This is a genomic window from Brevibacillus sp. BC25, from assembly GCF_000282075.1.
Taxonomy (GTDB): domain Bacteria; phylum Bacillota; class Bacilli; order Brevibacillales; family Brevibacillaceae; genus Brevibacillus.
Map to the genome: position 1 here is coordinate 1 of NZ_AKIX01000030.1, position 57,671 is coordinate 57,671.

Here is a 57,671-nt window from a genome sequence, read left to right on the forward strand (position 1 = left end):
CCTCCCGCAGCCAATACATCATAGCGACTGTCACCAATCATCATGGCTTGCTCGGGACTTTTGCCTAGCGCTCCCAACGCTTTTTGTACAGGCTCAGCCGACGGCTTGCCTCGTGATACATCATCGACAGTGACGATTGCCTCAAACAGATGCTCAATCCCCGCCATCTCCAGACCTGCCAATGTAAACTCCCGTTGCTTGTTCGTGACGATCGCCATCGTAAAGCCCGCCGCCTTCAGCTTTTCCAACCCTTCGCGAACAAACGGAAACAGTTTGACGTGTTCTTCGTGATGCTCCCGTACATAAGCGAAGTATCTCTGCAGCACTTCCTTTTTGTCAGGGACACCTGCTGCTGTAGCAACTGCCGCCAAAAAATCATCAAATGATTCGCCAAAACGCGCGAGCAGCTCTTCCCTGCTAAAATGTCCCGGTGCGTACTGCTCAGCCGTAAAAGCAACGGCATCCACGACCGCATCCCGACTGTCCAGCAAGGTCCCGTCCAAATCAAATAACAACGCTTGAATCAAGGTTCTTACACTCCTTCCACAGCAGGGGACTTCCGACTGAAACAGCTGTCGCTCCATGCTTTAATACTTCCTCCATCTGTTCCCGCTTGCGAATCAGCCCGCCAGAAATGATCGGGGTATCGATAACACTTCTGAATTCTTCGATAAACTCCGGCAGCAAACCAGGCATCAGCTCAACAGCGTCAGGCTGTGTTTCCTGCAAGGAGGTTAGGCCTGATTTAATCGAGTCGCTATCGACCAAAAACAAACGCTGAATCGTCAGCAGGCCTTGCTTTTTCGCCAGCTTGACCAGTGTGTTGCGCGTAGTGACGATCCCGTCTGGCTTGACGTAATGCGCCAGAAATGCGATGCCTTCCCGGTCATGACTGATTCCGCCAATCCGCTCCAAATGAAGAAATACAGGGATATTTTTCGACTTGAAATAATCCACGTAGCCTTTGATCACACCAATGTTGCCAATCGAGAGTACCGCAGCACTCAAATTTGCCTCTGCCGCTTTTTCCAGGTGCTTCGCTTCTTTTACGGAAGCGATCAGCTTGTACTGTGCCAGTCTTGCATGAAATTGTTCCTGGTTCACTCGCTTTAAGCCTCCTTATGCCCAATACAAAAAACCCTGCGACATGACAATGCCAAAGAACTCTCGATGAAAGTGCTTGGAAAGGCTGTCGGGGGTTTCTCCATGGCTCCAACCGAAGGGATGTGTTCACTTGTTACTTTGAATAGTACTGTACGAGCGTTAAGGAATCTTGAAGCGAATGTTAATAAACGGAAAAGTTCATGTAAGGATGGAATTGACGGAACGGAAGAGCGGATGTATGATCCATCTATATTCAAATAATCAAATATTCGAAAATACGAAAAGAAGGGTTGCAATCATGAAGTGGGCACCAAGATTCGAAGGCTACGATCTCGTTTCCTTTCGAAAAGACTGTGTATCAGGGTTAATCGTCGGCATTATCGCGATACCATTGGGGATGGCATTTGCTATCGCCTCCGGAGTAAAGCCTGAATATGGGATTTACACGACCATTATCGCCGGCATATTGATTTCTCTCTTTGGCGGTTCCCGCTATCAAATCGGTGGACCTACTGGCGCTTTTATCCCGATATTATTTGCAATCGTCATGCAATACGGTTATGCAGACTTGCTCCTCGCTGGATTCATGGCTGGGATTCTCCTTGTTCTCATGGGGATTCTACGGCTGGGTGGGTTGATCAAATTCATTCCGCGCCCCGTCATCATTGGATTCACTTCGGGGATTGCCGTTATTATCTTTTCCGGTCAAATTGCCAACTTTCTCGGTCTGGAGCAGTTGCAAAGACATGAGGATTTTTTGTCCAACATGTGGGAAATCGTCCTTCATCTGAGCACGATTAATCTATACAGCGTAGCCATTGCGATTTTGAGTCTCGCCCTTATTTTGGTGACTCCCCGATTCTTCCGTAACATACCGGCCTCTCTCGTTGGACTCGTAGTCTCTAGTGTCGTTTCCGTCCTCTTTTTGGAAGGAAAGGTAGCGACGATTGGCTCTACCTTTGGAGAGATACCGAGTACATTACCCGGCTTTCATTTTCCTGAAATCACATGGGACCGTGTCCAAAAGTTACTGAGTCCAGCCCTGATCATTGCTATACTAGGAGCGATAGAGTCTTTATTGTCAGCTGTTGTCGCCGATGGAATGACACGCAGTCGCCACAACAGCAACCGGGAATTAATCGGCCAAGGAATCGCCAACATCGTGACTCCGTTATTTGGGGGAATTCCGGCTACTGGCGCGATTGCGAGAACAGCCACTAACATTCGAACCGGGGCAACCTCCCCCATGTCTGGCATCATTCATGGTCTGGTTGTTCTGCTCATCCTCGTGCTGTTCGCCCCTTACGCCTCGCATATTCCGTTGGCGAGTATGGCGCCGATCTTGATGCTGGTTGCCTGGAATATGAGTGAGCGCAAGGAATTTGCCCACATGCTAAAAGCGAAGACGAGCGATTCTCTTGTGCTGGTGCTCACCTTCCTTTTGACCGTTTTCACCAATTTAACCGTCGCCATTGAAGTGGGATTGGTGCTGTCTATTCTGTTATTTGTCAAACGAACGCGCGATAGCTTACGGGTAGCTCAGGTGCTGCCTGATCCCTCTTCCAAAAACGACAAGGTCATGCCGCATATGGTTACCGAGGGGCACGATTGCCCGCAAATCAGCATCTACACGATTGAGGGTCCATTGTTTTTCGGGGATGCCGACTTGTTTGAAAGCTCCCTCATGCAAACCCTTCAGCGACAACCAAAGGTATTGCTGCTTCGGATGGGAAAAGTCCCCCTGATGGACATGACCGGGGAAGCGAATTTGTCCCGGATTGTGAAACAATGTATGGACCAAGGGACAACGGTCCTTATTTCAGGAATCCAATCTGGCCCCAAGAAAATCTTGCAGCGTACGGGGCTATATGGCCTCGTAGGCGAATCTCACTTTTTTACTCATACTGGAGAGGCGATAGCGTATGCCCTCAGTCTACTGGATACCGGGAAGTGCCTGGGATGCAAGCATTTTGCCTTCCGCGAATGCGCGCGCCTGTCCGCTCCTACTGACACTTCCACATGATGTTACGATCGGAGGAACCTATCATTGAATTTGGAACTACAGCAATTTAAAGCGAATTTTTTCAAGGCGTTGGGACATCCCCTGCGTATTCGGATTCTGGAGCTGCTGGCGGAAGGGGATAAGAATGTAAACGAGCTTCAGACACTCATCGGGAGTGAAGGCTCCGCTGTTTCCCAACAGCTCGCCATTTTGCGAAACAACAATATCGTGTACGGAACGAAGGACGGAAACAAAGTCACGTACTCGCTGCGTGATCCGATGATTATTGAATTGTTGAGTGTGGCCAGACAAATTTTTAACAATCACTTGATTGATACGATTTCTATGCTGGATCGGTTTAACGAGGAATAATTGCTTGGGTCAACATTGTGGAGGAGAAGAAAAAGCACAGGTCTCTTCGACTCTGACACGACCGCAAGGGTGATTGACTGTTCGTCTCCATTTCAAAAAGGGGACCGTCGAGCCAAAGCCACCCTACGGGCGGAAGTTTCTCGAGGAAGAAGTGTTCGACAAGCGGGTCCCCTTTTTGAAGTTCCGACTGGGTAGGAGTTGTCAAGGTCTACGAGCTCTGTGCTTTTTCTTCTCACCAGCTTTATTGACTCAGCGATACCTTTTAAAACTACCAAAAAGCCCAGGACCTTTAAAAAGTCCTGGGCTTACCTATTGTTACTGGGAAACGGTAATGACTGCATCCAATGCGATCAACGCTTCCGCTTCAATGGCTTTTGCCATCACATCCGTGTGCGGGTTATACGATTCGAGCAAGTCTGCATCTGCATACCCGTCGATTGCCAAAATAGAGCCTGCCTTCATACCGCGAAGCGCCGCAATCACGAACAGGGCGGTGTTTTCCATCTCGACTGCCAAAACGCCTGCTTTTTGGTACAGCTTGTGCGGGAATTCCAACACTCCACTGTAAAAGACATCGAGTGTCAGCGTGATTCCTTCGAATACCTTCAAGTCTGATGCGTTTGCTCCAGCTGCTTGTACAAGCGCGTCCACGACATGGCGATTGGCAACAGCCGGGAATCCCGCCGGAACCAACTGACTGGTCAAGCCGTCTTGGCGAACCGCTGCGGAGCTGATGACGAGGCTGCCTGTCTCGATTTCCTTTTGGTATGACCCGGCAGTTCCTACACGAATGATGACCTGAACGCCGCCCTTCGCCAGCTCCTCGAAGCATACGGCTGCTCCCGGTGCGCCTACCCCATGGCTCACTACCGCTACCTCGACGCCTTTCCAAGTACCCGCATAGCTGTGATACTCGCGGTTTTCCCCGATTTGACGCTGATCGTCGAGTTTCGAAGCAATCAAGGCTGCACGTTTTGGATCACCGCACACGATGACGCGCTTTGGCAGTTGTTCTGGATCTACCTTTAGATTCGTCAACATCTCAATCGAACTCCTTTTTCTCCCACTCATCCTCTGGTATCGGCAACGCTTCACCGGAGAACCGCTCTTCACGAAACGGGTCTGCGATCAAGTGAAATCCATTTTGCTCCCAGAAGCCGGGCTTGTTTTCCGTCATAAATTCAATTCCTCTGATCCACTTCACGCTTTTCCAGAAATACAAATGAGGAACAACCAGGCGAAGCGGCCAGCCGTGCTTGTCCGTCAGTCGCTCTCCATCAAAGGAGTGAGCCAGCAGCACATCATCACGCTCCAGATCAGCGAGCGGCACATTGGCGGTATAGTCGTGATCACCGTGCAGCATGACGAAGTTCGCTCGCGGAGTCACACCAATTGCTTGCAAAAAATCACGAAAACGCACGCCTGTAAACGCATTGTCAAAACGGGACCAGCGCGTCACGCAGTGAATGTCGCTCGTCACTGTCACCTGTGGCATCGCCATGATCTCTTCGTAGGTGAGCGTCACTTCCCGGTCTACCTCACCGAAAACGCGCAGTGTCCATTCGTTCATGTCATACACCGGCACGTCTCCCTCATGCAAAATGGGAAAACGCTCTGTCAGGATTTGTCCTGGCGGAAGTCGTCTGGCGAGTCCCGGTCCCACTGGGGCGGGTACTTTCATTTTTTTGATCCGATCTGCCTTGTTCATATCGCATTTCCCCCTGTCTCCGCTGTCTATATGGCCTGTGTTTAACGGGTGCTCTGCTGATTGTCGCTGCCGATCTGACTCTTGTTCTTCAAGAAGAACATTGCCGCAATCGTCAGCACATATGGCAGCATGGCCGTGAATTGCGTCGGAAGTGAAAAGCCCTGCAAACGAATACTAAGGGCATCCATCAACCCGAACAAAAAGCTCGAAGCCAAAATACCGAGCGGATGCGACTGCCCCATCATCATCGCTACCAATGCGATAAAGCCCCGGCCAGCCGTCATACCTTCTGTAAACATCGTGACTTGCCCCAGTGAAAGCTGTGCCCCTGCAATCCCGCACAATGCGCCACTCATCACAATCGCCAGCACCTGAAGTCCCGTCACTTTCAGACCGAGACTGCGTGCCGCAACGGGATTCAGACCAACTGCGAGGACGCGGAAGCCCGTAACCGTCCGATAAAAGAACACATATAACAAAATCGCAGCCAAAAAGGCAAAATACACGAGCGGCGAATGACCTGAGACAATGCCTCCGATGACCGGAATATCGTGAATGAAAGGAATCTCGACAGTTGGCAAGCCAGCCATATCCTTATCGTAAAACGCTCCTTTGACACCGAAGATCGCCCGTAGTGCAAATGTGGTCAACCCGAGCGCGAGAAAGTTAATCGCCACACCGACGACGATTTCATTCGCCCGAAGCTTGATCGTCATGTACGCGAATAAGAGCGAAAAGACAACGCTGACCAGCGCTGCAATCAAAACGGCCAGAAAGAGATTCCCGGTAAAATGATTGCCGACAATCGCGGAAAAGGCACCGACCAGTACCAATCCCTCCAAGCCAACATTAAAAATTCCGACACGTGCGCAGAGCGCTCCACCCAAAGCTGCCAACAAGATCGGCATGACCATCCGAATGGTAGAACTGAGGAGGGACCAATCAAAGAGCTCCATGCGATTCCCCTCCTTTTGCCTTCCGCCTTTTCCACCAGTCGTAGCTGAACTTGGCGGAGATGAACAAAATCAATACGGCTTGTATAACACTTGCCAGCTCCAGCGGCACATCCGTATTGCGCTCTACTCCCATGGCTCCGGTCTGAAAAGCAGCAAGCAGGATCGAAGTCACAATGATGCCAAGCGGGTGTGAGTTCGCAAGAAGAGCTGCCATCAGGCCCGTCCAGGCGAACCCTGGTACAGTCAGGGCACCGTCAACAAAACGATAGTGCGCCCCCATTACCTCAACGGTTCCCGCCAAGCCAGCCAGTCCACCACTGGCAAATATCCCGGTCAGCATCACCCGAATGCGATTGATTCCTCCGTATTGAGCAAACAGCGAGTTTTGACCCAGCATCTTCACTTCATAGCCAAAAGGCGTAAACCGAAGTACCCAGAACAACAGCAGCGCTGCAACGATCGCAAACAAAAACCCTGCATGCACGCTCATCCCCGCAAACAGCTTCGGAAGCCAAGCGCTTTTCTCCAGCATGACGGTCTGTGCCAGTGCCGCAGAACCCGAGCGATCCCGGAATGGCTCTGTCACGAGATAGCTCGCAAACAATACCGCGATGTAGTTGAAGAGCAATGTAGAGATGAGCAACGGAATGCGAAAGCGGGCTTCCATAAAGCCTGGCAACAACGCCCAGAACCCACCAACTGCCATTCCTGCGAAAATACCCGCCACAATTTTGATCATTCCCGGTGCTGGCAAGTAGATCGCGACTAACGCAGCACTGACGGCACCCAGCACCATTTGCCCTTCCGCCCCCAGGTTGAATACCCCTGCCCGAAATGCGAGGGAAAGACCTAGGGCAATCAGCATGATAGGCGTGGCTCTCGCTAATGTAGACGTAAAGAAATAAAAACTGCCAAAGGCCCCTTTCCACATTTCCTGGTAGGTGCCCAAGATCGATTCGCCAACTGCAGCAATGACCAGCGCCCCGGTCAACAAACCGATGACGACAGCCAATAACGGCTGAACCAATGACTTAGATAGCTCTTTGATTGCTGCCATGAATGCTTCCTCCCGCCATGATCACGCTGATTTTTTCTTCGGTTGCCTCCAGGCGTGAAAGCTCTCCAGCGATTCGCCCTTTATACATGACCAAAATCCTGTCAGACAAGGCGAGAATTTCGGACAACTCGGAGGAGACGAGCAAGATCCCGTCTCCCTGATTGCGCTTTTCGATCAGCGCCTGATGGATGTACTCCATGGCACCAATATCCACCCCTCGCGTAGGCTCAGCCGCAATCAAAAACGGGGTTTCCTGTCCCAGCTCCCTTGCTACGATCAGCTTTTGCAAGTTTCCACCTGACAGATTCCCTGCCAGCTCCTGCAATTGTCGGGAGCCTGTCTTGATGGCAAACTGCCCAACCCAGCCTGTTACGACTTGGCGGAATTTCTCCCGCAGAACAACGCCGCGACGGTTGTAAGCAGGCTTTCGCTGATAGCCCATCAACGCATTTTCCTCGACGCTTGAGAGTTTGGCCGTTCCCCACAGGTAGCGATCCTCCGGAATATGCGCCAAGCCGGCATCCCGAATGGTAGCTACTGATTTGTTCGTCACGTCCTTGCCGCCTAACCGCACCGTGCCCTCCTGTGCCGCTCGCAAGCCACTGATCGCTTGCAGCAGCTCGGATTGACCATTCCCGGAAACACCTGCAATTCCTACGATTTCCCCGTGGTGCACGGTAAAGCTGACTTGATCGAGCAGTGTCTGCTTTTCTCGAACCGTGAGATTCTCCACCTGCAACAAAGGACCTTTATCCAGAGGAACTCGCTCAGCTAGCTCCTGCAATTCACGTCCGACCATCAGTCTGGCTAAATCGTCCGCGTTGGTTTCTGTACGGGATACCGTTCCCGTCACTCTTCCTCCGCGCAGTACCGTAATACGATCCGCTACCTCCATGACCTCCTGCAACTTATGTGTAATCAAAATGACGCTCTTGCCGCTCTCCGCCAGGTTTCGAATCGTTTGCAGCAGATCACGTACCTCCAGCGGGGTAAGTACAGCTGTCGGCTCGTCTAGCACGATAATATCCGCTCCCTGATACAGGACCTTCAGAATCTCGACCCTTTGCTGTTCCCCAATCGAGCAATTCGCTACCTTGGCCTGCGGATGAATCGGAATGCGATACTGCTCACTAAGCGCCCGCACCTTGTCCTCCGCGTCATTTCTTTTGAAAAAACCCGCTTGATTCGGCTCGTATCCGATCACGATATTTTCAGTCACACTGAATTCTCCGAAGAGCATAAAGTGCTGGTGAACCATCCCGATTCCATTTCGAATCGCGTCCTCTGGTCCGCGAAAAACAACTGGCTTGCCGTTTAACACGATCTCTCCCGACGTCGGTTGCTCCATCCCGTACAGCATCCGCATCAGTGTTGTTTTGCCCGCTCCATTTTCCCCGACAATCGCGTGGACTTCTCCTGCTGCCAGTGAGAACGACACCTTGTCGTTGGCGGTAAAATCTCCGTACTTCTTGGTCATGGCCCTCATTTCCAAGCGATCGGTCATTCCCACTCCCTCATTTCTGTACGTCCTTTTATGAAAATGGAAGACCGACTACACAGCCGTAGTCGGTCACATCCATCACTGTGCACAAGCTATAAATAACCGTTCAAAAAGTTGGCTTTTCAGCACCGAGCTACCTTTTTAGAACTGGTCTGGTACTTTGCGAGTGCCCGCTACAATCTCATCGTTGATCGCTTTCACTTTATCCACCACTTCTTGTCCAATAAAAGCGTTCAGAGGCGTTTTGCTTTCGTGCGTGACATAGGTTACGCCAACACCTTTTTCTTTCAAGCCGTACGCAACAACACCTGGTTTGAACGTTCCTTCTACAAAGTTCTTCACGGTTTCATAAGCTGCCGCGTCAGTCCCTTTCAATTGGGACAGAACAATATGCTCTGGATCAATCGTCGTACGGTCAACGTCCTGACCTGCTGTGAAGAAACCTTTTTCCTTCGCTGCTTCGAAAACGCCGAGGTCGCCTACTGCTGCTGCACCGTTAATGAAGTCAGCGCCTTTGGAAGCTTGGAGCAACGCCAATTCCTTCGCTTTTGCCGGGTCAGTGAAGCTACCTACATAGTTGACCATCAGCTCTGCTTTTGGATTCGTCGCTTTCAAGCCCTCTTCGAAGCCAACTGTCCATTTTTTCAACTGTGGAATATCAAGAGCGACAATCATACCCACTTTGTTCGTTTTCGTTGCCAGACCTGCTGCTGCTCCCACCAGGTAAGCCGCTTCCTGCTCGCGGAAGGTAACACTGCGAACATTTGGCAAATCCACTACAGTATCAATAATCGCAAAATTACGGTCAGGATTTTCGGTTGCTACTTTTTTCAATGCATCCTCTGATGTAAAGGAAGAAGTGATGATCAAATCATAATTTTCTGCAACAGCCACGCGCAGATTCTCTTCAATCGCTCCATGGTCTGTAGATTCAATCGTTTTCACTTCTGCGCCCAGCTCTTGTGCGGCTTTCTTTGCACCTTCATCCATTTGTTGGAAGAACGGATTCACACCGATTTTCTCGGGCAAAATCAAGGCAATTCGCTTTTTGGCCGCGCCCTCTTGTCCTGCTGCTTGTCCTCCTGGCTGATCTGCAGGTGCGCTTGTGCCAGTCGAGCACCCTGTTGCCAATACTGCGAATGTCGTTAATGCCAGCAATAACTTCTTCATGATGTATCTCTCCCTATCCGAACTTTACGTTTTTCTTTATCCTATTAGGTAATGTACGGCTTTTTACCCATTTTTTCAATACCATTTACGAATATTATCTTATAAAATAAATTTATCGTTCGTTTATTACCTCCTTCCTTTTATAAATACAACAAAAAAACTCTTCCCGGAGGAAGAGTTTGCGTACGTAGCCGTTCTCTTCCTCATCTGTCAAAACCATGGTACAGGTTTTGCAGGAATTGGCACCTTTCTGTTCATGCATAGACATGATCAGTGGTTGCCGGGCATCATCGGGCCAGTCCCTCCGCCGCTCTTGATAAGGTAGGTAAATATATTTAGTTACAATGGAATTCATTCTAGCAGAACGGTTCAAAAATGCAATTCTTTTTTCTTAATTCCAAACACTTCTAAAAGTGAATCGAAGTTTAAAAAGTCGTCTTTTACTTTTTAAACAACCTTTAATTTACGTGAAAGGTTTGCTGGAGACGATGAGACAATGTATTCAGCTCGCCCAGCTCTTCCGTAATCTCACGCACTTTTTGATGCTGGTTTTCTGCTGTCGCAAACAGCTCTTCTAAGTTGGCTACGGATTCCTCGGTTACGGCTGTAATGGTCGACATCTCGATGGCAACTTCGCCGGAACGTACTTTTACCCGGTCCATGCTGGAGCTTACTTGATCAGCTGCTTCCAAGAAGGCCATCATCCCGGCACGCACTGCTTCGATAGAGGCCACTGTTTTCACGGCCAGCTCTTGGCCTTTTGCAACAGACGTTTCCCCATTGCTCATATGCTGCACCGCATTCTCACTTTCCTGATGGAGAGATTTCAGAATGTCGGTAATTTCCTGCGTAGCTGTCGCGCTTTGTTCCGCCAGCTTGCGTACCTCATCCGCTACAACAGCAAATCCACGTCCATGCTCGCCTGCACGAGCCGATTCAATCGCCGCATTCAGCGCCAAAAGATTCGTTTGTGTCGCGATCTGATTAATAGCGCCGACAATTTCCTCTACGCGATTCGCCTGACGATTGAGCTGGTGAATCGTAGAGGCTGCTACATTAACTGCCTGCACAATTTGCTCCATCTGCGAGGACAGCTCGTTCATCATCTGAACGCTTTCTGTCAGACGACGGTTATTTTGTTGCGATTCCGTTTTCATTGAGTTGGTCTGTGTTGTGACTGCCTCGATTTCCTGGTCGATGGATTGAACCTCTTCTTCGATCTTCACCGTAGAATTCGCCTGCGATTCCATACCTGTGGCGACTTCCTTGAAGGCTACCATCATTTCATCTGTATTGCGCTTCGTACCTTCCGCATGTTCATGCACATGATCACTTGTACGATCCAGTTGCTCCGTCATTTGCTGGATGTTCAAAAGCATTTCTCCCAGACGGCGCTCCTTCTCTTCCGCTTCCTGCCTTGCGTCATCAGCTTTTCGCAAGGAGGCTTGTCCGGCGAGACACAGATACGTGACGGCTCCCATCATCATGAGAATCGTGACAATACGCATAAGCAAATTGAGCTCCGAAAAATCACCCTCGAAAATCTCGTAGGTTCCTGTGTAGAACCCGATAACCGTGACAATGATTTGGGTAATTCCCGCTGTTACGACTAGCTTCCAATCCAAGTAGGCTGCCAAAAAGCCCATGACGATAAAGGCGAGGAAGGTAACCTCCTGGTAATCAGTAAAGTGATCGAATGAAATCGCATAAAACATGAGTCCAATTGCTACCAGATAACGAATCACAAGACTGTCTTTGCGAATGAAATAATACGGCGAAACAATTAGAGTGACCAGCAATCCCAAGGACGTCACTTTCCAGAAGTTCACATCCACTTGGTAGGCAATGAGTCCCGCCATCCACAAATGATTCCATAGGATAAAAATCATAAAGCCTTCTTTTTCAGTCAAGGTATTGCGAATCAATTGAATCATAACCGCCCCCCGTTTCCTTTTTACTTATGTATCGGATTCTTTCCCCATTATATAGCCAAACCTTTGCCAAATTTGTGAAAAAAGTAAGAACAGCCAAAAACAATTTCGAATAGGCTATTACACAACTCTCACGTACAGGAGGCAAACGGAGAAAAGTGGAACTCAATCAATTGCCAGCTACTGTGCTGACACGGACGATTAGCCGTCCGAACACCACGATTTACTATCCCCAATTGGCAGGCCTAGCCAACCAACAAGCGGAAAAAGATATCAACCGGGCGATTTATCAAACGGTTCAAGGCTTAATTCACGAACAACAACGGGTCCAGGTACCGGGAAATACAGAAATGCAAGGAAGCTACGAAATCAAGACAAACGAACGCGGTATTTTCAGCGTCGTGTTGAGCAACTACGCCTACACACCGCAAATGGCTCACGGCATGACCTTCCTCGGGTCGATCACCGCAGATATCCAAACAGGCAAGCTGTATACGCTGCGTGAATTATTCAAGCCAGGAAGCGATTACGTCAAGGTGATTTCCGAAAACATCAAGCGTCAAATCAAAGAAAGAAGCATCCCCACACTCAATGGCTTTACTTCGATTAAGCCCGATCAGGATTATTACCTCGCCGACAAAGCACTGGTCATCTACTTCCAGTTGTATGAAATTACACCTTACTACGTCGGTTTCCCCATGTTCCCCATTTCGGTCTATGAACTGGAGCCGCTCATCAATGAAAAAGGACCATTGAATATCTTGTCCGCAGATTAATCCTCCACCGTATTTTTCACCCAGGTGAGTGTCTTCTTCCATGACACTCGCCTGGTTCTATTTGTGTCAGAAAATCCATTATTTCGCCATCGAATAAACGTTTACTTATATGTACGAAACTGCTAGTATGTTATTGTACATATTTACTTAAGCAATAAAGTGTACGATATATCGGACCAGCTTTCCTGGAGGTATATACTCATGCAATATTATGGTCATCGAATTAGCCAAACCGCAAGAATATTCAGTAAATCTTTAAATGGGACTATGTCTCCCATGGGATTATACAGTTCGCAATGGGGTATTATCCTTTGCTTGCATTATCGCGAATCGCTCACCCAGGTTCAATTGAGTAACTACCTGAATGTGGAAGCGCCGACGATTACCCGGACACTCACCCGATTGGAAGAGATGGGCTGGATTATTCGCTCAGAGGGCGATGACAAGCGTGAGCGCTATGTGTCCTTGTCCCCGCAAGCAGTCGAACGGTTCCCGGAATGGCTGGAGGCTGCCAAAGAGCAAGAAGAGCTGGCACTCCGCGGCCTTGACGAAGCAGAACTCGCTATCTTTAACCGCGTATTGAAGAAAATGAACGATAATTTGCAGCCATTGTAGCAAGTAAAAAATGACTTCGCCCAAAAGCAGTTTGGTGAAGTCATTTTTTGTTAGCCATTTTGCCTTGTGCTATGGATGATGGTGTTGAGCTCTTGTTCCAATTGAATCAGTTCAATCTGTATCTGTTGCTTTTGCAATTGTTTTTTCTGTTGCAGCACTTGTTTTTTCAAATCACTTGATTCTTTGTCATTTTTCTCGTTCGCTGTAGAAGTATCCTGGTCCGGTTCCACCTGTCCAGTCGAGCCTATCGCAGCCAGGAAGGCACCCAGAACTGCAATCCACCCGCCTACCGCTACCAGCTCATTCGCCAGATTTTTTTCGATCATCCTTCTTCCCCCCGTTCTTGGATGGATTCTCCTGTAAATTCTTCTTTATATCTTGAACACTGTCTCGTAATTGGGCAATTTGCTGTTCAATTCGTTTGAATTGCATATCTTCATCATTGTCATTGCCATTTTTGTTTTTCCCATTGATTTGCTTGTTTAATTGGATGAGGGGCTGTATCGACTTCTCATTGTTGCAGGCAGGCTTTTGACTTAATCTGGTTGTTTTATCAATGGCGAGTATGACAAAGCCAATCGAAATAATCCAAAGTGCTATTACAGCGGTATCATCATCATCACAAAAAAACATAGATACCTCCATGCCAACAAAAAGTCGTAGTTTAATTATTGGCCCTTCTATACAATACGCTTCTGCCTAATTCCTCGTGACATCGGGACCATCACTTTCCTGATATTGTTCTGTCATGAAAAAAGGCTCCCCACCAAGCACAAGCGTGCCCGGCAAGAAGCCTATTTGTTATGATCGTATTCGTTATTGCATACGCTTCGCGATATTGCGAGCCATCCAGACCCCAGCAGCTCCGGCCTGTGCCAGACCACGCGTAATTCCGGCACCGTCCCCGCCACAGAACAATCCCTTGATTTCTGTTTCGAATTCCTCAGTCAGTTTTGGACGTGCCGAGTAGAATTTCGCTTCCACTCCGTAGAACAATGTGTGCTCGGAAGCAATTCCCGGCGTTACCTTGTCCAGTGCTTCCACCATCTCGATTAGACTTTTCATCGTATTGTAAGGCAACACGAGTCCCAGGTCACCCGGTACCGCTTCCTTCAGAGTAGGCTCCAGGAAGCCTTCCTTAATGCGCGACTCTGTTGAACGGCGACCGCGCAAAATATCGCCGTACTTTTGCACGATGACCCCACCGTTGGACAGATCATTCGCTCGCTTGCAAATTTCTCTCGCGTACTCATTCGGCTTGTCAAACGGCTCTGTAAATGTATGAGATACCAAGAGCGCAAAGTTCGTATTCATCGAGCCCAGCGCTGGATCTTTGTAAGAGTGCCCGTTTGCCGCCATCACTCCACTGTGGTTTTCCACGACCACGTGACCCGATGGATTACTACAAAACGTCCGTACACGCGTTCCGACAGATGTATTGAAAATGAATTTTCCTTCGTACAAGTGCTCATTGATTTCGCGCATGACGACATCGGACGTCTCCACACGTACGCCTACGTCGACTTGATTGTTGTACATTTTCAGGCGGCGCTTTTTCAGGATATTGGTCAACCATGCGGAGCCATCGCGACCCGGTCCGATTACCACGTAATCAGCTTCATACTCTTGGCCGTTTTTCAAGACGACACCTTTTACTTGATGTCCGTCTGCTTCTTTCACCGTAATGATGTCCTCGACTTCTGTCTTGAACATCATGTCGATATGCTTCTTCAAATGCTCGAAGATCGACTGGAGAATCTCCAGGTTTTGCTCCGTTCCCAAGTGACGCACCTGCGCTCGCAACAGCTTGAGTCCTGCTGCATAGCCACGCTGCTCGATGCTCTTGATCGTCTCGGTGGTCGGGTCCGTAATCGATTGAGTAGCTCCATGCTCCAAATTGATTTCATCCACGTATTTGATCAGCCCAAGTACAGTGGAAGGGCTGAGATAGTCTGTCATCCAACCGCCAAATTCGGTGGTGATGTTAAATTTACCATCGCTATAGGCGCCTGCTCCACCAAAACCACTGGTAATCGAACAGGCCGGCAAACAGCCTGCGAAATCTTTTTTTCCTGCTGGCGGCGGGCAGAGCTTGATCTTTTCCTCCAAGATCGGACAGCGTCTGCTATAGATGTCATGCCCTTTATCAATCAACAGCACCTTGGCATTCGGTGCTTTTCGCATTACCTCGTAGCATGTAAAAATCCCTGCTGGTCCTGCTCCTACAACGATCACATCATACTTATTCATTTCGTTCCCTCCCCAAAAAAATGCAAAAAATTCCCGGCCGACGAATAGGGTATACCAAACCTGCCCTATTCGTAGCCGGGAATTTACGGTTCCCTGTAGAGACCCTCAAACCATATTTCTGAGGATATACGAATACAAATCACTATTTCATTCGTCAAACCTGCGTTGTTCTTCACAACAATATGTATCGTAGCTTATAAGGTGAATCAAGTCAACAAGAAACAACCTATTTATTCGTCTTTTAAAGTTGTTTTTATCGTAAACATGCCTTTACAATTCGTAAATACACCAGAATCCGAACATTAAAAACGAACATTCGTTATTTCTGTTCATTCCCCTCATTTGTCAGGAAGGAATCAAACACAAACGGATAGAATAGATAGAATTTTATGAAATATTTGCAGTTCTTTCTTTCATTCAAATCCGAATTCAAAAAAGGATGAGGCCTGTACATGCGGGATTATCGCTATTATCAGTCTGCCTTTGCCGGTGTTCCCAAGCCGTTCGCTTTCGTCGACCTAGATCTGCTGGAGGAAAATGCGGAGCAAATCTGTTTGCAAAGCAATGGAAAACCCGTTCGAATCGCGAGCAAGTCGATCCGAAGCGTTGCCATTCTCAAACATGTATTGCAGTTGGACGATTGCTTTCGTGGTCTCATGTGCTATTCCGCTCCTGAGGTGCTTCACCTGTGCGAAGCAGGCTTCGATGACCTGCTACTCGGCTATCCGCTCTGGGAAAAAAGCTGGCTTTTGTCAATCGCCTCTGAGATTAAGAATGGACGCTCCATTACTTTGATGATCGACTCTCTCCCTCATGTCGAACAACTCGAACAAATCGCCCGGGAAACGGGAACCAGCCTGCCGGTCTGTCTCGATATCGACATGTCGTCTGATGTGTTGGGGCTGCATTTCGGCGTCTGGCGCTCCCCTCTTCGCTCTCTCGAGGCGTCCCTCTCCCTTGCCAAGCGCGTTGCTTCCTCCGATCATCTCTACCTAGATGGTGTGATGGGGTACGAGGCTCAAATTGCTGGCGTAGGGGATCGATACCCTCGTCAATTCCTGAAAAACAGCATCATTCGTCTCCTCAAGCAATATTCCGTGAAAGAAGTGGCTGCTCGACGTGCCACACTGGTGCATGCCATTTGCGAGCTAGGCATTTCTCTCCGCTTTGTAAACGGTGGAGGAACGGGCAGCTTGCACTTGACCGGGAAAGAAGACGCCATTACAGAGGTTACAGCAGGCTCCGGATTTTTTTCGCCTGGACTCTTTGACTACTTTCAAGATTTTCGGTTTCATCCTGCTGCCGGATTTGCTCTGGAGATTATCCGCAAGCCCACAGAGCATATCTACACATGTGCCGGCGGAGGCTACATCGCCTCTGGTTCTGCTGGGCGTGACAGACTCCCCAAGCCTTACTTGCCAGCGGGAGCGAAGCTGTTCCCCAACGAAGGAGCAGGTGAAGTACAGACACCGATCCACTATCAAGGCATGGAAACGCTGGAGCTGGGAGACCCGATCTTTTTTCGCCATGCCAAAGCAGGAGAGCTCTGCGAACGTTTTACCCGGCTGTATTGCATCTCTGGCGGGAAAATCATCGAGGAAGTGACCACCTATCGGGGGGATGGATTATGCTCACTGTAAAGAAGCACGCGAATCACTGGACCAATTGGACAGGAAATGTACAAAGCCAGCCAAAGCAAGTCGCGATGCCAGGGTCCGTGGATGAGGTCGTGCAGCTTGTCCTTGCTTGCAAGAAGGCAGGTACACGGATTCGAGTCGTCGGCTCCGGTCATTCCTTCACTCGGCTCGTCCAGACAGAAGATTGCTTGCTATCCTTGGATCATCTCCAAGGAATCGTCAGTGTAGACCCTGCCTCTGATACCGTTGAAGTCTGGGCAGGCACCAAGCTCAAGACACTCGGACACCTCCTGCATCAAGCGGGCTACTCTCAAGAAAACCTCGGAGACATTAACGCCCAGTCCATTGCAGGGGCCGTCAGCACCGGAACACATGGCACAGGCATTCATTTTGGCAGCATCTCCACGCAAGTCGTCGGGCTGACAGTCGTGACCGCATCCGGGGAGGTTTTGGAAGTATCCGATCAGGCCCAGCCGGAGCTGTTCAAAGCCATGCAAGTCTCCCTCGGTCTCTTGGGCATCATCGTACGCGTCAAGCTTCGTGTCCTCCCAGCCTATCGCCTGCGCTACCAAAGCCGTCGCATGCAGTTAGAGGGGTGCCTGTCCTCTCTGGAGACGTTTAAAGCCGAGCATCGGCATTTTGAATTTTTTATCTTCCCGTATTCGGACACCGTTCAAGTGAAATTCATGAACGAGACCAATGATCCCCCTAGCGGCAATCAACGATGGAGCTATTTGAAAAAAATGGTCGTGGAAAATGGGCTGTTTTGGCTCTTGTCCGAGAGCTGCCGATTGCGCCCTTCTCTCACCAAAAGCGTCAGCAGGCTGTCCGCCCAAAGCGTTCCCTCTGTCCATGAGAGCGGCTACAGCCATCAACTTTTCGCCACCCCTCGCCTTGTGCGTTTTTACGAAATGGAATACTGCTTACCTGCTGAGCATATGGGCGATGCCATACGGGAGCTGTGTCAGGCGATTGAGCTAGAGCGCTTTGCCGTTCATTTTCCGCTGGAATGCCGGTACGTCAAAAAGGACGACATCTGGCTCAGTCCCGCTTACGAACGGGATAGCGCCTTCATTGCCGTCCACATGTACAAGGGCATGCCGTACGAAGCGTATTTTGCCCGGATGGAGGAAATTTTCGCCCGATACGGCGGACGTCCACACTGGGGGAAAATGCACAGCATGACCGCCGAGCAGCTTCATCAGGTCTATCCGCGCTTGCCCGACTTCCTCGCCATTCGCTCTGAGCTCGACCCTGACGGCTTGTTCGTGAACCCGTATTTAGCCGAGCTATTCGGCATTTCCTGAAGACCATCCTTACACTACAAAAATGCCCCGACCATATCATCATGGCAGGGGCATTTTCTATCGAGCAGGAAGGCTTAGCCTTGCGTTGGGAGATTCGGTTTATGCGCCTTTTTGCGTCCATAGCGCACATAATAGTAGGTATAGAACAGCACGAGTGCACCAATTCCGTAGAAGAGTCCAATTCGCTGTGTCGGGTCAAACGCCGGGAAGATAAGAATGAATGTGCAAAGCGCCAGACACAAGAGCGGCATCACCGGGTAAAACGGTGCTACGAACTGTAAATCTTCTATTTTTCCACCCTCACGCAAGTATTGACGGCGGAAATTGAATTGAGAGAGAGCAATCCCCATCCACGTGAAGGTAACCGCAATACCGGATACAGCCATGAGCAGCACGTATACCGTATCCGCTGCAACCACACTGGTTAACAGAGATAGAAGCGAGAACGCCAGCGTCGCCAAGAGCGCGTTCAAGGGCACTTTACGCTTGGTCAATTTTCCAAAAACAGGATGAGCCATATTGCTATGGGAAAGGGACCACAACAAGCGAGTGGCTGCGTACAAGCATGAGTTTCCGACAGACAACAGAGCCGTCAAGATGACGAAGTTCATGATATCCGCTGCAAATGGAATCCCCACTGCATCAAATACCGTCACAAACGGACTTTCCAAGAGTCCCAGCTCACTTGAGGGAAAGAGTGCGGACAAGATCGTGACCGACGCCACATAGAACACGAGAATACGAAACACAATGTTGCGAATCGCCCGCGGAATGGTCTTTTGCGGGTTTTCTGCTTCCCCGGCTGCAATTCCGATCAGTTCAGAGCCTTGATAAGAGAATACGACGTTCATCATCGTCACAAAGACAATCGCAATGCCAAACGGGAATAGTCCCCCATCTGCCGAGAAGTTGGAGAGAAACGGAGCGGGTCTTCCTTCCATACTGACAATACCGAATATAGCACCTAGTCCGACAATAATAAAAATAAGAACGGCTAATACTTTAATTCCGGCAAACCAGTACTCGGTTTCTGCAAAACCTTTTGTTGTCAGCGCATTGAAGGCAAAGAGCAAAACGATGAAGAGCGCGCACCAAATCCAGATCGGTGTATCCGGGAACCACCGTTGCATGACCATGCCCGCGGCAGTAAACTCTACCCCGGCCGTTGTAGCTGACCCTAGCCAATACATCCATCCCAGTGTAAACCCGCTCGCCGGACCAATATACTTGCTGGCGTAGGCTTGGAAAGAGCCTGTTACTGGCATCTTTACAGAAAGCTCGCCCAGGCACGTCATGACCAGATACAGCAAAATCCCGCCGATGATATAGGCGACAAGCGCTCCGCCTGGTCCAGCCTGATTGATCGTGAAGCCAGCGTTGAGGAAGAGCCCTGTCCCGATCACGCCACCTAACGACAGCATAAACAGGTGGCGACTTTTCATGGAACGTTCTAGCTGTGTATCTCTTTCATTCCCAGTGTTCATATGATTCCTCTCTTTCACCAGCTTTTTAAGAGGTCTATCAGAGGTCTATAAAAGAAGAGAGAACTGCCTGCACTAGAAACGCAGGGACAGGCAGCTCAATCCTCCATCTTGTTTGCGGAATTCAGACATATCCAGCTCAATCACATGGTAGCCAGCGTCAGTGATTTGCTTTTTCGTGCTATCAAAGCCCTTTGGAATAATGACGTAGTCGTTGATATGGATGCAGTTCGCAGAGTACTCGACTTCTTTTTCCACGATCAGATGCTTGTATTGGCTAAACACTTCAGAATCGATGAACTCCCCAGCCAGAACCAGCAAGTCATTGCCAAGGTAGGCGATTCCTGTTTTCAGGTGGAAAAACTCTTTCAACGGAACAATGATGACTTCATATCCGTATTTGGAGAGAATCTCGCGGAACTGGATGGCTCCTTCTTCATTGGTGCGTGTCGACAGACCGACATAGAAATGGTTGTCTACCTGCATCACGTCTCCACCATCGAGGAAGCCAGGGGCCTGAATATATTCAATCGTGTCATAAAAACGAGGAAGCACCAATTTCATATCCTCAATTTCACCATTGCGGCTTTCTGCACCGGGATTGGTGATGACGGCGCACTTTTCCGTGAGGACAGCTGTATCTTCTACAAACGTAGAATCCGGGAAACGCTCGTCCGCTTCCAGAACAGTTACATCCATACCTGTCTGTTTCAGCGCTTCTACATAAGCGGCATGCTGTTTGAGAGCAAGTTCAAAATCAGGTGAACCCAAATCAGAAGTCGTCAAACCATTTACATAACTCTTTCCCGGTTTTCTTACAATCGCACGTGAAAATTTCATGATGATAGATCTCCCTTCTGTTTTCGAATCTTGCTTTTGTCTATCAGTGGGCGACGGAGAAACGAGCATGTAAACGCTTCCTCATCTGCTGCTTTTGCTTGTTCATCGCCACCATGTTGCATTCATTTTCCTCTGAGCAACCACTCAGAAAAATTCCGCATTGTGGAATCACTTCTGCAATACAAAATTACACTCTTAATGTAAAATAGTTTCAAATTTTTTGTCAATGAATTTTTATCTAGTCTGAATTATATTGATTCGGCTGAAAAATTCTGATAGATTGAGGTCATATTAAGCTGGCGTGACATTCAACGAGCAGTCACTATGCAACAAAGCCAGGAGGTAACCCACGTTGGTACAATCGATTGACCGGGCAATGAGCATCATCTCCGTCCTGGTATCAGATCCAAACAAGCAGCAATGGTCCATCTCGGAAATTGCTGAACAAACGAACCTGCCACTGAGTACCGTACACCGTTTAATAAGCAGCCTCATCAAGCATGGACTCATCCTCCAGGTTCCTGAGAACAAGCAGTACAAGGTCGGCTATACGTGGATGGAAATCGGGCTGCGCATCCTGGACAAGATGGATATGCGCGCTGTCGCCCGAACTGTCATGGAGCGATTGGCAGCAGATGTACGAGAAACAGTCTATCTGAACATTCCACAGGGCTCTCATGCCATCGTACTCGAACGTGTGGAAGGTCCCATGTCTGTCAGAAGCATGGATAATCTGGGCGAGCGTATTCCGCTACATATCGGTGCGGCAAACAAAACGATTCTCGCCAGCATGAATCTGACCGAAGCAGAGCAAATCGTGACCGGTTTAATCCCGGATGCAGAAAAACGTCGCGAGCTGTTAGAACGACTGCCAGAAATCAGACAAAACGGCTATGCAGTCAGCTACGGTGAGAAAACCGAGGGCACCGCATCCATTGCCGCTCCTATCTTCGGTGTCAACCAAAAGGTCGTGGGCGCTTTGAGTATCGGCGTTCCGAGCTATCGGATCAACGAGCAACTCTTGTCCTCACTCATTGAACAAGCCCAACAAAGTGCCAAAGAAATTTCCCACAAGATCGGTGCCTTACCTTAATTTTTTTGCCCACTAACCGGAAATGGTTTTCACTATACGGAAAACGGAGGCGTTTTTTATGCAAAAATGGCAAACAAAAGAGCAGCTCGTTGATCTCTTGTGCAATTTGGTAAGCATCCCAAGCATTACAGGATCATCTGCCGAGAAGGACTTGCCTGGCTACGTCGTCGATCAGCTGCGTACCCTGCCTTATTATCAAGCCAATCCCGATCATGTGCGTGCGAATCCGACTGGAGACGGGCGCCATTTTGTCACTGCACTGGTCAAAAAAGAAGGGGTACGGGACACCGTCATTCTCGTCAGCCATTTTGATGTGGTCGATGTCGAGGATTACGGCGCCTGGATGAAGCATGCTTTTGATCCGAAGACCCTCACTCCTCTCTTCCAACAAAACCAAGCGGATATGCCAGCCGACGTTCAACAGGATATCCGCACCGGCAACTGGCTGTTTGGCCGTGGCACCATGGATATGAAATGCGGACTGACGCTGCACATGTCGATGATTGAGCAAGCCATTGCTGGAGAGTTCAACGGCAACATTTTGCTTCTGACAGTCCCTGACGAAGAGGTGAATTCTGTCGGGATGCGAGCAGCAGTCCCAGCGCTTTTGAAAATCGCCGAAGAGTTCGACCTGAGCTACACGACCGTGCTCAACTCCGAGCCGATGTTTACCCGCTATCCGGGGGATACGAATACGTACTTGTACACAGGCTCCATCGGAAAAGTACTGCCAGGCTTCCTCTGCTACGGCAAAGAAACACATGTGGGCGAGCCTTTTGCTGGGTTAAACGGCAATTACATGGCCTCTCAAATTACTTGTGAGCTCGAGCTGAACACATCTTTTTGCGAAGTTGTCGAGGGGGAAGCATCTCCTCCGCCGACGAACCTGATTCAAAAGGATCTGAAAAAAGAGTACTCTGTGCAAATTCCGCACCGTGCTGTGACGCTGTTCAACCTGTTCCTGCTGGAAAAGCAAATGGAGGATGTCGTAGAGCCGCTGCTAGAATCGGCAAGAAATGTCGCAGAGCGCATGAAGCAAAACTACCTCAAGCACGCGAGCCAGTTTGCCAACTTCGCGCCGTTTAGCCCACGTGATCTGTCCATTTCCGTCATGACTTACGAAGAACTGTACGCCTACGCGAAGAAAACGTACGGGGAAGAAAAGCTGCGTCAGCTGGAAGCAGATGTGATCGCCAACCGCGGCGACAAGGACGACCGCGATACCACGATCGAACTGGTGGATCAATTAGCGATTCTGTGTAAAGAACTATCGCCGATGATGATTTTGTTCTTCGCACCACCGTTTTACCCGGCAGTCAGCTCACGCAATCATCCTCTGATCCAGCAAACGATGGAAGAGATGAAAGCATACGCGAGAGATCAGCACCAGGTCAATTTGGTCAAGCAAAACTACTTTGGCGGAATCTCTGATTTAAGCTACGTCGGACTCCAATATCCGGCGGCATCCATGAAGCCATTGGTAGCGAACATGCCTTTGTGGGACAACGGCTACTCCATTCCGCTTCAGGAGCTCGAAGCTTTTGATGTACCTGTCATGAACCTCGGTCCAGTCGGACGTGACGCCCATCAGTGGACAGAACGTCTGGATGTCGACTATGCTTTCGATACGTTAAAAGACATGCTTCCTCGTTGCATCCAGTCTCTCTTGCAAAATGGGAAAGCATTGAAGGAATAAAAAAGGGGAAAAGGTTCCTGTACCGATAGTTTACTGTCGCGCGGGAGCCTTTTTCCTTATAATGAAGAAAAACCATTTCAAGGGAGGGTTACGCATGGAATTTCAAGCGAAGGAAAATGGCTTTGTCACTCAACTATCCTACGGTGAGCTGCACGTATCAGGTGATGAACAGTATGGCTTTCGCCCCTACCAGCTCTTGGTCTCTTCCATCGCTGTTTGCAGTGGCGGTGTTTTGCGAAAAGTATTGGACAAGATGAGAATGCCGTGCACGGATATGAAAGTAACAGCAGATGTTCAGCGAAATGAGGCAGAGGCAAATCGGGTTGAAAAAATTCACCTCCACTTCATCATTACGGGTGAAAATATGAAAGAAGAAAAAGTGCAAAAAGCCATTGAAGCCGCGAGCAAAAACTGCCCGATGGTCCAATCTGTCAAGGGAAGCATCGTCGTAACCGAGTCCTTCGAATTGGTATCATGATAGGAAATACAGTGCTGCCGCCCACTCCTTTGTTTCTACTTCAAGACATACAGCAGGTCACCTTGTCACCGACAGAAGCATGGACGTTTTCCGGCGGATCTACCCATGCCGTGCTCATCGTGACAAAAGGATCGGGCCGGATACTGAACGAGTCGGATCAAGCCACTCTACTAGATGGGAGTGTGCTCGTCCTTTCTCGAGAATCTGCGAGGCAAGTAAGCGCTGATTCTCGAGAGCCACTCCGTCTCCTCGTATTCTATTTTGACGCCCTGCAACAGCAAGATCAGGTCACCAACGCCTACAGCCCGAGTCTTTCCTGGCATCTTGGCCACAGCTCCTGTTTATTTCACCAGGTGGATCACGGTACGGAGCTTGCCCTCACACTGTATGTCCATCGACAAGCCAGTGATCCGTTGGAAGCTTTTCAAAATCAAATTCGCTTTCAGCAATTACTGCACCTGATTTGGAGCCATGCAGAACGGCAGGCTGCCGTAGAAACGTCAAGCGTTGTCGAACAGACGATTTCTTACATTCATACGAATTATGCGGAGCCAATCACCTTAGATGATTTGGCGAATCGAGCTGGCCTCACCCCTCGGTATTACACCGAAGTCTTCAAGAAAAGGGTCGGAAAAAGCCCGATCGAATATTTGACGAGCTGCCGGATGGCGCATGCCAAGACGTTTCTGCGAGAATCGAATAAACGATTGCGCGAGGTAGCACGCCTGGTCGGGTATGCCGATGAGTTTTACTTCAGCAGACGCTTTAAACAGCAGGTAGGCGTGTCGCCGACTGTCTTTGTCCGTATGAATCAGAAGCAAATGGCACCCGTCACCTTCCACTATGCCGAGTATTTATTGGCACTCGGAATCAGACCGATTGGCGCTCCCGAAGAGCAGGTCACTTATTTACGCGAGCAATTACGGATAAAAGAAGCAGATGAGATTGTCAGTCTGCCCGAGAACACACCAGACTTGATCAAACCATTGCAACCGACGTTTATTTTGACCGAATCGACAGGGGACAGCACTGCTTTCTCCAAGATTGCACCTACTCTGGCCCTTCCGTGGCTTGCGCATGATGTATTTGGTCATTTGAACATGCTAGCCGATGTGCTTGGCATGAAAGATCAGGCACACATGTGGCTCAAGCAGCATGAACAGAAGGTTTTGAAGGCGAAGCGATGCATCGACGCTCATATTCAGAAGGAAGAAACATTCTTGATCCTCAATGTACGTCCACGGAGCCTATTGGCATACGGTGCGAGAAATATCGGGCATGTGCTGTACAAATCCTTGAAGCTGACGCCACCCAAAAGGATTCAAGAAGAGTTAACACGCAACCCCAATTTCTGGGCGACCCCCATCAACGAGGATCAATTAAGCCAGTACGCAGCAGATTGGCTGTTCGTCCATATTTTTGATGATGATCTCTCACAAGCACACTTCCTAGAGTTGATGAAACAGGATGTATGGCAACGAATTCCTGCTGTCCAAAAAGGGCAAGTGGTCATTCTTAATCCGATTTGGTTCTCGTATGATCCCCTCTCCCTCGACATCCAGCTGGAAGAGGCCGTCCAAATTTTGACCTATTCAAACACCGCCACATTGTCCAAAGAAAACCGGAATATTCTCCATAGATGAAAAGAGTGCGTTCAGGGTAAGATGGACTCTATTAATGAGAATCATTTTCATTCATGGAGGATATACGATGAAACGATTACGCATACAAGCTTGGCTGCCCGGATTGATGATTCTTCCCTTGCTCTTACTCACGGCATGCGGCCAGACAGCCAGCCCCAATCCATCGGCACCTGCACAAGAGAGTAAGAGCAGCGAGACGCGTGTCCTGAAGCACGCAAAAGGCGAATCGACCATTCCTGTAAAACCTCAGCGCGTCGTAGCCCTACAATATTTGGGTCCCATGCTTGCCATTGGTGTGAAGCCAATCGGTGCGTTGAAGGGCCATATGGAAGGTCCGGACTTGGAGCCACTGGTCAGTGGAATCGAAGTCGTGGGAGATTATGATGCCTATAATCTGGAGAAAATCCTCGAGTTGCAGCCTGACTTGATCCTCACCGGTACCGAAGTCGAGCAACAAGTATATGAAAAGCTGACAAAGATTGCGCCTGTCGTGGCGATCGACTTCGATCAATATGATGTCTACGGGCATGTACAAAAGGTAGCGGAAGCGCTAGGTCGCGAGGAAGAAGGAAAGGCTTGGGAGCAGAAGTATAAAGCAAAGGTTGAAGAAGCACGTAAGCTGGTCCTCGCTAAGGTCGGGAAGGACGAGACTGTTGCAGCATTCAACGTCCGTGCGAAAACGATCAAAATGTACGGTGCTCGCAACATGGGCCATGTTTTGTACAACGATCTTCAGCTGACTCCACCGCCACTCATTAAGAGCGAGATCGATAAAGACCCGCTGTTCTGGTCAAAAGACGTGTCCATGGAGCTATTACCGGAGTATGCAGCCGACCATATTTTCCTGATGCTGTTCCCTGGGGAAGACGCCGCTCAGTATTTAAAAGAAATCGAGCAAAGCAGTCTGTGGAAGAACTTACCCGCTGTCAAAAACAATCATGTTTACGTAGTCGATGTGGATAGATGGCTTGGCTATGAACCGATTCTGATTGAAAAGCAGCTGGATGAAGCTGTGCAGAATTTGACTGGAACGAAGAAATAATAAGAAGATCTGTGAAGGGCATTCTGGTTTGGGTCAACATAGTGGTAGAGAAGAAAAAGCACAGTTCTCTTCGACTCTGACACGCCCGCAAGGGGGGATTGACTGTCCGTCTCCACTTCAAAAAGGGGACCGTCGAGCCAAAGCCACCTTACGGGCGGAAGTTTCTCAAGGAAGAAGTGTTCGACAAGCGGGTCCCCTTTTTGAAGTTCCGACTGGGTAGGCGTTGTCAAGGTCTACGAGCTCTGTGCTTTTTCTTCTCACCAGCCGCTTTATTGGTTCATCGTTTCATCCGACTATTATGAGAAAAAACAGCCCGGAAGCTTAGCTCACCGGGCTGTTTTTATTAGTTGCTAACAGGCTGTTGCTGTGGAACCTTCACTCGATTCTTTTTGCCTTCTGGAATGAGCAGATTCAAAAGAACCGTTGCCAAGGCCCCTACTGTAATGCCTGAAGATAGAATGTAGTTCACGAAATCAGGTACTCCTGCGAGCGCATCTTTTGGCAGGACCGTTACCGCCATTGTCAGCAGGATCGGCAAACCGATGACCATCATTGTCCGATCATCAATCGTAATGTTTTGAATGACTTTGATTCCGTTAGCCACAATCGCTACACACACGATCCCAAAAATTCCGTTGATGACTGGCTCCGGTATACAGGTAATCGCTGCCGACAGCTTCGGCACCAACCCAAGGGTAATCAAGATCAATCCTCCAGCCATAATCGCCATCCGGCTTCCTACTCCTGTCACCGCAATCAATCCAGCATTGGAGGAATAGCCAGTCGTAGGTGTACCTCCGAACAATGCCCCGACAAAGCACCCCAAGCCTTCACCGACAGCACCGCGATTCAGTCGCTCCTCCGTCAATTCACTGTTCGTTACTGTAGAGACGACGAACCAAGTCCCTGTTGTTTCAATCATGATAATCAAATAAACAAAAAGCATCGTCAAAACAGCACTGAGATCAAATACAGGAGCCCCATACGGAAACAGCTTCGGCATGGACAGCCACGGTGCTTGTCCAACCGGACTAAAATCTACCGTTCCAAAAAAAGCAGCAGTGACCGTTCCGACGAAAATCGCAATCAGAACAGATACAAGTCTAAAAAACGCACCCGCAACCTTTGCTCTTGTGCCAAGCAGCATACAGATGACAAGCACACCAGCAGAAACGGCGGCAATTAAAATATTGGTCCAAATATTTCCCGGGGAGTGATAAATGTTTCCCATCCCTGTTGGCATCAAGGCAATGCCTACGATGATGATCACCGTCCCGCCGACTAGCGGTGGAATGAATTTGCGAACCGCTTTGGCAAACCATTTCAATGGATAACCCATCAGGGCCACAAACAGCGCCCCAGGAATCATGCTGCCAATCATCGCACCCATCCCCAGCTTACTGCCGATCGCAGCCAACGCACCGATGGGTACATAGGAAGGGCCTTGCACGACAGGCAAACGCAATCCAAATCCAGTCTGGATCAACGTCCCGATACCCGTCGCGAGAAAACACATTTGAATAAAGAAAGAAGTGCTTGAAGCGTCCATGGTGAGCAGCCCTGCAATAATAATAGGAGCAATGTACAAGTCCATAGCCAACACATGCTGCAAACCAAGTAAAAACGCCTTGCCCACACTGATTTTGTCATCGACGCCCACAACAAGCTGATTGCTTTCGCGATGTTGTTCCACTTTCAAAAGGCCTCCCTAGTGGTATTTTAGCTAATTACGAACGATATAAATGGGATTATAACGGATAATTACGTTTTTAGGCAACTATTCACGTAATAAATAAGTGATACCACTTTGTAATGTTCGTGTTTTCTGTTGACTTCCCTTCTAGTCTCCCGCTACAATGGGTGAATAACCGAAGTATCGACAAAGGAGTGTCTCATCAATGATCGTGCAAGATACCGTGCTGCGTAATGAGTGGATCGTCGCCTATCGTTCGGTGGATGTGCAAGACCGCCCAATCCAGGTCACCATTATGGGCGAGCGGGTCGTCCTCTTCCGCAACGAAGAAGGAATCCATGCGTTTAAAGACCTCTGTATTCACAGAGGCGCTGCCCTGTCTCTGGGCTGTGTCCGAGAAGGAAAGCTGGTCTGTCCGTATCACGGATGGGAATATGAAGCATCCGGAGCCTGTGTAAAAATCCCTCAGCTGCCTGCCGATCAAGCCATTCCAGGCAAGGCGCGCGCTGTATTATACGGTTGTGCAGAGCGCTATGGATTCGTGTGGGTGAATCTCGGCAACCAATCTCCTGAGTTTTTTGACCTGCCGGAATTTGAGGATCATCATTTTCGAAATGTCATTTGGGGGCCACAGACAGTAACAGCCAAGCCTCCACGCATCGTAGAGAACTTTTTGGATGTAGGCCATCTGGCTGTCGTTCATGAGGGTTTTTTGGGTGTCGAAACACACATGGAAATCGGGGATTACCGCGTTCACCGCGACGAGAACGGTGTTATTCGCACGGATGAGATCAAGATTTTCCAGCCTGACCCGGACGGTACTGGTCAAGCGAAGCACGTCTATTACACATACGAAATCCTCCGTCCGCTCACGGTAAAATTCACGAAACGCGATGCGGAAAACGGCAATCTGATGTCCATTTTGCTTACTGTGATGCCGCAGGATGAAGCGCGAAGCGTAGCTTATGGCGTACTTTCTTTTAATTATGAGACGAACCTTTCCGATGAGGAAATCATTAGCTTCCAAAACCTCATCTTCGCTCAAGATAAACCGATCGTGGAAAATCAAAAGCCTGAGGACCTGCCACTCGATCTGCAAGTAGAGCTGTCCTTAAAATGCGACCGCGCGAGCATCGCTTACCGTCAATACTTGACGGAGATGGGTGTTACGTTCGGTACGGCATAAGCTTCTTAACGAAAATAAAAGGACCTGCCAACTCCGTGATTGCGCACGTAGGTTAACAGGTCCTCTTCTACTTTCCCGTACCGCTTTTATAAAAGTGGAGACAACAGCCGCGTCAACGATTCCAGCAAGCGCAAACGCAGTGGTCGGTTCACATACTCTCCCAGTGTCATCTCCCGGCAATCAGCCAGATCGGAGACAAACAGTTCCTCCAGCTCCTCTGCCATCTTCGAATCGTACATAAACGCATTCGTCTCGAAATTCAGCTTGAAGCTACGAATATCAACATTGGCCGTTCCCACAGACGACAACTGGGTATCCACCACGATTGTTTTGGCGTGCATGAAGCCTTTTTCGTAGAGGTAACAGCGCACACCGCTCTTTAACAAATCGCCGAGATAAGAGTGAGTCGCCCAGAATACCAATAGATGATCTGGCTTTCCCGGGACCATCACCCGTACATCTACCCCAGACATTGCCGCCATCTTCAGTGCGGTTAGCACCCCTTCATCGGGAACGAAATACGGCGTCTGCAAGTAAATCTTCTTCCGTGCCTTGTAAATCATCTTCAAAAAAGCATGCTTAATTTGCTCTTTTTCCGAGTTTGGCCCACTCGATACGATCTGAACCCCAATCGTGCCCTCGGACTCATGAATCTCCGGAAAATACACGAGTGACTCATGCATTCTTTTCGGAGCGGACAAATTCCAGTCCAAGAAAAAGCGTGCTTGCAGCATGTACACCGCTCTTCCTTCTATCAGCAAATGGGTGTCACGCCAATACCCCAGCTTCTTGTCCTTGCCCAAGTATTCATCCCCGATGTTGAAGCCTCCGATATAGCCAACCTTGCCATCAATAATCGTCAGCTTGCGATGATTCCTGAAGTTGACTCGAAAATTCAGGAACGGAATCTTCGCCGGGAAAAAGGAGGCGACTTCTCCCCCTGCTTCTACCAGTGGACGCAGAAACCGGGATGAGACACCAGAAGAACCTACTGCATCATAGAGCAATCGAACCTCGACGCCCTCCTTTGCCTTCTTCGTCAATAATTGAATGAGCTGTTTCCCTAAATCATCGTCATTCAAAATATAGTAGAGCAAATGTATATGCTCGCGTGCTTCCTCCATCTGTTTGAACATGAGGTTGAACAGACTATGGCCTTCCTTAAAAACCTGAATGGTATTATCCTGCGTATAGTACGCTCCATCACTTACCACGTTCATGAAAATCATGTCGCGGTGTCTCTCCATCTCAGGGTCGTTCACTTGTAGTTCACCATGGGCAAGCAACTGCTTTTGTCTATCGACCGCAGCTCGAAAATGAGAAAATTCTCCTTCCTTGAGCCGATACAGCTTTTTCTTGCTTAGCTTATGTCCAAAAATCAGGTAAACGATAAACCCGATGCCCGGTAAAAACAGCAAAACCATCAACCAGGCCCAGGTTGCCGCAATGTTTCGCCTCTCCATGAAAATAAGAACGGCAGCCAAAATCAGGTTACCTATTGTAATAATCGCAAATATTTTTTCAGACATTGCCATCACACCACATCCACCTCTAGGATTTCTCCCATATTACAACATTTACTATTGGGATTCATCCTTCCTATCCATCTAGTTTGTCCTATGTTGCCAATAGTTTTCCACTCTTCATGATACATTTGTCGTCCAAATACACATCCGGCTCTTTGACAACCAGATCAATATGTACCCCCGCGACAATCGTCCCGCCAAACGTATTGTTGCTACCAAAGGCTACGTGAATCGTTCCGTATACCTTCTCATCCTCTAACACAACTCCCGTGATACGCGCCTTATCATTCGTTCCGATTCCGAATTCACCCAGCATCCGCCCATCTTGGTCTCCAAGCATTTGCAGGAGGCGTTCACCCGCTGTTCCTTCTGCCTCTGTGATCCGACCATTTTGGACCGTCAGCAGCAGGGGCGAATCGATTTTTCCGATACCCGCGATGGAACCATCGACGAGGATTTGTCCCTCTGCTGTCCCTTCCAGTGGGGCAATATACGCTTCCCCGGAAGGCAAATTGCCCGATTCTCCCGGATTGACGTACATACCTGTACTCGGCACCCCATTGCGATCTGCGACGGAAAACGTCAGTGACTTGCCCGCTTTTTCGATTCGCACGGTACTTGCTCGGGTCAGCATCTCGGTCACGCGCTCGGTGAGTGCCTTTACTTGTGTATAGTCAGCGGAAATCGCTCCCGCAAGGAACATGTCTTCCGTAATAGCTGGCATGGTAGCCAGTCTCGTACCATTTGCTGCTGCTTCTTTGCGTGCTTTTGTATGCGTCAAAGAGTGTTGCGTCACACATACCACTACATCTGCGCTCTTCATCGCCGCTGCAACAGCCGCAGGAGGCTCTTGACCGGACTTTTCTCGCTCCTTCATAACCATCAGCATCGCTTCTGCCCCGAGCTGTTTACCCGCTTCCCAGAGCGCCTCACCGATATCCCGCTTCCGCTCGTCGGCCACCACCAAAAATGTCTCATTCGCTTTCAACGCCAAGCAATTCACCAAAATAGCTTTGCTGGATTCTATCAAGGTCACGCCGCATCATCCTTCTCATCTATCTTATGGTTAGATTATATCCACTTTTTTCTGGCAAACTCTTCTGTCTTCGCTAGATTGGATCGTTAGTCCTGCCCTTATTATGTTTATCGGAATCTTCTTGCTTTTGCTGTTAAATTTAGTATGATTAGAATACAAATGAAAACGCTTAAGACAATGAGGTCTTCTACCCGCGCTTTATTAATTGGCGCGGGGAAGGCCTTTTTCTTTTGAAAAAATGATAACGTTTTCATTTGGGGGATCGAGAAAAAGAAAAAGGGGATGACAACCATGTCACACAGAAAAGCACAACCCAAAACGTGGTGGCTGACACTGCTGATGATCGTCGCTCTACTCGCGATGCAGATGCCAGCATTGGCCAAAGACACCAGCGTGCAGATGCTCGACAAGGGGAAATGGGCACCTGCAACTTATCAAGCCGTCCATGAATTGATTGAGAAAAACGGCATCAAGAGTGCCTCCTACAATGCCAAAAAGAAGCCGTATGCCGTTTTTGACTGGGACAATACGAGCATCATGCATGACACAGAGGAAGCGCTGTTTGTTTACCAGATCAACCATTTGGCTTACAAGCTCACACCAGAAGAATTCGGGAAGGTCATCCGCACGAATGTACCAGAAGGACCATTTTCCGACTCGTATAAAAACGTCGACGGCAAGCCTGTCACACTCGATGCCATCGCGACTGATCTCGTAGCCGACTACACGTACTTATATCAAAATTATCAAGGTCTTAAAGGAACAAAGTCGCTGGAGGAAGTAACAGCAACAGAGCAATTCGCAGATTTCAAAGCCAAACTGTTTTTCTTGTATGAAGCGATCAACGATACCCACAGCAACACGATTGGCTATCCATGGATCCTCTACCTCTTCACGAACATGACAGTGGAAGAAGTGCAAAAATTGGCGGAAGCATCCAATGATCACAGCCTAGGCATGGCGATTGAAAAAGTAAGCTGGACGAGCCCGAAATCGTTGGCAGGCAAAGCAGGCGTAGTGAAAGCTTCTCATACAACGGGTCTGCGCCTCACTTCCGAAGTCGCAAACCTGATGAACACGCTGCGTGCTAATGGCATCGACGTGTATGTCGTGAGTGCCTCCTTGGAGGATGTCGTTCGTGTCTTTGCCACTCTCCCGAAATATGGCTACAATCTCCCAGCGGAGAACATCATCGGCATGCGTCTGAAAACAGAAAACGGACTGATCACGAATGTGTACCAGCCTGACTACCCGATCACGGTAGCCCACGGCAAGACGGAAGTGATCCAGGATGTATTGGTGAAAAAGTATGGTCATGGTCCGATTTTCATCGCGGGCGATAGCAACGGTGATTTCGAGATGATGACAGAGCTGGACAGCGTGCAGCTCGCTCTCGTCGTGAACCGCGTCAAGGGCGGCAAAATTGGGCAGCAAATTACCAAGGGTGCCGAACAGATGGGTAAGGCCAACCCAACGGTAGTCCTGCAAGGACGTGACGAGAACACAGGCATGTGGATTCCGAGCGAAGCGACGATCCGACTTGGGCAGAAAGAGCCGCAGTTGGTCGCGAAATAAACATGAAAAACCGCCCTTTGTACGGGGCGGTTTTCTTCTTTATTGATTGGTAACTGGAATTCTCCACTCTAGCGGATATTTTTTCTGAACAGCATCTAGTCGTAGTGTGAGCTTCTCCGGGAGCTTGGTTATTTCTCCTCCTTCCCAATGACTGCTGTCCTCCAGCCGAATTTTGTACGTTGCTCGCTCCCGTCCTGACTGGTCAACGGGTCCCTTGGATTGATGACCCATTTTAGCCCGGTAGGTTGTCCCCTGCCCATCTTGAAGTACCCACCAAGGCAAATAAATTCTCGTAATATCTTTGGAAAGTACATCAATCTCCATTTCCATTTGCTGTTTTTCCGAATCATCATCTTTTGCCAGCTTGATACTTTTCAACGTAAATATATCTTCTCCCACTTGTTTGATCACTGGCTTCTTGTTCAATTCATCCGGATGGAAGGTGATACTCATATCGTACGGGATTGCCTTATGGAGGCTATTTATGACGAGTGTCGCTGCTTTGCCTTTTTGCAAAGGATCGTCGTCATTGATCCAACGGAAATGCCCAAAGCGATCAATGGAATAAGAATTAGATATGATTCTTTCCTTCCCCTTGCTGCCATCTGCTCCCTCGTAGTAATATCCCAGCCTATATTGCTGATACGGAAGAAATGGAGCGTAATCCGGGTTCGTCGTCTTTCCAGTTAGCTTTTTTGCTTCTTGTTCCAGTTGTTTTTTGGCCGCCTCTGTCCATTGTGTTTCCAGCTCAATTCGAGTAGCCGTTGGCGTGTTGACGATCTGGTGCAAGGTCATCTTCAATCCATGCTTCGTCACTTGCGTTTGATTGACAGGCAACACAGTCGTTGCGGCCGTTGTTTTTGCCATCGTAACCGGAACTTGCAGCTTCCAGTTTCCTTTTATGTCGCCTATTTCATCAAAATGCATCGACAACGTTTTCGGAAGGGGCTCTTGTCCTTTTTGACCAAGGATAAACCGGATGAATCCGCCATTTTCTTCAAAGGTTATTCCCCAGTCGTCAGAGATGACCTCCCCTTTGGAATCCAGCAATTTAACAGCATTGGATTCAGTGTTTGTCGCTGTCGGATATGTAGGGAGCAACTGCTTGCCATCCGACTGTTTAATCATTAAAGCTACCACTACCTGCGCCGGATCAGCAATGATTTCCTTTACCTCCAAGGTGATCCCTTGATCGGTAACAGAAAGATTCGATGTTTCAGAGAAGCCTTGTCTCGCCGCCTGTTGCAGTCCTTCGTCGAACCCGTCTTGTGTAAAGATCGATTTGACATAGGCCGCAAATGTTGGGGACACTTGCATGGTTCCGAGCAGCCCGAGTACGACAGCGGAAGCGATGCCGATGGAAGCCCATCTCTTGCTACGGTAAAATGAACGCCTTCTCACCTGCAACGCGTCATTTTTGCTTGGCATTTGAAAACTCGGTATCTCGACAGCTCCCGCTACTTTCCTAAGCGTCTCTTGGATTTGCCGCTCCTCGTTAGTCATGAGTCATTGCCCCTTCCCGCAAAAAATCAGATGGAATGCATTCCTTGTCCAATTGCTGCGCAATCAGCTTCCTCGCCTTATGCATGCGCGATTTGACCGTCCCCTCAAAGGAGCCCGTAATTTTGGCGATCTCCGACACACTGAAGCCTTCGTAATAGTAAAGAATAATAACCGCGCGATGCTCCGCCTTCATGCTGCGAATCGCCTGCCATATTTGCCACTGCTCCTCTCGCTGGATCACGTTGTCCAGCGGCGTTAGCGCTTCTTCCGGGATCATCTCTTCATATTCCACCACAGGCTTCTGCTTGCGTACCAGATTCAGAGCCCGAAACGTAATGATCCGGTATAGCCAATTGCGAAAGGCCACTCCCCGTTTTTTATCGAGTCGGTCTATGTGCTGATACGCTTCGATGAGCCCTTCCTGAACGGCGTCCTGTGCCAGATGCTTGTCATGAATGATCAAGTACGCTGTACGGTATGCCATCGCCAGATAAGGCTTGACCAATTGTTCAAAGGCCTCAGGCTCGCCCTCTTGGCATTTGGCAATCAACTCCCACTCATCCACAGCGTTCCCTCCCCTCGTTTTTGCTCTACTGTATATTCACGAGAACGCGGAGTTTGGTTCACGTTACATAGGCGAAAAAATATGAAACATGGAAAAACCCGTCCCCTGAACAGAAACGGGTGAATACTATTACAAGCACTTTCCACCTAAAGGCTAAGTTTCATTTTTTCCTCGATGTTTATTACTTCCCACTTATAAAACGAAGATTTCTGTAAGGTGAAAAGGAGATTTCCTGCATACACTTTTCGAATTCTATTATTTTCATCGTAATCTATCATTAGAAACTCTGCGATTAGCTGTATTTGATCTCCGGTTCCTTCGACTTGTCTAACTGAAAATTCGGGTGATTTTAGATTATTCTTAGCGGCAAATTCAAAATAGGAGCGAATTAATTCAATTTGATCTTGTTCCATTTGCACGTGATTTTGTGCACCATTTGCTATATTGTCTATGACGGTCCTTACTGTATTTTCAGGAGAGTATAGTGTTTTTAGGATAAACCACCCTGCAATAGATATTATGAAAATCGCGATGACTATTCGTATCCTTTTCACTTCGATACCTCCTATATAACAGGTCGAGAGGGTAGGGCTAAGGAGCTAAAATAAGAAATACAAAATTAAAGTGACCACATACAATTGCCATACTTTTATTTTGAACTTGATACAAAACTTTTCCAATACGACAGATAACCATTCGCAACCTTTTAGTAATAGCAAAAAAACTCCCATACCGACAACTAAAGCGAAATCTAGTGGGCTAAGTATACTCTCGATAAAGTTATACACTTTAGTGATTAGCAGGAAAAGCACAAAGACAAGGAAAGAATAGTATGTCACTGAAAAAACCTCCACTATGTTATTACAACGAAAATAGGGAGCACCTAAGCTCCCAGTTTCCTTTGTAATTATCCATGATCTCCTTTGCTGTCTACTTCGTAATATTGAACATCAAGAGATTTTTTTCTCTTATATCAATCCGTCGTCTTCATACCGATTTTCTTCTGACGCGTAGAACAATACGAATTCAAGCGTAGCTCCGATCTCATGCAAAAGTGAGATGACGTTTTCTTTTGCAGTGATCGCAGGCTCTTGACGATTTCTGACATGAGCGTACACGACGATTTCATATGACAGGTTTTGTTCTTCCTTCTGACTGATAAGTGACTCTTTTTCCTCTTTCAACGTGTTTATCATTGCCAGCAGTAATTCCTCTGTATCATCTGTTTCTTCCTCTAACGTTTCGAGATACCATACTGCCTCATCCGACGTCTGTTCCCCTTGTATCCAAGATGCGTGTGAGGAAACTTGAAGAAGTTGTGGGTTCAAGTCCGGTTGCGTGTCAGCCCCTTTGACCAGGAAGGCTACCTTGATACTTGTACCTTGGGGGGCTTTGAGTTCCAAGTTTGGAGGCAGATCGTCAGGGTAGATGATGATGTTTATCATCGCCATGCCTCCGATCTCACTCATAAATTGGATCGTTTCTTGTGTCAGCTTCATTCGAGGGATTTGTCTCTCGTACGCATAGATGAAGAATTCGATTCCATAGATGAGATTATGTTCTTGTTTTAAATCTTGTAAAATTTTTTGTTTCCCGTCTAGCATACGAAGGAGCGGGAGAAGCTGGTTGTTGATATCGAGTGAAGCCTCATATGATGTTGAAATTTCCCAACTCGTATCAGGAGCAGGTATTTTCCCTTGGGTTAATTCCCCTTTTTTTCTTGTCGATGTTGGGATCAGACACAGCTCTTCTGATAATATCTGGGTATCAAACTGATCTTCTGCCAAACACCAAAATTCTGCACTTATACATGTATCTTCATTGTCGTGGGTGGTTAGTGCCACATCCATAATCACCATCACCTCTGTTTTAAGTGTATGGATTAATGTTCAGGTATATTTCTACTCAAAGGGAACATGTCAGCGGCATCGATAATGTCAAAAAACAACTGTATCCATTCATTCCTTCCTTGTTTCTTTTTTCCTAACCAAAGATAGTCATCATATTTGTCTTCATAAATATCATAATGGGAGATATTAGCACCCTTCGGCACATTAGCCTTTTTCAATTTGTGAGCATCCACATTGTTTTTCTTCAAGTATTTGTCATCTAACTTTACCGGGCTGGCAGGTTTGGGATCGCACTCTGCAGTTGGTTGAACATTATTCCATGCAGTGTCTTTATTATCCTGCATCATCATGTTGGAAGGAGCTATTGCGCAGATCCTAGCATTTGCCACCTGTGGCGTACTCGCAAAAATTGTTACAACTAGAACTAATAATAGAAAGCGTGTGAGCCGATTTAATGTTGAGATCATAACTTTTTCAACTCCTATTTTCTGATTTTTTTGATATTTTTCCTTAAAGTCTTTCGATGTTCACCATGCCGATCACACCTCAAATTCCAACCGACTAATCAGTTGTTACTATCAGTGAAGACAACCCTTTATGGTAACACATTCACAACTTTCTTACTTGAAATGGATAATTCGCAAAGCTTGAATTTTTGTTTCTTGCTCATCTGCTAGTCAGTTTCGTTACCTCGCATTTGACAAACTTTACAGTGGATGATTTTTTCCAAATCCAAATGATAATTTTACCATCCCCTTGAATGTACTGATCTAACTACTGACTTAATTCCACGACTTCATCATCCAAGAAATCATTCTTCTCTAAATACATTTGCAACCAGTTGTCCGCGCAATTGTTCCACAATGTTTTTCAAATGATCAATATCGTGATAGGTTACTCCTTCCCGATCTAGGGGTAGCATGATACATTTACTAATAGGAGCTGAAACTGCTCCTCCTGCGGGCGTTCCTTTAACCTGTCGAAGGGGTGGAACGCCCTTTTTAAATGCAATTGCTGCTATAAGTCTCACCCTACTTTCCTTTACCACCGGATTATACACATGCTTTTAGTGGTACCCGTGGCTCCTCTTTTAGAGATGTTCTTAGTTTTCTATTGTTTCGTGGAATATCATTGTCCACCTCCTTATTTTGAATTCACTTACAAATATAACCATAAAATGATATGCAGGTTTTTACCAACTGCAAAAACTGGAATAAAAAAACATCCTGACAGAGGATGTTTCATCAATCTACAATATATTCACAATGACCTATCAGGAAGATGTCGATCCAATCCAATTGCTTCTGTAAATTGATCGAAATGACGATTAGAAAAGCAATAGGAGGTTCATATGTGACTGTACTGTAAACAAAAAAGGACGCGAGAAATCGCGTCCTTAACGCAGGCTTCTTGTTACCTTGTTGGATATGCCCCCTATTAAACCATTGGATACATGACGAAAACGGTACTGAAATATTGATTCCTTAGACTATCCTCTTGTATTACTGGGTCCAAATTTTTAAATTCTTCTGTTTCTAAATCTTCTTCATTTAAGACAACATCTCGCCAAAAACCTAAACCTATCTTAGGAAAAGCGTACCTGTCGCCCCACTTTGCACCTTCATCCCGCGTATAATTTGATATCTTATCGATTTTTTCCGCTAATTGTGTCGCCTTTGTATGAACCACATCGATACCGTAAACAAAACAACTGAATCCTCCGCTAATATTGTGTGTATCTATGGGAACTTCGATGAAACTCACTTTGTTCTCCTCATACTGTATCAAAAATGTCACATATTTCAGCGGCCATTCTTGCTCATGAGCCTTTACTTCTTCCCTAGTCATTCCTAACTTTATGGGGCCAACCCCTATTCCCGGCTCTACGATAATGTCCTCCATCACAATCCCTCCGCCATACTTTTATTTTGAAACTGATACAAAACTTTTCAATACGCTAGATAACCATTCACAACTTTTTAGTAATAGCAAAAAAACTCCCATACCAATCGGTTATCTTCTTTTTCTATCTACTTCGTAATGATCTTGCGGTTGAGAGAACCTTTGGGGGGCTAATTGAGAGAGGATGCAATGAGTTGTTCAACTTCGTTTCTAAGTTCAGAAATATTATGCCCTGAATAACTTTCCTGGAGGAAATAAAGATCACCATGCTGATCTATTGTCTCTGGAGAAACTTGTGAAACCAGAGTGTTCTCGCTATTAATTTTAATCTTTCCTTGAACTGACCCAACTATGTTATAAACGTCATCTTTATCTTCTGTTAAGAAAACAAAATATTTATTTCCTTCTTTCATAGGAATACTTCCTTCAATCCCTACCGATGTTATTCTGGGTTCACCAAGATCATCATTCACTAATTTAGATCCTGGCTTTCCTGCGAAATATTTGGCCGTCTCTCTTTCATCGAATTCCCCTCCAGTTTCCAGTACAGATACTGTATCATCTATCTCTACATCACCTTTATAGACTTTCGTTAATCTTAATTCAGAGACTGTATACACATCTAGTCTTTCATAATTAGGGTTATTTTTTTGAGAAATAACTTCAGCTTCGGCAATGATATCTGCATTTTCAGCGAGACCCTTCACGCTATTAAAGGTCTCCCTAAACCATACTTCACCCGAAACAATTTTATAATCTGTATCGCTGGAATAAAGAAAACTCTGTTTTTTCAAGTCACCTATATAGTAAACAGCAAGTCCTGCAATTGTTATTAAACCAATAGTAGCTAGTGCTATTTTTTTCGTAGATTTTAAATTTTTAATGCTAATCGTTAGTACTCCCCTTTCAACCAAATGATAAATCAGTAGTAGAGGTACATGGCTAACTAGAGGCAACTTCGAAATTATTTTTCCAACTTGTATTCCCATGACCCATTGTCATACTTGATTTTGAAGGACAAGGCTTCCCCATCTTGTCTAATGAATGCAAAATAGCCTTCTTTTAATGTCTCATCCAAAAGAATAGTCGGAATGGAATCGCCGGGCTTAGCGTACTGTTGCATAATTTCGTCATGTATGCTGATAAACGGACCAGCTACATCCTCTTCATACTTTTCTCTCATTGTTTCTATAAGTGCTGTTCTGTTAGTAAATTCGTTGAAAATCCATTTCTTTCCGTTCTCATCAGTTATAGTAGCCATATTTTCCAAATTTTGAGCTTTCATCTCGATTCCCATAGCATGAATTGCCTTTATGTGATTACCTTTTATATACGATTCTATGTCTTCACTCGCGTATAGACTACTACCTACGAAGACAACGCCGACTAAAAAAAGACCAGAAAGAATTACATTTCTTTTTTTCATACTGTTACCTCCTACGTTTTTTTATTCAGGCCAATCGGCTTCGGAAACTCGTTCAGAGATTGCTGTTGTACTATCTTGTATTTTCAATTACTACTTTCCATTGATCATTTTCTTTAATAACTGGAAGAGTTATATCTTCCGAAACATGTTCGTTCGAATAATGAAACGTAACACTCATTTTTTCATCTTCAATCTTTTCTACCGATACGGAATCCATATCTATATCCATCTTTTGAGTACCAAAACTTTCGTACACTTTCTATTTGTCTTTATCATTATCAAAGCGCTCATCAATTGTGTATTCAACCATAGTTGGAGCGTCACCGTTCTCAAGAGCTTCCAAATAGATTTGAACTGTTTCTTTTACTACATTTTCCTCATTAACCGAAGCGTAAGTGTTGGAAGTCCAAATACCGCCAGTAACCATAACAGCCCCAAGCAGTAGGATTGCAGCAACTTTAGCAGACTTTTTCATGCTCTTACCTCCTAATTAATGTGTTTATCTGTATATAATCACATATTTTACCAACTTGATGAATGGTGCTAAAGAACCACTGACACCGAAAGCCGTTTACACCGCTTATCATTGTAAATCCGGGTTTGGCTGGACGTACCCCATGCCCATCAAGCTAAGAACCTGCATTTTGGAATCAAGTGATGAACTCTCTTACTTTCATAAATAGTCGATTTGCATACATGCCGATATACGCATCGGGAATTTCTAACGTTTCCCCTGGTTGTAGACGTTCCATAATGTCTTCCACTGATAGGATGAGGTATTCCGATTTCTTCTTTCGTGAAAAGTAATTTCCTTCGCTTGATGGGTATGGGATCTGCTCACGATATAAAAAAATAAGATATGAACCGAACCTTTTTCCGCTAAAGAGGCAATATAGTGTGTAAGCTGCTTATTCAGAAAACAAATAGAACAATCCGATTCACATTATTTACAACAAAAAAGGAGCGAATTAATTATGAAAAAACGTTTAATTGGTGGAGTGGTTGCTACTGCGATTTTGATTCCAGTTGCAGCATTTGCGGCTTCTGGCGTGATTGACATGCCTACAAGAACACCGATGACTACTGAACAAGTCAAGGTGGATGAGGTTGGAAAATCAACGCTTGAGAAGCTGTATCTCGCATATCCTGAAACAAAATCGTTTGAGATTATCGATGCAAGCAACGTTCAAGGTGATGTATCCAAAGGGAAAAACGTAACCAACATGAAACAAACAAGCATCGTACTACAAGAAAAAGGAGGAACCGGCAAAAAGATTACCCTCCATACAAACGGTATTACGGATGAGATTGAACACGTGATTCAAGAGAATTGGGAGCCTAAGGAGAAGTCACTCATTACGTTAACCGATCAGGAAATCAAGGCGAAGGTAACTGATCTTATTGATAAAATGTATGGCAACGTCGAAACGTACGAGGTTGCTATCGAGCAAATGGAGAATCCAAATCAAAAAACATGGATGTTGAATTACACCAATGAGATGTTCGATAAACCGGTCTTCCAGGTTTTTGTTCAGGACAATACCATTAGTCTTACTAAGATCGTAGGTATTCCTACAGCTGATACACCTTCTGATACACCTTCAAACATTAAAGTAGAAGGCCTATTCTCTAGAAATGGTAAGCCTGATTATACGGCTGATAACTTTTTAAACGATGAAAAACTGTTTGCTTTACTAAAAATCAGCCCGACAGAATTAAAACAAGAATTAGCAAAAGGTAAAACTGTTGTGGAGATTGCAGCATCTAAAAATGTCACGAAACAACAAGTGCTTGATGTGATTGCAGAAACACAGGCTAGAGGACAACTTCAAGGGGATGGAGTAGCGATCACCGAGAAAGCACTGAAAGAAATGATGGAAGCAATTGAACCAAAAGTATTGCCAGTCATTGAACACAAAACGGAAACGGAATGGTAGAAAAACCGAGTCAACTGGGTTACACAAGTAAAGAGAAGAGGCGGGAGAACCGTCTCTTTTTTTATGCAGTAATTTTTCAGAATTCAGACCACAATAAGCCAGGTAGTCTACCTTATTGGACTCGAAGGGTAACATACTTTACTGGACTTTCTTTTGAATCAAACGTAAATCTTAGTAGGTTTCCATTGTTTTCATATTCCAATATAAACGTATGATCACCTGAGTCATCCATAAACTCTCTAGAGGGTTCTCCTAAGTTTCTTTTGATTTCCTCAGGTTTTCCAGTCATTCCAACAGTCTTTGGTTCGGCATTCATTAGGACGACTTTACTCGTATCCTTTACTTCATCAATTGATTTAGCATAGTCTTCGAATTGTAAATTAAAACCCTCATAGTATATGGTGAATCCATACTCAGAATTTCCGCTCTTGACGGGGGTTCCGATTTTATCCAGAACCTCTTTCTTTGTTGCCCCAATGCCTATTAAGACACCTTCTAATTGCCCATTTTTTACTTTCTCCAAAGTGTCCGATTGAGCAGAATTAACAGTAATATCTTCAGTTTTTTCAGATATATTGGAGCAGCCAAGTAAAGTCATTGAACTAAGAACTACAATAAGCAAAGCATTACGACATATTTTAGGCAGATCAACCACACTCCTCATAAAACTTAAATTTGTCAGTAGTAGGATCAACGACTGATTACGATTAGAAATGCAATAGGAACTACTATTAAGATTAAGAGGGTCGAAAATAAATCATTTTTTATGGGCCTTTTCTGTTTAGCACTTTCATACGTCTTCATTCCATAAAACAACGCTGGACAAATGCCAAGTAGGATGGCGAAATTTGTATGCACAGACATAATTAAAACTACTGAAACTAGAATACTAGTAAAAAGAACTAAATATTTATACACCATATCACCCCATTTTAATCGTTTGATAGAAACGTGCATAAAATTAAGGTGCGAAAACAATTTATTCAACGCTACTTTAAATTACGGATATGCAACATATTTTAGGTAAATAGTTTCGGTGTGATCTATACCTTCCTCATCAGTCCAATAAATTTTGAAAACAGGATAGTCACCAAAAAACGATTTTACTTCTTCGTCCGTTACCCCATTCCTAAAATCATTTTTAGTGCTATCCGTGTTAGGTACATCTTGGAAGATGATGATATGACCCTCTTTAAAATTTGGGGTTTGAACACTACCTGCTTGTTGACTTGTTTGGGTTAATTCAGAAATAAATTGAAGCTTCTTAACATCACCATTTCCTAAATACTTAATTTTACCTACAAAACGTGCGCCATTTTCTTTATCGTAAAAAATTTCAGTAACTCCATTCCAATTGTCAGTAGCTCCTTCGTACTTGTAGGACCATTCCTTCTCGGAACAAGCACCGAGTAAAAGAAGTGGGAGAATCAGAAATACTAGTATCGTTTTTTCAAATGTAAACCTCCTATCTCAAAGTATGATTTGAACGTGGCAGTATCAAAATTTTTAGCAAGACCGGGAAGTAACGTTCCCTCAATGTTCTTCTTCTCTGGGAATTAGAAAGATAGTTGTTGTCTCAAAATATAAATACCTCATCTCATCTTCCTGTATTTCAGGGTCCAATTCTTTAAACTCCTCTGAGTGAAAATATTCCTCGTTACGTACATGGTTTCTCCAAAAGGACAGCCCCAATTTAGGGAAAGTGTAGGAGAAGCCAAGAGATGCATCGTTATCTCGAATATATGGTGAAATCTTATCAAGCTCCTCTACAAGCTTACTAGCTTTTGTATTAAATACATCAATATCTCTAAATAGACATGTATAATATTCTTTTACTGTATCTGTGATGTGTATATGAGTAACTTTTCCTTCTGAATCATACTCATATTTGAACAATGAATAAAAAAAACCACATGGGCGTATACATTTTTCCTGATATGTTCGAACACATTGATCTAATTCCTGCTTTGTCATTCCAATTCTAAGTGTGCCGACTGACCGCCCTTCTTCTATTATCAAATTATCCATTATATCCTCCTCCCAAATCTAAAGCGGAGCATGCCCCTTTCTCCAGCAAGCACATAAGAGATTTAAGGCTATGCTCCAAATAAGAAAATCAATTAGTTAACTCCAAAATATTCGTATGCTAAGACAGCTCCGGCAACCAAGTAATCGTTGTATTTGATTGCTAAATTAGGAAATTTACCTTCATCATCAGTTTCATTTCTAAAGCCGTCAACTTCAAATCTCATCAAGCCTTTATAGTCTTCGTTATTCAAATATTCCAACTCTTTTGCACGCCACTCTTTAGAGCTAGTACGATTCCCCCAATTAGGCGTGTCTTCGTGGTCTTGCTTCATCATTCTAATCGCAGGGAAAGAGTCAGTGTTTGAAAAACCTGCTTCTTGTAGTGCTTTATCCGAAACAATGTGGTGTCTTTCCCCACCTAATGGTTTTATACTTTTATATGCACCGACATCAAAATAATATCTTTGCCATTCATATTGAAGTTTTCCACTTTTATTGTCATAGTGCCAGACTGTTCCATCCTCTAGCACAACTATATCAAACTCAAAATAATCAGATACTGCATTTCTGTCTAGCTCCCATTTAAAAACGTTCCCATTCCCTACTTGAAGCGCTCTAAGAGAAGTATTAGCATCAACTACCCATTCTTTACCTTTTTTATTATATTTTCTTAAATCAGCGACTATTGAATCAATCTTATCAAAACCTACGTTAATAATGCTAACAGTAAACGCAGAATCGTTTGCTGCGTAGTACAGATACCAAACGTTAGAAACAGCATTAGTGTCTTTATTACGTTTAATTAGTATATTTTCTTTAATGGTAACGTTGTCTGGTTTAGGTTTTTCCAGACCTAATTCGGTAGCTATCTCTTCCAATTTTTCCTCACTAATGTCAATGTCCCGCAGCGCTTCTGGTTTTTCCAATTCTTCAAGAAATAACTCCTCAGATAAAAGCTCGTATTTCTCACTCCCCCTCTCTATTGTCGCACTGTCGCCCTTCAATAGATGTTCAAATCCTTGATTTCGAATGTACTCCTCAACATCTGGATGTTCTTTTAGGTCTTCCGTATTAATACTCTCTAAAACAGAAGGAGAAGTCTGTTCCTGTGCAACCGCAAAATTAACAAGACTTCCTGTAAGCAATAAAGAGCAAAACAGTAATGGCATTAACTTCTTTAAGTTCATTAAGATTCCTCCCACTATAAATTGTTGTTTTCTCACTTTTACCGACTCGTTCTTGGATTTTTAACCATCGCGGATCATTCTTTTTTCATCATTTTTGATTGAATTACCAGAATGTACTGATCCAACTGCTGGCTTAATTCCACGACCTCAGCATCCAACAAATCTCGCTTCTCTAAATACAATTGCACCAGTTGTCCGCGCAATTGTTCCACAATGTTTTTCAAATGATCAATATCGTGATAGGTTACTCCTTCTCGATCTAGAGGTAGCGTGATACATTTACTTATAGGAGCTGTAACTGCTCCTCCTGCGGGCGTTCCTTTAACCTGTCGACGGGGTGGAACGCCCCTTTTAAATGCAATTGCTGCTATAAGACTCACCCTACTTCCTTTACCGGATTATTCACTTCGTTTTAGTGGCACAAGTGGCTACTCTTTTTAGAGATGTTCTTAGATTTCTATTGATTCATGGAATATCTTCACCTTACGCCTCCTTTATTTTGAGATCTCTTACATAATTAACCACAAATTGATATGCAGGTTTTTACCAACTGCAAAAAATAGAATAAAAAAAACATCCTGGCAGAGGATGTTCATCAATCTACGGCATATTTACAATGACCTAATAGGGTGCTAGCCACCTAACTCGTTTTGGTTACCTACGCTTATTCAAGTTCCCTAACCATCCAAACAATGCTATGTATGTAAGAGCTTCATCATGTCGATTCATCAAATCTGCTAGGGAAAGGTAATATATACTTTCTTCAATCCCTCTCTCGATCCGCCCCTTACCAAACTCATAAATGGCTGTCTGATACCGAAACTGGAGGTGTCGATCTAATCCTATTGCTTCTGTAAATTGATCGAAACTAGCAATCTGCGAAGAAAAGCGATCCAATATCTCATCTACACAAAAATGATAGGTATTTGCTGATTTCATAATAGATTTCATACCAGCAAGTATTTCAATGGTGGGCAGACTTTCAAGATAGTCTACATACTCTTCTATGACGTCTGTATTTCCAGATAACACCTCCAATGTATAGGAGTTCGCCTTTGCCCATACCTTGAATCTTTCTACATCTTTACGTCCTACTTCATCAAGTAATTCAAACCATCCTAAATCAGCGTAACCTTTTACATGCTGCTTCGCCTCTTCATAAAGTCCTTGCATTTCCAGTGCAGCGCCTTTATACAAATGTCCCATTCCGTAATAATAGACAAGATGTCGCTCTGTTTTCAGGGGTTCTCCTTTTCTGTTCCTTTTCAACCTGTCCAATTCATGTATGTAAACAGTTTCTGCGAGAAGCCGTAATTCGTCACCGTACTCCCCTGATTTATTCCACTTTTGCAAAGCATAACAAACCCGTGCTAATTGGAATAAAGCATCGAGTTGGTAGTTCTCTGGAAGCCTATTTCGATACGGGGAAAATCGAATCACACTCTCCCAATTTTCTTCTGCATTTGTCCCGAGCACAACTCGAAATAACCGATACTGACTCATCACAAAGTGGTCTGAATAGCTATCTTTTTCATTCTCAATCACATATTTATAAAAGAGCACCGACTCTTTCCGTTGCCCTTTCTCATATAGTTGCTCTGCAAGGGCAAACAGAATTGAGATATTTTTCGGATTCTCCAGTAATATGGACACAGCAGCCTCTATGCAATCCTTTCTCCCAATCTCCACGCATCGAGCCAAATACGGTATTAACCGTGGGCGCGAAATTCTCTGCTCTGATAAACATTCTTCCGTATACAGTTCATATAACCAACCTGGATCGTGGCCAAATATCTTAGCTAGTACGTCTAACTGACCAATGGTAATGGCACGCGGCGGATTTCCATTTAGTATCTCACTCAAGCTTCCGGGGTTAATGCCCGTTAATTCACCCAGCTTGCTTAATGTGTAGCCATGCTTCCTCCGGCATTTTTCAATTTCTGACCGCAGTGACCGATGCATTGTCTCTTGCAGCCCCCCATAAAGGATCATACTTTCGTCCTTTTTTATATTTTATAATTTTGTCTATTTTACTAAAATTCACTATTTTCTCTTCCTATTAATTCGTCATCCAGCTCGGAACTTTGACTCAGAATTTTTGGCTTACAGCTAAAACCTTCTACAATATATTTACAAGGAACTTTGACGAGATACTAGCCACCTAACTCGTTTTGGTTACCTATTCGCTTATTCAAGTTCCCTAACCATCCAAACAATGCTATGTATGTAAGAGCTTCATCATGTCGATTCATCAAATCTGCTAGGGAAAGGTAATATATACTTTCTTCAATCCCTCTCTCGATCCGCCCCTTACCAAACTCATAAATGGCTGTCTGATACCGAAACTGGAGGTGTCGATCTAAGCCTATTGCTTCTGTAAATTGATCGAAACTAGCAATTTGCGAAGAAAAGCGATCCAATATCTCATCTACACAAAAATGGTAGGTATTTGCTGATTTCATAATAGAAATCATACCAGCAAGTAATTCGTTGGTGGGCAGACTTTCAAGATAGTCTACATACTCTTCTAAGACGTCTGTATTCCCAGATAACACCTCCAATGTATAGGAGTTCGCCTTTGCCCATACCTTGAATCTCTCTACCTCTTTACGTCCGTCTTCATCAAGTAATTCAAACCATCCTAAATCAGCGTAAACTCGCACATATTGCTTCGCCTCTTCATACAGTCCTTGCATTTCCAGTGCTGCACCTTTATATAAATGTCCCATTCCGTAATAATAGACAAGAGGGCGCTCTGGTTTCAGGGGTTCCCCTTTTTTGTTTCTTTTCAACCTGTCCAATTCATGCATGTGAACAGTTTCTGCAAGAAGCCGTAACTCGTCACCGTACTCTCCTGATTTGTTCCACTTTTGCAAAGCAAAACAGACCCGTGCTAATTGGAATAAAGCATCGAGTTGGTAGTTCTCTGGCAGCCTATTTCGATATGGAGAAAACCGAATCACATTCTCCCAATTTTCTTCTGCATTTGTCCCAAGTACAGCACGAAATAACCGATACTGACTCATTACAAAGTGGTCAGAATAGCTATCTTTCTCATTCTCAATGACATATTCATAAAAGGGCACTGACTCTTTCAGTTGCCCTTTCTCATATAGCTGTTCTGCAAGGGCAAACAGAATCAAGATGTTTTTCGGATTCTCTAACAATATGGAAACAACAGTCTCTATGCAATCCTTTCTCCCAACCTCCACGCATCGAACCAAATACGGTATTAATCGTGGGCGCGAAATTCTCTGCTCTGACAAACATTCTTCCGGGTATAATTCATATAACCAACCCTGCTCGTGTCCAAATACCTTGGCGAACGCATCTAATTGCCCTATGGTCATAGCCCGCGGCGGATTTCCATTAAGAATCTCACTCAAGCTACCAGGGTTAATGCCTGTTAATTCACTTAGCTTGCTTAATGTATAACCGTGCTTTCTCCGGCATTTTTCAATTTCTGACCGCAGCGACCGATGCATTGTCCCTTGCAGCCCCCCATAAAGAATCATCCCTTGGACCCGTCCTCCATTTTACTATTTTTTTAATATATACCATTTGGCCTTCCTATCAATTCGTAATCCAGTTCGAAATTATGATTTAAATATGTAAAGAGTTGGCAATTACCTAGATAGATAATAGTTTAATGGAGGGTTTTGGAGGCCTTGAGGTGTGCGAAGGACTTACTTTTCTGTTTTTAGTCTATTTTGTGCAATGACAATATATTTATCCAATTGTTGGCTTACAGCCAAAACTTTATCATGTGAGAGACCGTACTTTCCCGCCAACTCCATCATTTCCCGTCGTAGCTGTTCGATTCTATTATCCAACTCTAAGTGGCAACCGATTTCCTTTACCATGCCCCGGATCGTACACTTACTTTTAGGGGCTGATGCTGCGCCTCTTTTGGGGGAGTTTCCAGGGTGAAAAGAAACATCCCTATCTAAAATATTTGCGATAGCAGTAATATCCAACGCCCCCTCTCTTTTACAATTTATTACATATAATTACTATACAGGGATGTGCAGAAATTAACCGACTAAGAAAAATTGAATAGAAAAAAACATCCCATCGATGGGATGTTTCCTGGGTACGAACTATTTAGCCACCTATTCCATGACCATAATTAGCGACTACTACATCGTTTGCTATCTTTGCTGGTTCACTTACAACATTGACACCCAAACCCAAAACGAGAGCAAGTGAGAGTAAAATCCCCTTCATCACTATACAGCTCCTTTCGTAAGGATAGTTTGATACTTGCCTTTCTGTTGATCAGATGCATATTGCAGATGCATCCAAAACAGCGCTGTGCATTTTTTGAAGTTATCGTAATCTTTCATGGTATCAGACAGGGAAAGGCATCGAAGCGTTTCATTAAGCCCCTCTGCATACTTCCCTCTTTTAAACAAGTAAATCGCCATTTCATTACGAAACTGCATATGTTCGCTCATGCCGATAGCGTCCTGACGATCCTCAAAACGATCAATATGTTCTGCAAACTGCTCAAATATCGAATCGACTGAAAAACTGTATTGGTTGGCTGCACTCACAATCGTTACTAAACCTGAAAGGACCTCTTTCGGATGTTCAGAAAGGAAATGAATATAATCAGGGATGACATCACTATTCCCCATAAGGATGTTCAGTGTGTACAAATTCGCTGTCGCCCATGCTCGAAACTTCTGCACTTCGATTTGTCCAATTTCGTCCAGGAGTTCAAACCAGCTTAAATCAGCGTATCCATCAACATATCGCTTCGCTTCTTCGTACATCTCCTGTTTTTCTAATGCTATACTTTTAATGAGAAATGCTTGTCCATAGTACACAACCAAATGACGTTCAGTTGAAAGCATATCACTGGCCTTGTTGCTTCTTCGTCTACGCAACTCATCCTCATAGATAATAGTAGCCAATTCTCTTAATTCATCGGCATATTTATCCATTTCTCTCCATTTGTGGATAGTATAACAAACATTTGCCAATTGTAGTAGTGCATCTAACTGGTTATTTTCCGGTAGGCGTCTTCGATACGGATCAAATCGAATGACAGCCTTCCAATTTTCTTCAGAATTCGTACCTTGCACTACTACTCGAAAAAGTCTGTACTGACTCATCACAAATTGGTTAGAGTAACTATCTTTTTCGTTTTCAATCACGTATTCATAGAAAGGTACTGACTGTTTCTGTTTCCCTTCCTCATATAGCTGCTCTGCTACGGCAAAGAGGGTCGAGATATTCTTTGGATTCTCCAACAATTTAGGAACAACCTCATCTATACAATCCTGCCGCCCAACCTCCGCACATCGAATCAAATAAGGTATCAACCGAGGGCGCGATATTCGCCCCTCTGTTATGCATTCTTCCGTATACAATTCGTACAACCAACCTGGCTCGCGACCAAACACCGCCGCTAGCGCATCTAATTGACCAATGGTCATAGCCCGCGGTGGATTTCCGTTCAAGATTTCGCTTAAACTCCCATGGTTGATTCCCGTTAATTCACCTAATTTACTCAAGGTATAGCCGCACTCTCTACGGTGTCTTTCAATTTCTGACCGCAGCGACCAGTGCATTGTCCCTTGCAGCCCCCCCATAAAGAATCAACCCCTAAATTTTTCCTTTATTTTACAATAAAATATATTTTTTTGAAAGATTTTTCTTTACAATTCTTCATATTTTAGTAAAGTAGTTCGTCACTTTCCGCACAAATCCTCCAATGTCTTACAGGTGTTTGCACGTCGTGACAATTACGTCTTCTTGAATCGTTCAAGCGAATACAGCCGCGTAGGAAGAAGTGGATTTCCAGTCCTAGCGCCTCTGGAGCCCTACCCAGCTCCGAAATAAATAGCGGGGGTTTTCAGCTTCAACCTCTGAAAAAACATCCTCGAAACTCTACTTTTGAAGCGCTCCCGCTATTTATTTCGGAGCGAACAGTACCCGCCCCCAGCAGGGCGTAGGCCGAAGCGTAGACTGGAAATCCGCTTCTTCCCTCCACTACGGCTACTCTATCCACCTTGTAAAAAAAGCTCCGCCAAAACATCTGGCGAAGCTTTCATTTTCATACTGTGCTTATGGCATAGCTACTTTCATAACCGCACGAACGGAATCTGCGGATTTATCCAATGCTGCCTTCTCAGCAGCAGTCAGATCCAGCTCGATGACTTGCTCGATACCGTTTCCACCCAAGAGAGTTGGTACGCCCAGGTAGATATCGTTGTAGCCATACTCGCCTTGGAGTAAAGCGATGGATGGCAGGATGCGCTTCTGGTCTTTCAAGATCGCTTCTGCCATTTCTACCAGAGCTGCCGCAGGTGCATAGTAAGCAGAACCGTTACCCAAGAGAGCTACGATCTCGCCGCCGCCTTTGCGTGTACGCTCAACGATAGCATCCAGACGATCTTGTGGGATCAATTTTTCGAGTGGGATACCGCCAGCGTAGGAGTAACGCAAGAGTGGTACCATGTCGTCACCGTGACCGCCCAATACGAAGCCTGTTACGTCATTTACGGATACATTCAGTTCCATCGCTACGAACGTACGGAAGCGAGCTGTATCGAGTACGCCGGATTGACCGATTACGCGGTGTTTCGGGAAGCCGGACGTTTTGTAGAATGTATAGGTCATCGCATCTACCGGGTTGGACAGGATGAGTACGATGGAGTTTGGTGCATATGTTTTCACTTGCTCAGCAACAGAGCGCATAATGGCTGCATTCGTTGCTACCAAGTCGTCTCGGGACATACCTGGCTTGCGGGCAATCCCTGCTGTAATGATTACGATATCGGAGCCTTCGATGTCTTTGTAGTCAGAAGTACCTATAATGCTAGCATCGAAGCCGAGAACTGGGGAAGCTTCCATCATGTCGAGTGCTTTACCCTTTGTTGGGTTTTCCAATTGCGGGATATCGACCAAAACGATGTCAGCCAGCTCTTTTTGCGCCATGATGAACGCAGTTGTCGCTCCAGTAAAACCACTACCGATTACGGCTACTTTTTTTCTGCGGAATGTCATGTAGAATCCTCCTCGTCGTCATTGGTTCTATTACAAGACTAGTTTTACACCACTTGCTTTTTGCTCCAACATTTTGGAGAGGATTGTCCCGATGTGGGCACCCGCCTCAACCGGAGATGTACCTTGACGATGAATATTCGAGATCACTGTACGCTCTGATTCTACCATACCTTTGCGTGGACGGTAGCACATGTACGCACTCATGGAATGCGCCGTAACCAATCCTGGACGTTCTCCGATCAGGAGCACCAATACTTCTGGCTCCAAAATCTCGCCGACGTGATCCATGCTGGCTACGCGTCCGCCTTTGATAAAAAACGGAGTGCCGCAGGTCAGTCCGTAGCTTTTCAGAGAGTCCATCAGGGATGGAAGCACGTCTTTCAGGTTTGCATCCACCGCAGCGGCACTCAAGCCGTCTGAAACGACGATTTGTACCTGCGGCTTCTTTTGACCGCGCTCTTGCAGCAAGCGCACGCCTTCCTCAGTGAGGATACGCCCCATATCCGGACGCTTCAAATAGTTTTCGGTGTTGTCATACTGTGTTTCCACTGTGAACAAGGAGTACTGATCGAGTACCGCTTGACTGACTTCACCGTATACAGCATCTACAGCCGCAGCATGGTCGCGACGCAATTCGAGCATCGTTTTGGTCAAAGGTCTCACACCTGTACGCCAAACTCCGATGCGCGCTGGCGTGCTGGACAGCAATTCATCCAAGCCTTCCTTGTACTTCGGATTCGGTACATGTGTGGTTCTCTCTGGTTCTGTTGATGGGGCAGGCTGCTCGTTCACTACAGGAGTCGGTGTCGGTGCGGCTGTCGCATTCGCTACTGGCTCTGCCTTTGGCTCCGATCTCAGTTGAATCAAGCCCGTCTCTGCTTTCGGTGACGGAGCTTGTTCTGTGGCCTCACCCAGCTTCTTTTGCAGCTCTGCTACTACTTTATCTACCAAGAAATCTAATTGTTGTTCCATCCTTCTTTCACCTCCTGATCTTACATGAAGATTGTCGGATCGCCTGCTTTTGCAGTCAGCCTACCGTTTTCCATGATGCCCATTTTCTCCAGCCATTTTTCAAAATCAGGCGCAGGTCGCAGTCCCATTACTTCACGGAATGCCGCAATATCATGGAAGCTCGTCGATTGATAGTTGAGCATGACATCGTCAGCCATCGCTACGCCGATGACAAAGTTAACGCCTGCCGACGAGAGCAAAATACCGAGATTGTCCATGTCGTTTTGATCGACCTTCATGTGGTTCGTGTAGCATACGTCACAGCCCATCGGCAAACCGTGCATTTTGCCCATGTAATGGTCTTCTAGTCCAGCACGGATCACTTGGCGGCTGTCGTACAAATACTCAGGTCCAATGAAGCCAACTACCGTGTTCACGATAAACGGATTGTACTTGCGAGCAAGTCCGTAGCAGCGCGCTTCCATTGTTACCTGGTCCATGCCGTGATGCGCCTCGGCAGACAGCTCAGAGCCTTGGCCTGTCTCGAAATACCAGAAGTTCGGTCCGTAGGAAGTGCCTTGTTTGCGCATCAGCTCATCTGCTTCATCCAACAGTGCTACATCAATACCAAATGCATTGTTTCCTTTTTCACTACCCGCCAAACTTTGGAAAATCAAGTCTGCTGGTGCCCCATTACGAATTGCACGCATTTGCGTGGATACGTGTGCCAATACGCAGTTTTGCGTCGGGATATCAAACTTGGTCATCACGTCTTTGGTCATGTTCAAAATATCCTTCACGCTGTCCGCTGTATCGATAACCGGGTTGATCCCGATTACCGCATCGCCGATTCCGTAGCTCAATCCTTCGTACAGGGATGCTTTGATGCCTTGTACGTTATCGGATGGATGGTTCGGCTGTACACGAGAAGCCAATACGCCCTTATGACCGATTGCCGTGTTGGCATGCGTCACAACTTTAATCTTGGAAGCAGCCGTGATCAAGTCCAGATTGCTCATGAGCTTGGCAGTCGCTGCGATCATCTCACTGGACAAGCCGCGGCTGATTCGCTTGAGTTCATTATCGCCTGCTTGATGGCTCAAAATGTACTCGCGCAGCTCAGCTACACTCCAGTTTTTGATTTCGCTGTAAATCTTTTCGTTGATGCCTTCTTCGATCACACGCGATACTTCGTCTTCTTCTGCCGGAACCATCGGATTGTTGCGGATATCCGCCAATGTCAGATCAGCCAAAACTTGCTTGGCAGCTACACGTTCCCGGGAATCAGCAGCGGCGATACCAGCCAGCTGGTCGCCTGATTTATCTTCATTAGCCTTCGCGAAAATCTCTTTCAAATCGCGAAATTGATAGGTCTGTCCAAGCACAGTCGTTTTCGTGTTCATCACGTCCACCCCTTCTTACGTTACGGCCTTTCATCAAACGCGAGTGTTTTGACGACGACGGGAATGATCGTTCCCGAGATCGGCTCACCCAGATCGATGTAATCGCCGTATTCCACACGCACCTGATCGATGCAAATGATTTCCGGTGCCCCTTTGCAACGCAGCGCCAAGGCCTGCCCGAGCGCTTTCGCCATATCTGTTTCACAGATCACGACCATGGTTTGACTCTCGGGGAAAGTGGCCCGGTATTGCTCCGACAGCTCCTGGGACAGCGTCTGCAACAGAGCGTACGAGCAGTACCCGATGCCGGAGATCGCGAGTGCGAAAGGAATCCCTGTCGTTTTTTCAAACAGACGCTCACCCAGTTGGTAGATCGAAGCCACTTCCTGTCGCAGTCGTGTGGCATCCGCCAATTGTTCCTCGGTAAGCTCCAGCTTGAGAATCGGAATATTTTTGATCGGCAACAGCTCCGGCTTGATATGCACGGTTGAGCCACTAATCTCCGTACTCTGCATCCCCGCGCCAATTACCGTTGCCCGTACCGTTTGATCCGGGTCTAGCCACTGTACCGGATACGTTCCTTTTTCGCGCTCCTGCTGGAGTACATATCCGAGCAGTGGGCCAAAATCGCCATATCGGCTCGTATCCGAAATATTTTGGACGGGAGGTCCGCTCATGAGCAGACCCACACCGCCTGAGACAGTCAATTCAGCAACAGGGATAGAATCGCGCAAATGCGGTCCCACTACGAGCAAGCCTGATACTTGGCGCTCTTTGCCCGTCAAATAATCGAGCATGCTGCGTCCCAACTGTTCAGCAACCTCTGTGAGCTGCGCGAATCCGATTTCCTGCCCGACTTGAATATACAGTCCTTTTGCCGACAGCCATTGTTGAATGTTCGGCGACACATATTGAACGACACCTTGCGGACTGAGACGGATCAGCCTTCCTCCTACGTGGAACGTAACCGTCGCAATCGCTCTGCCACGTTGGAAGTAGGCTGCATTCGCTGTTCCTCCGCCAATATCGACATTGACGATTACACCCTGCATGGCTTGCGAGCGTTTTTCTGCGCCAGCGCCCTTGCCCGCCAGCACGCCTTCGAGGTCAGCACCTGCTGTCGCAACCACGAAATCCCCGGAGCGTTCAGCCAGCAGATGAACGATATGCTGTGCGTTCTTTTTGCTGGCTGTTTCTCCGGTAATGATGACCGCCCCGGACTTGATTTGAGACAAGCTGATTTGTGCCTTGTCGTACTCGGCTGCAAGAATCGATCCGATTCCGTCAGCGTCGATTTCATCAAATCCGATGAGCGGTGTGGAATGTACTTCACTCGCATACAGCAATTGTCGCTCCACGATCTGATAACGCGGCAGCGAAAACGTGCTGGACATGCGACCTAATCGCAATCGGCTTACGATCATTTTGGTCGTGCTTGTTCCCACATCGATCCCGACGCTTTGGATCCATTGTTCGTCCATATGAACCTCCTTGAACCATTGGCGTGTCAGACGGGCCTTACGAAAAAACGCTTGAACAGCCGGATCCTCGCTTCCGGTCTGATTCAAGCGCCTTTGCTCTCTTCGTATCTACTTGTCACTGCTTTTTATGATAACGTCAGTACTAGCCTTGCATAAAAATGGCCTGCTCGCCCGACAAAATTTCCTCTGCCAGCTTCACAAGCGGCATGCGCCGTTGCATGCTTACTTGCTGCATCCATTTGTAAGCCGCATCCTCTTCCAAGGATAGGGCACTCATTAGCTTTCCTTTTGCCTTTTCCACTGCCTTGCGATCCTCGATTTTTTGTTTCAGATCATTTATATCCTTCTTCAGTGAAACGACTTTTTCCTTTTGACTAAGTGCGATTTCTACTGCAGGAATCAAGTCATCCTCCGACACCGGCTTCACCAAGTAAGCCGTCACACCCGCTTTTCTGGCATCCTGGACGAGTTCCTTTTGGCTGTAAGCCGTCAAAAGAAGAATGGAACTGTCTGAAAAGGAACGAATGATACTGCTTGCCTTGATTCCATTCAAGACAGGCATTTTCACATCCATGATAATCAGATCGGGCTTGTGACGATGGGCCAGTGAGACTGCCTCTTCTCCGTTTTTCGCCTCGGCAACCACTAAATACCCTTCATTTTCGAGCATCTCGCGCAAATCCATGCGAATAATCGGCTCGTCATCAACCACCATAATCTTCGGCTGTGTCATCTTCATCCTCCTT

At 46.3% G+C, this 57,671-nt stretch carries 54 protein-coding genes and 2 riboswitches (1 of these 56 running past the window's edge); of the genes, 14 read left to right on the forward strand and 40 right to left on the reverse strand.

Features of this window, described 5'->3' with window-relative positions:
* A partial coding sequence (locus PMI05_RS08435; protein ID WP_007720023.1) for an HAD family hydrolase occupies nucleotides 1-527 on the reverse strand: 527 nt, incomplete at its 3' end.
* Nucleotides 505-1,104 (reverse strand): glycerol-3-phosphate responsive antiterminator, encoded by a 600-nt coding sequence (locus PMI05_RS08440; protein WP_007720024.1) that lies wholly within the window; start codon nucleotides 1,102-1,104, stop codon nucleotides 505-507. The genes PMI05_RS08440 and PMI05_RS08435, both read right to left, overlap by 23 nt.
* A gap of 298 nt (nucleotides 1,105-1,402) precedes the next feature.
* Here PMI05_RS08440 and PMI05_RS08445 point away from each other — a divergent pair, with 298 nt between their 5' ends.
* Together PMI05_RS08445 and PMI05_RS08450 are read left to right on the forward strand one after the other, a co-directional pair.
* Nucleotides 1,403-3,127, forward strand: coding sequence for a SulP family inorganic anion transporter (locus PMI05_RS08445; RefSeq protein WP_007720025.1), 1,725 nt, complete (start codon nucleotides 1,403-1,405; stop codon nucleotides 3,125-3,127).
* 24 nt (nucleotides 3,128-3,151) lie between these two features.
* Nucleotides 3,152-3,478, forward strand: a complete 327-nt coding sequence (locus PMI05_RS08450; protein ID WP_005827573.1) for a helix-turn-helix transcriptional regulator — start codon at nucleotides 3,152-3,154, stop codon at nucleotides 3,476-3,478.
* Between the two features lie 315 nt (nucleotides 3,479-3,793).
* Here the strand turns inward: PMI05_RS08450 and PMI05_RS08455 are convergent, their stop codons facing one another.
* From PMI05_RS08455 to PMI05_RS08485, 7 genes are all read right to left on the reverse strand, one after another.
* Nucleotides 3,794-4,519 carry a nucleoside phosphorylase gene (locus PMI05_RS08455; protein WP_007720028.1) on the reverse strand — a complete coding sequence of 242 codons (726 nt, stop codon included), beginning with the start codon at nucleotides 4,517-4,519 and terminating at the stop codon, nucleotides 3,794-3,796.
* A gap of 1 nt (nucleotide 4,520) precedes the next feature.
* Nucleotides 4,521-5,186, reverse strand: coding sequence for a sulfite oxidase-like oxidoreductase (locus PMI05_RS08460; protein ID WP_007720030.1), 666 nt, complete (start codon nucleotides 5,184-5,186; stop codon nucleotides 4,521-4,523).
* A gap of 41 nt (nucleotides 5,187-5,227) precedes the next feature.
* A complete protein-coding gene (locus PMI05_RS08465) occupies nucleotides 5,228-6,142 on the reverse strand; it encodes an ABC transporter permease (RefSeq protein ID WP_007720031.1) in 915 nt (304 codons plus the stop codon).
* Complete coding sequence (locus PMI05_RS08470) at nucleotides 6,129-7,199, reverse strand: ABC transporter permease (protein ID WP_007720033.1); 1,071 nt, start codon at nucleotides 7,197-7,199, stop codon at nucleotides 6,129-6,131. Before PMI05_RS08470 ends, PMI05_RS08465 begins: the two co-directional genes overlap by 14 nt.
* Nucleotides 7,174-8,703, reverse strand: a complete 1,530-nt coding sequence (locus PMI05_RS08475; RefSeq protein ID WP_007720035.1) for an ABC transporter ATP-binding protein — start codon at nucleotides 8,701-8,703, stop codon at nucleotides 7,174-7,176. Before PMI05_RS08475 ends, PMI05_RS08470 begins: the two co-directional genes overlap by 26 nt.
* Before the next feature lie 138 nt (nucleotides 8,704-8,841).
* A complete protein-coding gene (locus PMI05_RS08480) occupies nucleotides 8,842-9,870 on the reverse strand; it encodes a BMP family protein (protein WP_007720036.1) in 1,029 nt (342 codons plus the stop codon).
* A 200-nt stretch (nucleotides 9,871-10,070) separates the two neighbouring features.
* A riboswitch (SAM riboswitch) is annotated at nucleotides 10,071-10,193 on the reverse strand.
* A gap of 135 nt (nucleotides 10,194-10,328) precedes the next feature.
* Nucleotides 10,329-11,804: a methyl-accepting chemotaxis protein gene (locus PMI05_RS08485; protein ID WP_007720037.1), complete on the reverse strand. Its 1,476-nt coding sequence runs from the start codon at nucleotides 11,802-11,804 to the stop codon at nucleotides 10,329-10,331.
* A gap of 155 nt (nucleotides 11,805-11,959) precedes the next feature.
* On the opposite strand from PMI05_RS08485, the gene PMI05_RS08490 reads away from it, so the two are divergent.
* Together PMI05_RS08490 and PMI05_RS08495 are read left to right on the forward strand one after the other, a co-directional pair.
* The gene (locus PMI05_RS08490) at nucleotides 11,960-12,577 is read left to right on the forward strand and encodes a DUF3298 and DUF4163 domain-containing protein (RefSeq protein WP_007720038.1); all 618 of its coding nucleotides are present in this window, start codon (nucleotides 11,960-11,962) and stop codon (nucleotides 12,575-12,577) included.
* A 201-nt stretch (nucleotides 12,578-12,778) separates the two neighbouring features.
* Nucleotides 12,779-13,192 carry a MarR family winged helix-turn-helix transcriptional regulator gene (locus tag PMI05_RS08495; protein ID WP_007720039.1) on the forward strand — a complete coding sequence of 138 codons (414 nt, stop codon included), beginning with the start codon at nucleotides 12,779-12,781 and terminating at the stop codon, nucleotides 13,190-13,192.
* Nucleotides 13,193-13,242: 50 nt separating this feature from the next.
* Here PMI05_RS08495 and PMI05_RS08500 read toward each other — a convergent pair whose 3' ends face one another.
* The 3 genes from PMI05_RS08500 to PMI05_RS08510 form a co-directional block, all read right to left on the reverse strand.
* On the reverse strand, nucleotides 13,243-13,518 hold the full coding sequence (locus tag PMI05_RS08500; protein WP_007720040.1) for a hypothetical protein: 276 nt from the start codon (nucleotides 13,516-13,518) through the stop codon (nucleotides 13,243-13,245).
* A complete protein-coding gene (locus PMI05_RS08505; RefSeq protein ID WP_007720041.1) occupies nucleotides 13,493-13,825 on the reverse strand; it encodes a hypothetical protein in 333 nt (110 codons plus the stop codon). The genes PMI05_RS08500 and PMI05_RS08505 overlap by 26 nt, the downstream gene beginning before the upstream one ends.
* Nucleotides 13,826-14,008: 183 nt before the next feature.
* Nucleotides 14,009-15,442, reverse strand: a complete 1,434-nt coding sequence (locus PMI05_RS08510) for an NAD(P)/FAD-dependent oxidoreductase (RefSeq protein ID WP_007720042.1) — start codon at nucleotides 15,440-15,442, stop codon at nucleotides 14,009-14,011.
* Between the two features lie 52 nt (nucleotides 15,443-15,494).
* A riboswitch (purine riboswitch) is annotated at nucleotides 15,495-15,594 on the reverse strand.
* 300 nt (nucleotides 15,595-15,894) lie between these two features.
* On the opposite strand from PMI05_RS08510, the gene PMI05_RS08515 reads away from it, so the two are divergent.
* The gene (locus PMI05_RS08515; protein WP_007720044.1) at nucleotides 15,895-17,082 is read left to right on the forward strand and encodes an amino acid deaminase/aldolase; all 1,188 of its coding nucleotides are present in this window, start codon (nucleotides 15,895-15,897) and stop codon (nucleotides 17,080-17,082) included.
* The gene (locus PMI05_RS08520) at nucleotides 17,070-18,386 is read left to right on the forward strand and encodes a D-arabinono-1,4-lactone oxidase (protein WP_007720045.1); all 1,317 of its coding nucleotides are present in this window, start codon (nucleotides 17,070-17,072) and stop codon (nucleotides 18,384-18,386) included. Before PMI05_RS08515 ends, PMI05_RS08520 begins: the two co-directional genes overlap by 13 nt.
* 74 nt (nucleotides 18,387-18,460) lie before the next feature.
* Here PMI05_RS08520 and PMI05_RS08525 read toward each other — a convergent pair whose 3' ends face one another.
* Both PMI05_RS08525 and PMI05_RS08530 read right to left on the reverse strand, forming a co-directional pair.
* Nucleotides 18,461-19,870 (reverse strand): amino acid permease, encoded by a 1,410-nt coding sequence (locus PMI05_RS08525; protein ID WP_007720046.1) that lies wholly within the window; start codon nucleotides 19,868-19,870, stop codon nucleotides 18,461-18,463.
* A 72-nt stretch (nucleotides 19,871-19,942) separates the two neighbouring features.
* Entirely contained in the window at nucleotides 19,943-20,707 is a 765-nt protein-coding gene (locus PMI05_RS08530) for a dimethylarginine dimethylaminohydrolase family protein (protein WP_007720047.1), read from the reverse strand.
* A 352-nt stretch (nucleotides 20,708-21,059) separates the two neighbouring features.
* Between PMI05_RS08530 and PMI05_RS08535 the strand changes: the two genes are divergently transcribed.
* From PMI05_RS08535 to PMI05_RS08555, 5 genes are all read left to right on the forward strand, one after another.
* Nucleotides 21,060-21,800, forward strand: coding sequence for an IclR family transcriptional regulator (locus tag PMI05_RS08535; protein WP_007720048.1), 741 nt, complete (start codon nucleotides 21,060-21,062; stop codon nucleotides 21,798-21,800).
* A gap of 58 nt (nucleotides 21,801-21,858) precedes the next feature.
* A complete protein-coding gene (locus PMI05_RS08540; RefSeq protein ID WP_007720049.1) occupies nucleotides 21,859-23,496 on the forward strand; it encodes a M20/M25/M40 family metallo-hydrolase in 1,638 nt (545 codons plus the stop codon).
* A 94-nt stretch (nucleotides 23,497-23,590) separates the two neighbouring features.
* Nucleotides 23,591-23,974, forward strand: a complete 384-nt coding sequence (locus PMI05_RS08545) for an OsmC family protein (protein ID WP_007720051.1) — start codon at nucleotides 23,591-23,593, stop codon at nucleotides 23,972-23,974.
* Nucleotides 23,971-25,617: an AraC family transcriptional regulator gene (locus tag PMI05_RS08550; RefSeq protein WP_007720052.1), complete on the forward strand. Its 1,647-nt coding sequence runs from the start codon at nucleotides 23,971-23,973 to the stop codon at nucleotides 25,615-25,617. Before PMI05_RS08545 ends, PMI05_RS08550 begins: the two co-directional genes overlap by 4 nt.
* A 67-nt stretch (nucleotides 25,618-25,684) precedes the next feature.
* Nucleotides 25,685-26,659, forward strand: coding sequence for an ABC transporter substrate-binding protein (locus tag PMI05_RS08555; RefSeq protein WP_007720053.1), 975 nt, complete (start codon nucleotides 25,685-25,687; stop codon nucleotides 26,657-26,659).
* Nucleotides 26,660-27,002: 343 nt separating this feature from the next.
* On the opposite strand, the gene PMI05_RS08560 is transcribed toward PMI05_RS08555, so the two are convergent.
* On the reverse strand, nucleotides 27,003-28,352 hold the full coding sequence (locus PMI05_RS08560) for a uracil-xanthine permease family protein (RefSeq protein WP_007720054.1): 1,350 nt from the start codon (nucleotides 28,350-28,352) through the stop codon (nucleotides 27,003-27,005).
* Between the two features lie 205 nt (nucleotides 28,353-28,557).
* On the opposite strand from PMI05_RS08560, the gene PMI05_RS08565 reads away from it, so the two are divergent.
* The gene (locus PMI05_RS08565; RefSeq protein ID WP_007720055.1) at nucleotides 28,558-29,538 is read left to right on the forward strand and encodes an aromatic ring-hydroxylating dioxygenase subunit alpha; all 981 of its coding nucleotides are present in this window, start codon (nucleotides 28,558-28,560) and stop codon (nucleotides 29,536-29,538) included.
* Between the two features lie 86 nt (nucleotides 29,539-29,624).
* Here PMI05_RS08565 and cls read toward each other — a convergent pair whose 3' ends face one another.
* Both cls and PMI05_RS08575 read right to left on the reverse strand, forming a co-directional pair.
* Nucleotides 29,625-31,073, reverse strand: a complete 1,449-nt coding sequence (gene cls, locus PMI05_RS08570) for a cardiolipin synthase (protein ID WP_007720056.1) — start codon at nucleotides 31,071-31,073, stop codon at nucleotides 29,625-29,627.
* A gap of 82 nt (nucleotides 31,074-31,155) precedes the next feature.
* Nucleotides 31,156-32,100: an aminopeptidase gene (locus PMI05_RS08575; protein WP_007720059.1), complete on the reverse strand. Its 945-nt coding sequence runs from the start codon at nucleotides 32,098-32,100 to the stop codon at nucleotides 31,156-31,158.
* Nucleotides 32,101-32,391: 291 nt separating this feature from the next.
* On the opposite strand from PMI05_RS08575, the gene PMI05_RS08580 reads away from it, so the two are divergent.
* Nucleotides 32,392-33,675: a haloacid dehalogenase-like hydrolase gene (locus tag PMI05_RS08580; RefSeq protein ID WP_007720060.1), complete on the forward strand. Its 1,284-nt coding sequence runs from the start codon at nucleotides 32,392-32,394 to the stop codon at nucleotides 33,673-33,675.
* 39 nt (nucleotides 33,676-33,714) lie between these two features.
* Here the strand turns inward: PMI05_RS08580 and PMI05_RS08585 are convergent, their stop codons facing one another.
* From PMI05_RS08585 to PMI05_RS31315, 9 genes are all read right to left on the reverse strand, one after another.
* Nucleotides 33,715-35,178, reverse strand: a complete 1,464-nt coding sequence (locus PMI05_RS08585; protein WP_007720061.1) for a DUF4179 domain-containing protein — start codon at nucleotides 35,176-35,178, stop codon at nucleotides 33,715-33,717.
* Nucleotides 35,171-35,743, reverse strand: a complete 573-nt coding sequence (locus tag PMI05_RS08590) for an RNA polymerase sigma factor (RefSeq protein WP_007720062.1) — start codon at nucleotides 35,741-35,743, stop codon at nucleotides 35,171-35,173. Before PMI05_RS08590 ends, PMI05_RS08585 begins: the two co-directional genes overlap by 8 nt.
* A gap of 146 nt (nucleotides 35,744-35,889) precedes the next feature.
* On the reverse strand, nucleotides 35,890-36,297 hold the full coding sequence (locus PMI05_RS08595; RefSeq protein WP_007720064.1) for a hypothetical protein: 408 nt from the start codon (nucleotides 36,295-36,297) through the stop codon (nucleotides 35,890-35,892).
* Between the two features lie 414 nt (nucleotides 36,298-36,711).
* Entirely contained in the window at nucleotides 36,712-37,593 is an 882-nt protein-coding gene (locus PMI05_RS08605) for a DUF4279 domain-containing protein (RefSeq protein WP_007720066.1), read from the reverse strand.
* Between the two features lie 32 nt (nucleotides 37,594-37,625).
* The gene (locus tag PMI05_RS08610) at nucleotides 37,626-38,060 is read right to left on the reverse strand and encodes a hypothetical protein (RefSeq protein ID WP_007720067.1); all 435 of its coding nucleotides are present in this window, start codon (nucleotides 38,058-38,060) and stop codon (nucleotides 37,626-37,628) included.
* Nucleotides 38,061-39,030: 970 nt separating this feature from the next.
* Complete coding sequence (locus PMI05_RS08620) at nucleotides 39,031-39,495, reverse strand: hypothetical protein (protein ID WP_007720069.1); 465 nt, start codon at nucleotides 39,493-39,495, stop codon at nucleotides 39,031-39,033.
* A 170-nt stretch (nucleotides 39,496-39,665) separates the two neighbouring features.
* The gene (locus PMI05_RS08625; RefSeq protein WP_007720071.1) at nucleotides 39,666-40,484 is read right to left on the reverse strand and encodes a hypothetical protein; all 819 of its coding nucleotides are present in this window, start codon (nucleotides 40,482-40,484) and stop codon (nucleotides 39,666-39,668) included.
* A complete protein-coding gene (locus tag PMI05_RS08630) occupies nucleotides 40,460-40,921 on the reverse strand; it encodes a hypothetical protein (RefSeq protein ID WP_007720072.1) in 462 nt (153 codons plus the stop codon). The genes PMI05_RS08625 and PMI05_RS08630 overlap by 25 nt, the downstream gene beginning before the upstream one ends.
* A 259-nt stretch (nucleotides 40,922-41,180) precedes the next feature.
* Nucleotides 41,181-41,396 carry a hypothetical protein gene (locus tag PMI05_RS31315; RefSeq protein ID WP_007720074.1) on the reverse strand — a complete coding sequence of 72 codons (216 nt, stop codon included), beginning with the start codon at nucleotides 41,394-41,396 and terminating at the stop codon, nucleotides 41,181-41,183.
* A 499-nt stretch (nucleotides 41,397-41,895) separates the two neighbouring features.
* On the opposite strand from PMI05_RS31315, the gene PMI05_RS08640 reads away from it, so the two are divergent.
* Complete coding sequence (locus PMI05_RS08640; RefSeq protein ID WP_007720075.1) at nucleotides 41,896-42,858, forward strand: hypothetical protein; 963 nt, start codon at nucleotides 41,896-41,898, stop codon at nucleotides 42,856-42,858.
* A gap of 112 nt (nucleotides 42,859-42,970) precedes the next feature.
* Here the strand turns inward: PMI05_RS08640 and PMI05_RS08645 are convergent, their stop codons facing one another.
* The 14 genes from PMI05_RS08645 to PMI05_RS08710 form a co-directional block, all read right to left on the reverse strand.
* The gene (locus PMI05_RS08645; protein WP_007720076.1) at nucleotides 42,971-43,522 is read right to left on the reverse strand and encodes a YjgB family protein; all 552 of its coding nucleotides are present in this window, start codon (nucleotides 43,520-43,522) and stop codon (nucleotides 42,971-42,973) included.
* A gap of 869 nt (nucleotides 43,523-44,391) precedes the next feature.
* Nucleotides 44,392-44,886, reverse strand: coding sequence for a hypothetical protein (locus tag PMI05_RS08650; RefSeq protein WP_007720077.1), 495 nt, complete (start codon nucleotides 44,884-44,886; stop codon nucleotides 44,392-44,394).
* Nucleotides 44,887-44,978: 92 nt separating this feature from the next.
* Nucleotides 44,979-46,073 (reverse strand): hypothetical protein, encoded by a 1,095-nt coding sequence (locus tag PMI05_RS08655; protein WP_007720079.1) that lies wholly within the window; start codon nucleotides 46,071-46,073, stop codon nucleotides 44,979-44,981.
* 74 nt (nucleotides 46,074-46,147) lie between these two features.
* Nucleotides 46,148-46,297 carry an aspartyl-phosphate phosphatase Spo0E family protein gene (locus PMI05_RS31320; protein WP_238543269.1) on the reverse strand — a complete coding sequence of 50 codons (150 nt, stop codon included), beginning with the start codon at nucleotides 46,295-46,297 and terminating at the stop codon, nucleotides 46,148-46,150.
* A gap of 430 nt (nucleotides 46,298-46,727) precedes the next feature.
* A complete protein-coding gene (locus tag PMI05_RS08665) occupies nucleotides 46,728-48,035 on the reverse strand; it encodes a helix-turn-helix transcriptional regulator (RefSeq protein WP_238543270.1) in 1,308 nt (435 codons plus the stop codon).
* A gap of 191 nt (nucleotides 48,036-48,226) precedes the next feature.
* Nucleotides 48,227-49,588, reverse strand: a complete 1,362-nt coding sequence (locus PMI05_RS08670; RefSeq protein ID WP_007720082.1) for a helix-turn-helix transcriptional regulator — start codon at nucleotides 49,586-49,588, stop codon at nucleotides 48,227-48,229.
* A 171-nt stretch (nucleotides 49,589-49,759) separates the two neighbouring features.
* Nucleotides 49,760-50,050 carry an aspartyl-phosphate phosphatase Spo0E family protein gene (locus tag PMI05_RS08675; RefSeq protein WP_007720084.1) on the reverse strand — a complete coding sequence of 97 codons (291 nt, stop codon included), beginning with the start codon at nucleotides 50,048-50,050 and terminating at the stop codon, nucleotides 49,760-49,762.
* Between the two features lie 252 nt (nucleotides 50,051-50,302).
* On the reverse strand, nucleotides 50,303-51,673 hold the full coding sequence (locus tag PMI05_RS08680) for a helix-turn-helix transcriptional regulator (RefSeq protein WP_007720088.1): 1,371 nt from the start codon (nucleotides 51,671-51,673) through the stop codon (nucleotides 50,303-50,305).
* Between the two features lie 475 nt (nucleotides 51,674-52,148).
* Nucleotides 52,149-53,090 (reverse strand): malate dehydrogenase, encoded by a 942-nt coding sequence (mdh, locus tag PMI05_RS08685; protein ID WP_007720089.1) that lies wholly within the window; start codon nucleotides 53,088-53,090, stop codon nucleotides 52,149-52,151.
* Between the two features lie 30 nt (nucleotides 53,091-53,120).
* Nucleotides 53,121-54,062 carry an ethanolamine ammonia-lyase subunit EutC gene (gene eutC, locus PMI05_RS08690; protein ID WP_007720090.1) on the reverse strand — a complete coding sequence of 314 codons (942 nt, stop codon included), beginning with the start codon at nucleotides 54,060-54,062 and terminating at the stop codon, nucleotides 53,121-53,123.
* A gap of 20 nt (nucleotides 54,063-54,082) precedes the next feature.
* Nucleotides 54,083-55,444, reverse strand: coding sequence for an ethanolamine ammonia-lyase subunit EutB (locus PMI05_RS08695; RefSeq protein ID WP_007720091.1), 1,362 nt, complete (start codon nucleotides 55,442-55,444; stop codon nucleotides 54,083-54,085).
* A gap of 20 nt (nucleotides 55,445-55,464) precedes the next feature.
* A complete protein-coding gene (locus PMI05_RS08700; protein WP_007720092.1) occupies nucleotides 55,465-56,925 on the reverse strand; it encodes an ethanolamine ammonia-lyase reactivating factor EutA in 1,461 nt (486 codons plus the stop codon).
* 142 nt (nucleotides 56,926-57,067) lie between these two features.
* Nucleotides 57,068-57,658, reverse strand: coding sequence for an ANTAR domain-containing response regulator (locus PMI05_RS08705; protein ID WP_007720093.1), 591 nt, complete (start codon nucleotides 57,656-57,658; stop codon nucleotides 57,068-57,070).
* Nucleotides 57,630-57,671: the end of a sensor histidine kinase gene (locus tag PMI05_RS08710; RefSeq protein ID WP_007720095.1), read on the reverse strand. The gene runs 1,419 nt beyond the window's last position; only the last 42 of its 1,461 coding nucleotides appear in the window; its start codon lies off the right edge, out of view; it ends in the stop codon at nucleotides 57,630-57,632. The genes PMI05_RS08705 and PMI05_RS08710 overlap by 29 nt, the downstream gene beginning before the upstream one ends.

Coding starts and splice junctions, on each gene's coding strand:
- PMI05_RS08475 (WP_007720035.1), bottom strand. CDS start 8,703: ATGACCGATCGCTTGGAAATGAGGGCCATGACCAAGAAGTACGGAGAT.
- PMI05_RS08670 (WP_007720082.1), bottom strand. CDS start 49,588: ATGATTCTTTATGGGGGGCTGCAAGGGACAATGCATCGGTCGCTGCGG.
- PMI05_RS08585 (WP_007720061.1), bottom strand. CDS start 35,178: ATGACTAACGAGGAGCGGCAAATCCAAGAGACGCTTAGGAAAGTAGCG.
- PMI05_RS08505 (WP_007720041.1), bottom strand. CDS start 13,825: ATGTTTTTTTGTGATGATGATGATACCGCTGTAATAGCACTTTGGATT.
- PMI05_RS08550 (WP_007720052.1), top strand. CDS start 23,971: ATGATAGGAAATACAGTGCTGCCGCCCACTCCTTTGTTTCTACTTCAA.
- PMI05_RS08525 (WP_007720046.1), bottom strand. CDS start 19,870: ATGAACACTGGGAATGAAAGAGATACACAGCTAGAACGTTCCATGAAA.
- PMI05_RS08625 (WP_007720071.1), bottom strand. CDS start 40,484: ATGGGAATACAAGTTGGAAAAATAATTTCGAAGTTGCCTCTAGTTAGC.
- PMI05_RS08645 (WP_007720076.1), bottom strand. CDS start 43,522: ATGAGGAGTGTGGTTGATCTGCCTAAAATATGTCGTAATGCTTTGCTT.
- PMI05_RS08620 (WP_007720069.1), bottom strand. CDS start 39,495: ATGGAGGACATTATCGTAGAGCCGGGAATAGGGGTTGGCCCCATAAAG.
- PMI05_RS08640 (WP_007720075.1), top strand. CDS start 41,896: ATGAAAAAACGTTTAATTGGTGGAGTGGTTGCTACTGCGATTTTGATT.
- PMI05_RS08485 (WP_007720037.1), bottom strand. CDS start 11,804: ATGATTCAATTGATTCGCAATACCTTGACTGAAAAAGAAGGCTTTATG.
- PMI05_RS08650 (WP_007720077.1), bottom strand. CDS start 44,886: ATGGATAATTTGATAATAGAAGAAGGGCGGTCAGTCGGCACACTTAGA.
- PMI05_RS08445 (WP_007720025.1), top strand. CDS start 1,403: ATGAAGTGGGCACCAAGATTCGAAGGCTACGATCTCGTTTCCTTTCGA.
- PMI05_RS08700 (WP_007720092.1), bottom strand. CDS start 56,925: ATGGACGAACAATGGATCCAAAGCGTCGGGATCGATGTGGGAACAAGC.
- PMI05_RS08630 (WP_007720072.1), bottom strand. CDS start 40,921: ATGAAAAAAAGAAATGTAATTCTTTCTGGTCTTTTTTTAGTCGGCGTT.
- PMI05_RS08515 (WP_007720044.1), top strand. CDS start 15,895: ATGCGGGATTATCGCTATTATCAGTCTGCCTTTGCCGGTGTTCCCAAG.
- PMI05_RS08455 (WP_007720028.1), bottom strand. CDS start 4,519: ATGTTGACGAATCTAAAGGTAGATCCAGAACAACTGCCAAAGCGCGTC.
- PMI05_RS08495 (WP_007720039.1), top strand. CDS start 12,779: ATGCAATATTATGGTCATCGAATTAGCCAAACCGCAAGAATATTCAGT.
- PMI05_RS08665 (WP_238543270.1), bottom strand. CDS start 48,035: ATGCATCGGTCACTGCGGTCAGAAATTGAAAAATGCCGGAGGAAGCAT.
- PMI05_RS08460 (WP_007720030.1), bottom strand. CDS start 5,186: ATGAACAAGGCAGATCGGATCAAAAAAATGAAAGTACCCGCCCCAGTG.
- PMI05_RS08610 (WP_007720067.1), bottom strand. CDS start 38,060: ATGATCTCAACATTAAATCGGCTCACACGCTTTCTATTATTAGTTCTA.
- PMI05_RS08655 (WP_007720079.1), bottom strand. CDS start 46,073: ATGAACTTAAAGAAGTTAATGCCATTACTGTTTTGCTCTTTATTGCTT.
- PMI05_RS08705 (WP_007720093.1), bottom strand. CDS start 57,658: ATGACACAGCCGAAGATTATGGTGGTTGATGACGAGCCGATTATTCGC.
- mdh (WP_007720089.1), bottom strand. CDS start 53,090: ATGACATTCCGCAGAAAAAAAGTAGCCGTAATCGGTAGTGGTTTTACT.
- PMI05_RS08510 (WP_007720042.1), bottom strand. CDS start 15,442: ATGAATAAGTATGATGTGATCGTTGTAGGAGCAGGACCAGCAGGGATT.
- PMI05_RS08540 (WP_007720049.1), top strand. CDS start 21,859: ATGCAAAAATGGCAAACAAAAGAGCAGCTCGTTGATCTCTTGTGCAAT.
- PMI05_RS08500 (WP_007720040.1), bottom strand. CDS start 13,518: ATGATCGAAAAAAATCTGGCGAATGAGCTGGTAGCGGTAGGCGGGTGG.
- PMI05_RS08470 (WP_007720033.1), bottom strand. CDS start 7,199: ATGGCAGCAATCAAAGAGCTATCTAAGTCATTGGTTCAGCCGTTATTG.
- PMI05_RS08680 (WP_007720088.1), bottom strand. CDS start 51,673: ATGGGGGGGCTGCAAGGGACAATGCACTGGTCGCTGCGGTCAGAAATT.
- PMI05_RS08480 (WP_007720036.1), bottom strand. CDS start 9,870: ATGAAGAAGTTATTGCTGGCATTAACGACATTCGCAGTATTGGCAACA.
- PMI05_RS08555 (WP_007720053.1), top strand. CDS start 25,685: ATGAAACGATTACGCATACAAGCTTGGCTGCCCGGATTGATGATTCTT.
- PMI05_RS31315 (WP_007720074.1), bottom strand. CDS start 41,396: ATGAAAAAGTCTGCTAAAGTTGCTGCAATCCTACTGCTTGGGGCTGTT.
- PMI05_RS08580 (WP_007720060.1), top strand. CDS start 32,392: ATGTCACACAGAAAAGCACAACCCAAAACGTGGTGGCTGACACTGCTG.
- cls (WP_007720056.1), bottom strand. CDS start 31,073: ATGGCAATGTCTGAAAAAATATTTGCGATTATTACAATAGGTAACCTG.
- PMI05_RS08520 (WP_007720045.1), top strand. CDS start 17,070: ATGCTCACTGTAAAGAAGCACGCGAATCACTGGACCAATTGGACAGGA.
- PMI05_RS08695 (WP_007720091.1), bottom strand. CDS start 55,444: ATGAACACGAAAACGACTGTGCTTGGACAGACCTATCAATTTCGCGAT.
- eutC (WP_007720090.1), bottom strand. CDS start 54,062: ATGGAACAACAATTAGATTTCTTGGTAGATAAAGTAGTAGCAGAGCTG.
- PMI05_RS08465 (WP_007720031.1), bottom strand. CDS start 6,142: ATGGAGCTCTTTGATTGGTCCCTCCTCAGTTCTACCATTCGGATGGTC.
- PMI05_RS08545 (WP_007720051.1), top strand. CDS start 23,591: ATGGAATTTCAAGCGAAGGAAAATGGCTTTGTCACTCAACTATCCTAC.
- PMI05_RS08565 (WP_007720055.1), top strand. CDS start 28,558: ATGATCGTGCAAGATACCGTGCTGCGTAATGAGTGGATCGTCGCCTAT.
- PMI05_RS08605 (WP_007720066.1), bottom strand. CDS start 37,593: ATGGATGTGGCACTAACCACCCACGACAATGAAGATACATGTATAAGT.
- PMI05_RS08530 (WP_007720047.1), bottom strand. CDS start 20,707: ATGAAATTTTCACGTGCGATTGTAAGAAAACCGGGAAAGAGTTATGTA.